This is a genomic window from Mycobacterium sp. NGS17, from assembly GCF_059813205.1.
Genome location: NZ_JCALED010000012.1, coordinates 57,672 through 115,342, shown reverse-complemented (window position 1 = coordinate 115,342; position 57,671 = coordinate 57,672). Strand labels below are relative to the sequence as shown.

The 57,671-nt window shown below is 67.9% G+C and carries 53 protein-coding genes and 1 pseudogene (2 of these 54 cut by a window edge); 22 read left to right on the top strand and 32 right to left on the bottom strand.

Features of this window, described 5'->3' with window-relative positions:
- Both AC5Y7E_RS22380 and AC5Y7E_RS22375 read right to left on the bottom strand, forming a co-directional pair.
- Positions 1-1,031 carry the 5' portion of a nucleotide sugar dehydrogenase gene (locus AC5Y7E_RS22380; RefSeq protein ID WP_499950795.1) on the bottom strand. Its footprint begins 364 nt before the window's first position, so the window shows 1,031 of its 1,395 coding nt (coding positions 1-1,031); its start codon is at positions 1,029-1,031; its stop codon lies off the left edge, out of view.
- An 84-nt stretch (positions 1,032-1,115) separates the two neighbouring features.
- Entirely contained in the window at positions 1,116-2,378 is a 1,263-nt protein-coding gene (locus AC5Y7E_RS22375; protein WP_499950808.1) for a glycosyltransferase, read from the bottom strand.
- Here AC5Y7E_RS22375 and AC5Y7E_RS22370 point away from each other — a divergent pair.
- Both AC5Y7E_RS22370 and AC5Y7E_RS22365 read left to right on the top strand, forming a co-directional pair.
- Entirely contained in the window at positions 2,292-2,636 is a 345-nt protein-coding gene (locus tag AC5Y7E_RS22370; protein ID WP_499950810.1) for a hypothetical protein, read from the top strand. The genes AC5Y7E_RS22375 and AC5Y7E_RS22370 overlap by 87 nt on opposite strands.
- 46 nt (positions 2,637-2,682) lie before the next feature.
- Positions 2,683-4,086 (top strand): hypothetical protein, encoded by a 1,404-nt coding sequence (locus tag AC5Y7E_RS22365; protein WP_499950807.1) that lies wholly within the window; start codon positions 2,683-2,685, stop codon positions 4,084-4,086.
- On the opposite strand, the gene AC5Y7E_RS22360 is transcribed toward AC5Y7E_RS22365, so the two are convergent.
- Positions 4,083-4,790, bottom strand: coding sequence for a GAF and ANTAR domain-containing protein (locus AC5Y7E_RS22360; RefSeq protein ID WP_499950794.1), 708 nt, complete (start codon positions 4,788-4,790; stop codon positions 4,083-4,085). The genes AC5Y7E_RS22365 and AC5Y7E_RS22360 overlap by 4 nt on opposite strands.
- Before the next feature lie 413 nt (positions 4,791-5,203).
- On the opposite strand from AC5Y7E_RS22360, the gene AC5Y7E_RS22355 reads away from it, so the two are divergent.
- The 7 genes from AC5Y7E_RS22355 (at position 5,204) to cydC (ending at position 15,475) form a co-directional block, all read left to right on the top strand.
- A complete protein-coding gene (locus tag AC5Y7E_RS22355) occupies positions 5,204-6,805 on the top strand; it encodes an alkaline phosphatase family protein (protein ID WP_499950793.1) in 1,602 nt (533 codons plus the stop codon).
- Between the two features lie 702 nt (positions 6,806-7,507).
- Entirely contained in the window at positions 7,508-8,839 is a 1,332-nt protein-coding gene (locus AC5Y7E_RS22350) for an adenylate/guanylate cyclase domain-containing protein (protein WP_499950792.1), read from the top strand.
- Positions 8,840-8,866: 27 nt separating this feature from the next.
- Positions 8,867-9,472, top strand: a complete 606-nt coding sequence (locus AC5Y7E_RS22345) for an HdeD family acid-resistance protein (RefSeq protein WP_499950791.1) — start codon at positions 8,867-8,869, stop codon at positions 9,470-9,472.
- An 87-nt stretch (positions 9,473-9,559) separates the two neighbouring features.
- Complete coding sequence (locus AC5Y7E_RS22340; protein WP_499950790.1) at positions 9,560-11,032, top strand: cytochrome ubiquinol oxidase subunit I; 1,473 nt, start codon at positions 9,560-9,562, stop codon at positions 11,030-11,032.
- 36 nt (positions 11,033-11,068) lie between these two features.
- The gene (gene cydB, locus AC5Y7E_RS22335; RefSeq protein WP_499950789.1) at positions 11,069-12,109 is read left to right on the top strand and encodes a cytochrome d ubiquinol oxidase subunit II; all 1,041 of its coding nucleotides are present in this window, start codon (positions 11,069-11,071) and stop codon (positions 12,107-12,109) included.
- 62 nt (positions 12,110-12,171) lie between these two features.
- A complete protein-coding gene (cydD, locus tag AC5Y7E_RS22330; protein ID WP_499950806.1) occupies positions 12,172-13,785 on the top strand; it encodes a thiol reductant ABC exporter subunit CydD in 1,614 nt (537 codons plus the stop codon).
- Entirely contained in the window at positions 13,772-15,475 is a 1,704-nt protein-coding gene (gene cydC, locus AC5Y7E_RS22325; protein ID WP_499950788.1) for a thiol reductant ABC exporter subunit CydC, read from the top strand. The genes cydD and cydC overlap by 14 nt, the downstream gene beginning before the upstream one ends.
- Here cydC and AC5Y7E_RS22320 read toward each other — a convergent pair.
- From AC5Y7E_RS22320 to AC5Y7E_RS22275, 10 genes are all read right to left on the bottom strand, one after another.
- Positions 15,422-16,822, bottom strand: coding sequence for a bifunctional lysylphosphatidylglycerol flippase/synthetase MprF (locus tag AC5Y7E_RS22320; RefSeq protein ID WP_499950787.1), 1,401 nt, complete (start codon positions 16,820-16,822; stop codon positions 15,422-15,424). The two genes, cydC and AC5Y7E_RS22320, sit on opposite strands and share 54 nt — an antisense overlap.
- Before the next feature lie 139 nt (positions 16,823-16,961).
- Positions 16,962-17,879 (bottom strand): acyl-CoA thioesterase II, encoded by a 918-nt coding sequence (locus tag AC5Y7E_RS22315; protein ID WP_499950786.1) that lies wholly within the window; start codon positions 17,877-17,879, stop codon positions 16,962-16,964.
- A gap of 14 nt (positions 17,880-17,893) precedes the next feature.
- Positions 17,894-19,312 carry a pyruvate kinase gene (pyk, locus tag AC5Y7E_RS22310; protein WP_499921618.1) on the bottom strand — a complete coding sequence of 473 codons (1,419 nt, stop codon included), beginning with the start codon at positions 19,310-19,312 and terminating at the stop codon, positions 17,894-17,896.
- Between the two features lie 66 nt (positions 19,313-19,378).
- Positions 19,379-19,732, bottom strand: a complete 354-nt coding sequence (locus AC5Y7E_RS22305) for a DUF2752 domain-containing protein (protein ID WP_499921740.1) — start codon at positions 19,730-19,732, stop codon at positions 19,379-19,381.
- A 179-nt stretch (positions 19,733-19,911) separates the two neighbouring features.
- A complete protein-coding gene (locus AC5Y7E_RS22300) occupies positions 19,912-21,426 on the bottom strand; it encodes a prolipoprotein diacylglyceryl transferase (protein ID WP_499950785.1) in 1,515 nt (504 codons plus the stop codon).
- Positions 21,423-22,238, bottom strand: a complete 816-nt coding sequence (gene trpA, locus AC5Y7E_RS22295) for a tryptophan synthase subunit alpha (protein WP_499950784.1) — start codon at positions 22,236-22,238, stop codon at positions 21,423-21,425. The genes AC5Y7E_RS22300 and trpA overlap by 4 nt, the downstream gene beginning before the upstream one ends.
- A complete protein-coding gene (trpB, locus tag AC5Y7E_RS22290) occupies positions 22,235-23,497 on the bottom strand; it encodes a tryptophan synthase subunit beta (RefSeq protein ID WP_499921742.1) in 1,263 nt (420 codons plus the stop codon). Before trpB ends, trpA begins: the two co-directional genes overlap by 4 nt.
- A gap of 70 nt (positions 23,498-23,567) precedes the next feature.
- Positions 23,568-24,386, bottom strand: coding sequence for an indole-3-glycerol phosphate synthase TrpC (trpC, locus tag AC5Y7E_RS22285; RefSeq protein ID WP_007776189.1), 819 nt, complete (start codon positions 24,384-24,386; stop codon positions 23,568-23,570).
- Between the two features lie 111 nt (positions 24,387-24,497).
- Positions 24,498-25,172: a TIGR02234 family membrane protein gene (locus tag AC5Y7E_RS22280; RefSeq protein ID WP_499921621.1), complete on the bottom strand. Its 675-nt coding sequence runs from the start codon at positions 25,170-25,172 to the stop codon at positions 24,498-24,500.
- Positions 25,165-26,697: an anthranilate synthase component I gene (locus AC5Y7E_RS22275; RefSeq protein ID WP_499921622.1), complete on the bottom strand. Its 1,533-nt coding sequence runs from the start codon at positions 26,695-26,697 to the stop codon at positions 25,165-25,167. The genes AC5Y7E_RS22280 and AC5Y7E_RS22275 overlap by 8 nt, the downstream gene beginning before the upstream one ends.
- A 63-nt stretch (positions 26,698-26,760) precedes the next feature.
- Here AC5Y7E_RS22275 and AC5Y7E_RS22270 point away from each other — a divergent pair, with 63 nt between their 5' ends.
- Positions 26,761-27,219 carry a peroxiredoxin gene (locus AC5Y7E_RS22270; RefSeq protein WP_499921623.1) on the top strand — a complete coding sequence of 153 codons (459 nt, stop codon included), beginning with the start codon at positions 26,761-26,763 and terminating at the stop codon, positions 27,217-27,219.
- 3 nt (positions 27,220-27,222) lie between these two features.
- Here the strand turns inward: AC5Y7E_RS22270 and AC5Y7E_RS22265 are convergent, their stop codons facing one another.
- The 9 genes from AC5Y7E_RS22265 to hisD all read right to left on the bottom strand — a co-directional run bounded on the left by AC5Y7E_RS22265 (position 27,223) and on the right by hisD (position 34,857).
- A complete protein-coding gene (locus tag AC5Y7E_RS22265; RefSeq protein WP_499921624.1) occupies positions 27,223-28,314 on the bottom strand; it encodes a calcium:cation antiporter in 1,092 nt (363 codons plus the stop codon).
- 80 nt (positions 28,315-28,394) lie between these two features.
- Positions 28,395-28,742 (bottom strand): phosphoribosyl-AMP cyclohydrolase, encoded by a 348-nt coding sequence (hisI, locus tag AC5Y7E_RS22260; RefSeq protein ID WP_499950783.1) that lies wholly within the window; start codon positions 28,740-28,742, stop codon positions 28,395-28,397.
- Entirely contained in the window at positions 28,739-29,527 is a 789-nt protein-coding gene (gene hisF, locus AC5Y7E_RS22255) for an imidazole glycerol phosphate synthase subunit HisF (RefSeq protein WP_499921626.1), read from the bottom strand. Before hisF ends, hisI begins: the two co-directional genes overlap by 4 nt.
- Position 29,528: 1 nt before the next feature.
- A complete protein-coding gene (locus tag AC5Y7E_RS22250; protein ID WP_499950782.1) occupies positions 29,529-30,329 on the bottom strand; it encodes an inositol monophosphatase family protein in 801 nt (266 codons plus the stop codon).
- A 6-nt stretch (positions 30,330-30,335) separates the two neighbouring features.
- Positions 30,336-31,067 carry a bifunctional 1-(5-phosphoribosyl)-5-((5-phosphoribosylamino)methylideneamino)imidazole-4-carboxamide isomerase/phosphoribosylanthranilate isomerase PriA gene (priA, locus tag AC5Y7E_RS22245; RefSeq protein ID WP_499921628.1) on the bottom strand — a complete coding sequence of 244 codons (732 nt, stop codon included), beginning with the start codon at positions 31,065-31,067 and terminating at the stop codon, positions 30,336-30,338.
- A gap of 76 nt (positions 31,068-31,143) precedes the next feature.
- Positions 31,144-31,767, bottom strand: a complete 624-nt coding sequence (hisH, locus tag AC5Y7E_RS22240) for an imidazole glycerol phosphate synthase subunit HisH (RefSeq protein ID WP_499921629.1) — start codon at positions 31,765-31,767, stop codon at positions 31,144-31,146.
- Entirely contained in the window at positions 31,764-32,384 is a 621-nt protein-coding gene (gene hisB, locus AC5Y7E_RS22235; protein ID WP_499950781.1) for an imidazoleglycerol-phosphate dehydratase HisB, read from the bottom strand. Before hisB ends, hisH begins: the two co-directional genes overlap by 4 nt.
- Positions 32,381-33,514 carry a histidinol-phosphate transaminase gene (locus tag AC5Y7E_RS22230; RefSeq protein ID WP_499950780.1) on the bottom strand — a complete coding sequence of 378 codons (1,134 nt, stop codon included), beginning with the start codon at positions 33,512-33,514 and terminating at the stop codon, positions 32,381-32,383. The genes hisB and AC5Y7E_RS22230 overlap by 4 nt, the downstream gene beginning before the upstream one ends.
- Entirely contained in the window at positions 33,511-34,857 is a 1,347-nt protein-coding gene (hisD, locus tag AC5Y7E_RS22225; RefSeq protein WP_499950779.1) for a histidinol dehydrogenase, read from the bottom strand. Before hisD ends, AC5Y7E_RS22230 begins: the two co-directional genes overlap by 4 nt.
- Positions 34,858-34,953: 96 nt before the next feature.
- Between hisD and AC5Y7E_RS22220 the strand changes: the two genes are divergently transcribed.
- A complete protein-coding gene (locus AC5Y7E_RS22220) occupies positions 34,954-35,367 on the top strand; it encodes a nitroreductase family deazaflavin-dependent oxidoreductase (RefSeq protein ID WP_499950778.1) in 414 nt (137 codons plus the stop codon).
- Positions 35,368-35,432: 65 nt separating this feature from the next.
- On the opposite strand, the gene nadC is transcribed toward AC5Y7E_RS22220, so the two are convergent.
- Genes nadC through nadA form a run of 3 tightly spaced genes read right to left on the bottom strand, consistent with a single transcriptional unit; the run spans position 35,433 to position 38,916 of the window.
- Positions 35,433-36,293: a carboxylating nicotinate-nucleotide diphosphorylase gene (gene nadC / locus AC5Y7E_RS22215; protein ID WP_499950777.1), complete on the bottom strand. Its 861-nt coding sequence runs from the start codon at positions 36,291-36,293 to the stop codon at positions 35,433-35,435.
- The gene (locus tag AC5Y7E_RS22210) at positions 36,290-37,870 is read right to left on the bottom strand and encodes an L-aspartate oxidase (protein WP_499950776.1); all 1,581 of its coding nucleotides are present in this window, start codon (positions 37,868-37,870) and stop codon (positions 36,290-36,292) included. Before AC5Y7E_RS22210 ends, nadC begins: the two co-directional genes overlap by 4 nt.
- A complete protein-coding gene (nadA, locus tag AC5Y7E_RS22205) occupies positions 37,867-38,916 on the bottom strand; it encodes a quinolinate synthase NadA (RefSeq protein WP_499921636.1) in 1,050 nt (349 codons plus the stop codon). Before nadA ends, AC5Y7E_RS22210 begins: the two co-directional genes overlap by 4 nt.
- A 46-nt stretch (positions 38,917-38,962) precedes the next feature.
- On the opposite strand from nadA, the gene AC5Y7E_RS22200 reads away from it, so the two are divergent.
- Positions 38,963-39,688 carry an NUDIX hydrolase gene (locus AC5Y7E_RS22200; RefSeq protein ID WP_499921637.1) on the top strand — a complete coding sequence of 242 codons (726 nt, stop codon included), beginning with the start codon at positions 38,963-38,965 and terminating at the stop codon, positions 39,686-39,688.
- A 160-nt stretch (positions 39,689-39,848) separates the two neighbouring features.
- On the top strand, positions 39,849-41,189 hold the full coding sequence (locus AC5Y7E_RS22195) for a lipase family protein (RefSeq protein ID WP_499921639.1): 1,341 nt from the start codon (positions 39,849-39,851) through the stop codon (positions 41,187-41,189).
- Here the strand turns inward: AC5Y7E_RS22195 and AC5Y7E_RS22190 are convergent.
- From AC5Y7E_RS22190 to bioB, 3 genes are read right to left on the bottom strand one after another with little or no spacing between them, the layout of a single operon-like run.
- Positions 41,184-41,843 carry a DUF2567 domain-containing protein gene (locus AC5Y7E_RS22190; protein ID WP_499921641.1) on the bottom strand — a complete coding sequence of 220 codons (660 nt, stop codon included), beginning with the start codon at positions 41,841-41,843 and terminating at the stop codon, positions 41,184-41,186. The two genes, AC5Y7E_RS22195 and AC5Y7E_RS22190, sit on opposite strands and share 6 nt — an antisense overlap.
- Positions 41,840-42,067, bottom strand: coding sequence for a biotin synthase auxiliary protein BsaP (gene bsaP, locus AC5Y7E_RS22185; protein ID WP_064883538.1), 228 nt, complete (start codon positions 42,065-42,067; stop codon positions 41,840-41,842). Before bsaP ends, AC5Y7E_RS22190 begins: the two co-directional genes overlap by 4 nt.
- Before the next feature lie 30 nt (positions 42,068-42,097).
- Positions 42,098-43,135, bottom strand: a complete 1,038-nt coding sequence (gene bioB, locus AC5Y7E_RS22180; protein WP_499921643.1) for a biotin synthase BioB — start codon at positions 43,133-43,135, stop codon at positions 42,098-42,100.
- Positions 43,136-43,266: 131 nt separating this feature from the next.
- On the opposite strand from bioB, the gene AC5Y7E_RS22175 reads away from it, so the two are divergent.
- The 6 genes from AC5Y7E_RS22175 (at position 43,267) to AC5Y7E_RS22150 (ending at position 50,788) form a co-directional block, all read left to right on the top strand.
- On the top strand, positions 43,267-43,458 hold the full coding sequence (locus tag AC5Y7E_RS22175; protein WP_499921645.1) for a hypothetical protein: 192 nt from the start codon (positions 43,267-43,269) through the stop codon (positions 43,456-43,458).
- 113 nt (positions 43,459-43,571) lie between these two features.
- Complete coding sequence (locus AC5Y7E_RS22170; protein ID WP_499921647.1) at positions 43,572-45,404, top strand: hypothetical protein; 1,833 nt, start codon at positions 43,572-43,574, stop codon at positions 45,402-45,404.
- Positions 45,405-45,408: 4 nt separating this feature from the next.
- Positions 45,409-45,774 carry a hypothetical protein gene (locus AC5Y7E_RS22165; protein WP_499921649.1) on the top strand — a complete coding sequence of 122 codons (366 nt, stop codon included), beginning with the start codon at positions 45,409-45,411 and terminating at the stop codon, positions 45,772-45,774.
- Entirely contained in the window at positions 45,771-47,135 is a 1,365-nt protein-coding gene (locus tag AC5Y7E_RS22160) for a hypothetical protein (protein ID WP_499921651.1), read from the top strand. Before AC5Y7E_RS22165 ends, AC5Y7E_RS22160 begins: the two co-directional genes overlap by 4 nt.
- Before the next feature lie 72 nt (positions 47,136-47,207).
- Complete coding sequence (locus tag AC5Y7E_RS22155; protein ID WP_499921653.1) at positions 47,208-49,382, top strand: adenylate/guanylate cyclase domain-containing protein; 2,175 nt, start codon at positions 47,208-47,210, stop codon at positions 49,380-49,382.
- On the top strand, positions 49,382-50,788 hold the full coding sequence (locus tag AC5Y7E_RS22150; RefSeq protein WP_499921655.1) for a mechanosensitive ion channel domain-containing protein: 1,407 nt from the start codon (positions 49,382-49,384) through the stop codon (positions 50,786-50,788). Before AC5Y7E_RS22155 ends, AC5Y7E_RS22150 begins: the two co-directional genes overlap by 1 nt.
- Here AC5Y7E_RS22150 and AC5Y7E_RS22145 read toward each other — a convergent pair.
- The 4 genes from AC5Y7E_RS22145 to AC5Y7E_RS22130 are packed head-to-tail and all read right to left on the bottom strand — an operon-like array spanning position 50,785 to position 54,443.
- Positions 50,785-51,297, bottom strand: coding sequence for a 2'-5' RNA ligase family protein (locus AC5Y7E_RS22145; RefSeq protein ID WP_499921656.1), 513 nt, complete (start codon positions 51,295-51,297; stop codon positions 50,785-50,787). The genes AC5Y7E_RS22150 and AC5Y7E_RS22145 overlap by 4 nt on opposite strands.
- The gene (gene bioD / locus AC5Y7E_RS22140) at positions 51,297-51,977 is read right to left on the bottom strand and encodes a dethiobiotin synthase (protein WP_499921658.1); all 681 of its coding nucleotides are present in this window, start codon (positions 51,975-51,977) and stop codon (positions 51,297-51,299) included. The genes AC5Y7E_RS22145 and bioD overlap by 1 nt, the downstream gene beginning before the upstream one ends.
- Positions 51,978-51,986: 9 nt before the next feature.
- On the bottom strand, positions 51,987-53,132 hold the full coding sequence (locus AC5Y7E_RS22135; protein WP_499921659.1) for an 8-amino-7-oxononanoate synthase: 1,146 nt from the start codon (positions 53,130-53,132) through the stop codon (positions 51,987-51,989).
- Between the two features lie 6 nt (positions 53,133-53,138).
- Positions 53,139-54,443 carry an adenosylmethionine--8-amino-7-oxononanoate transaminase gene (locus AC5Y7E_RS22130; RefSeq protein ID WP_499921661.1) on the bottom strand — a complete coding sequence of 435 codons (1,305 nt, stop codon included), beginning with the start codon at positions 54,441-54,443 and terminating at the stop codon, positions 53,139-53,141.
- A 62-nt stretch (positions 54,444-54,505) separates the two neighbouring features.
- Here AC5Y7E_RS22130 and AC5Y7E_RS22125 point away from each other — a divergent pair, with 62 nt between their 5' ends.
- The 3 genes and pseudogenes from AC5Y7E_RS22125 to sucT form a co-directional block, all read left to right on the top strand.
- Entirely contained in the window at positions 54,506-54,982 is a 477-nt protein-coding gene (locus tag AC5Y7E_RS22125) for a hypothetical protein (protein ID WP_499921662.1), read from the top strand.
- Positions 54,983-55,315: 333 nt separating this feature from the next.
- Positions 55,316-56,002: pseudogene (gene ripD / locus AC5Y7E_RS22120) on the top strand (NlpC/P60 family peptidoglycan-binding protein RipD); the annotation flags it as partial.
- A gap of 306 nt (positions 56,003-56,308) precedes the next feature.
- On the top strand, positions 56,309-57,671 hold the 5' portion of the coding sequence (gene sucT, locus AC5Y7E_RS22115; RefSeq protein ID WP_499950775.1) for an acetyltransferase SucT. Its footprint extends 794 nt past the window's final position; the window shows 1,363 of its 2,157 coding nt (coding positions 1-1,363); the start codon lies at positions 56,309-56,311; its stop codon lies off the right edge, out of view.

The following is a 57,671-nucleotide window of genomic DNA, read 5'->3' as shown; positions in this document are numbered from 1 at the left end:
CTCGTCTCGAGCGGCTTGCCCTGATCGGCGAGCAGCTGCTCGAGCAGCCCATAGGTGTATGCGGGCATTGTGTCGTTGACAGTCCTCGACGTCCGCGGAATCGCCAGCTCCAACCCCACGGACTCGCCCAGATGGTTGACGAACCACGGATCCTTCGTCAGGCAGTAACCGCCGACGCCCATGCTCGGCCGCAAGATGTTCACGTCGCCGCCGCCCTTGGGCATCGTGTTGGCCGCGTCGATGACTTGCAGGGCGTCCATGCCGAGTCTGTCGCATACCTTGGCCAGCTCGTTCGCAAGCGCGACGTTGAGGTCCACCCAGAGGTTGTCGGCCAGCTTGACCATCTCGGCGGTGCGGGGGTTGTCGACGACGACAGAGTCGACTCCGAGTGCATGTCGCCACAGCGTCGCGCAAGCGCGGGCGCTGCGCTCGTCGACGGCGCCGACCACGACGGGAATCGACGTGAGCTCGTGGATCGCTTGGCCTTCGGCGAGCCGCTCGGGGCAGAACGCCAACCCGAAGTCGACGCCGGCGCGTAGGCCCGAGGCCTGTTCCAGGATCGGCAGCACAAGGGTTTCGGTGGTGTCGGGCGGCACCGTGCTCTTGAGGATCACGATGTGGCCCGGCTGCAGGTGCTCCCCCACCGCCCGGGCGGCCGCCTTGATGTCGTCGACGATGGGCTCGTAGCCCGGACCGAGCGGCGTACCGACGTTCACGATCACGAAATCGTTGTCCGCGACGGCGCCGAAATCGGTCGTCGCGCGAAGCCGGCCGATCCGTACGTTGTCAGACACGAGCTCGCTGAGCCCCGGCTCGGGCACGGTGGTCTTGCCCAGGTTGATCTCGTCGACGACGCTCTGCCTCACGTCGATCCCGGTCACCGGCCAGCCTCGGTCCGCCAGCACGGCACCGATCACGGTTCCGATGTAGCCGAAGCCGACCACCGCGATCCCCGACCGTTGGCCACGCACCAGGAAGTCGACCTCGGCGTCGGTACGCCCGAATACGCATGCCGGCATTGACCCGCCCATCTAGCGTCATTCCGCTCACTGCACAGACGTGCAATAGGGTGCCATGCCCGCCCAGGCATCGCGCATCCGGGGCCGATGCTCAGCTCACGGTCGGCGCGCGGCGAGATCTTCCAAAAGGTCCGCGGCGGCGGCAATGCTTTCGCCGGATTTGGTCATTCGGGCCGAGATCTCACGAGCCCGGGCGACGCATTCCGGGGCCAGGACGCGGCGCAGGTCGGCGACCAGCGATTCGCGGGTGGTGCTCGAAAACCGCCGAGCAGAACCGACTTTCAGCCTTTTGACCTGATTTCCCCAAAGCGTTTGATCGCCGAAGGTCGGAAGGACCAACGTCGGAACTCCGGCCCGCAGACCCGCCGCCGTGGTGCCGGTGCCGCCATGGTGCACGACCGCGCGGCAGGCGGGAAAGGCGGCCGCGTAGTTCACCGCACCCACGGTCTTGACGTGCTCGAGATGCGGAACGTCGCTGAAGTCGGTCTCTGCGGAACAGATCAACGCCCGCTCGCCGATCTCCGCGCAAGCCGCGCCGATCATGGCCACCGTTTCGGCGGGAGACTTGACCAGCGTGCTGCCGAACCCGAAGAAGATCGGCGGTGGTCCCGCGGCGATCCATGACGCGACCTCCGCATCGGCATCGGTGGGCAATTCGATCGTCAGCGCACCGACGAAGGGGCGTTGCCCCTCCGATTTCGCCCATTCGGCCGCCAGCCCGGGAAAGCACACGTCGTCATATGCCTGGATTTCCAGCGCTCCGCGTTGGGCGATCCGTCGCGACCACAGGCCCGTTTCCTTCGGTAGCCCGAGTTCGCGACGCTGCACGTCATCACGCCTCTTCATCATGGGCCAACTCAGCCGCTCGGACAGGAGCATCGCGGAACGGCCCACCGGCGTCGGCAGGCCCGGAAGCAGCTGGCCGCTGGCCCGTATCGGGAAGGTGTGCAGCATCGCCAGCGGAACGTCGTAGTACTCAGCGATGTTGGCCGCGGACTGCTCACCAATGGCGCTGGCGACCAGCACGTCTGCCCCGTCCCCCAGCGACATCAGCGTCTTGTTGATCTCGTCCCAGAGCTGGTTGAACAGCTCCCGATCTTCGCGGATTGCGCCTTTGAGCTCGCGGACCTTCCAGGGCGCGCGGAACAACCGCGTCAAAAGGTCGCGGTGGACGTCCTGCCAGGCCCGCGCATCCGGCCCGTAGGCGGTCGCCGTAAGGCCCGCCGACTCAACGAAGCCAACCAGGTCGGGCGCGACGGCCATACGCACGTCGTGCCCTCGGCGCAACAGCTCACGACCGACAGCTACACCGGGCTCGGCATCGCCGCGCGTTCCATAAACGGCCAACACAAATTTCATCGCGGAGGTTTCGGCCTTTCGGTGATCGTGCGGCGGAGGGGCATCAGTCATGATGCCTGGTTATCCGGCCGGCCGGCCGGCTGGGCGGGCGCCGAAAGGCTGCGGCGCACCGGCGCCGACGCACCATCGCCGCTCGCGCGAGTCGGCAACGCGCTCGAAAAGCCCTGTCGCACCGCGCTATTCGAGCCGGCCGATGCCGTTGCTAAGCAGTCGACCGAGGCGAAAACGGCCCTCTGCGCAAAGGCGCAAACCGCTTGATCCCGCACCGCGCCGGCCGACAGGCTGGCTCGGCTACCCTCATCTGATGAATTGGCCTGGCCGGGCGCGCGCATTCGTTGAGGCCCTCGCATCACGCGGTGATGCGAGGGCGGACAACCGGCTCGCGCTGGTGGATCAAGGCTTGTTTGCCGGCCACCGCGCCGCCGGTCTGAACCTCGTCATCCAATGCGTATGGATTTATGAGCACGCTATCGACTTCGCCGAACTGCGAAGTTTTCACCGCAATCTCAGCCACGGGCTGGTGGGACGCCGCATCGAGCGCTCGCCACTGCCGTTCGGCCGGCCGCGCTGGGTCTTGGAGCGTGGACCGTCGGACATCGATGTCGCAGACTACGCGCGCCCACGAACCGAACTCAGCGACTGGGCCGACGAACGCTCACAACTGCCGATCGATGCAGAACAGGGCAGCGGCTGGCATCTTGGCGTGCTTCCTCTTACCGACGGCTCGACCGCGGTCAGCTTGGTCCTTTCCCACTACCTGCTCGACGGCCTCGGGCTCGCCCTTGCAGTTGTCGATGCCGCCCTGGGCAACCGTGCCGCCCTTGACTATCCACTCCCGGGATCACGTACTCGTGCGCGCGCGGCGGTGCAGGACGCCCGCGAGACCGCGCGCGACGCCCCAGACGTGGCCCGGGCTCTCGTCGGGGTGACGAAGGTGGCCCGTCGTGCGCGGCGCGAGCTCGCACGGTCGCCGGCCCCGCGAGCCGTCCCGCTCCGCGCGTGTGAGGGCGATGACCCTATCGTCGTGCCGGCCGCATGGATCCAGATCGACGCGGCCGAATGGGACGCCCGCGCAAAGGAACTCGGCGGAACGGGTAAGACGCTGGTCGCGGCGTTCGCCGCGAAATTCGCTGAGCACGCGGGGCGTCGGCGTGACGGTGACGGTGTGGTCACCTTGCATCTGCCGATGAACGACCGCACTGAGGGTGACATGCGTGCAAACGCAATGTCGATTGCGATCGTCCGCGTCGATCCGACAGGGGTAACGACGGACTTGAGTGACCTTCGTGCCGGGATCACGCGTGCGCTGGCCACGCTGCGGGAGACTCCGGACGAGGCGCTGAAGTTACGCTCGCTGATCCCGTTCACCCCGAAACAGGCGCTGAAACGGATGGTCGACGCGGGATTCACCGATCCCGACGCGCCCATCCTCTGCTCCAACCTCGGCGACTTCGACCCGTTGGTGTGCCGCCTCGACGGCACCTACGGCGAACTTGTCATGACCCGGGCGACCGGGCAGCACGTGACGCGACAGTGGCTCGAGCAGACCGGCGGTCAAATGACCCTCCAGTCTTGGCGCAGCGGCGGCTCGAAGATCTATCTCACCATCAACGCCTACCAACCCGGTGCCGAGAACACCAAGCAAGCTGTGCGTGAGCTGGCTCGGCGCACCCTTGCCGAGTTCGATCTGACCGGCGAGATCGACTAGGAACTCGCAGCCTTCAGCTTGGATCGATGGTGCTCGACGACCAAGCGGGCGATCTCGGCCAGTTTAGTGTCGGACTTTTGCGAGAGACGGGTCAGTAGCCTGAACGCCTGCAGCCTGGTCAAGTCCAACCAGTGCATGAGTATGCCTTCGGCCTCGCCGATGACGTCGCGGGTAGCCAGTCCGGCTTCGAACTGTGCTTCCGCTGCGGCCCCGAACATGGCCACCGCGGCGTGCTGGGCCAGCACCTTGCCCTGGACGATCGAGTCCGACGTGAAGGCGCAGCTCTTGTCGCTGTAGATGTTGAGCGCGCCAAGGGTGTTGCCCTCGACGAAAAGCCGGAACGACAACAGGCTGAGAAAGCCCTGTTGCCGTGCCGCATGGACATATCTGGGCCAGCGCGGATCGGTGCGCATGTCATCCACCAGCACGGTGCGGTGGCCTCGTAACGACGTCAAGCACGGCCCGTCATTGAGCTCGGACTGCATCTCGTCAAGCTCCGCCACAGCGGGGCTGGTCGGGACTTTCGGCATGACGGTCTCGCCGTCGACCAGCGAGATGCCCGCCCACCGCGCCCCAGGAACGATCCGCGCCGCGGAATGGACGATCGATTGCAGCGTGTCCGGAGATCCCCGATCGAACTGCAGTTCAGCGGCGAGGTCCGCGAACGCTTCGGCCAGGTTTTCGTGGCCCAAAGGCATACTCATTTACTTACCCGATTCGACCCGGCCAAATTCAACGGCACGCCGGGGGCTCAGCGGAATTGTTAGACATGTATATAACCGCTCAGGTTACCGCGTTAACCCCAGCAGCGCATCCGCCGCGTCGATTCGACGGGCGCGAGCCACCCGTTGCCGAGCCGCGCGGCGAAGATCCGCCGCCAATCACAGGTCGGGAGGGCCGGGGCCTTCGTACCGCCTGTTTTCCACGCGAAGTCAAGACCGTCCATACACGATTGCACGGTGAATCGCTTCTCCGACTCGGTCACCGAATGGCAACTGCTGGATATCGATTCGCGCAACAACGTAGGAGTTCGGCGTGACATAGCTCACGATCGACGGAGCAATTCGCGGCGCCCTAACCGCAGAGGTGGTACCTGATGTTCTGTCGGCTTGGTCGTGTGGCTGGTGCCGTCGCCGGGGCTGCCGTGCTGGTGCTGTCGGCGTTCACCGCGCCGAAAGTGTCCGCCGCCGTGGTGATGAGCCCGAATTTGTTGATGAATCCGGGTGCCGAGTTCGGTGACCCGTCGTTGTCGGCATACAGCTCGGTGTCCATCCCAGGGTGGACCGTGACCGGCACACCGACCGTCATCAAGTACGGCACCATGCGTCGGCTGCCGTGGCCGCTGGGGTCGCCCGGCCCGACTCTGCCAGCGGCCCTGGGATTTCCGCGGCCCCAGAATGGGCCGCCCGACGGCGCCGCGCAATTCTTCGGCGGTGGGAATGTGGCGACGTCGACGCTCACCCAATTCGTCGATCTGTCCGGTGCGGCGCCGCAAATCGACACCGGCACAGTGCCATACATGCTGAGCGGATGGCTCGGCGGCTTCCTTGAAGACCCGTCCGAAGCGTCGGTCACCGTCACTTTCACTGCCGCCGACCACCAGACGCCGCTGGGCGCCGGCAAGATCGGGCCGGTCACTGTTCTGGACCGCCGCTTGAAAACCGCGCTCCTGCAACGCGAGACGACCGGGATGATTCCCCGGGGAGCCCGCGGCGCGAACGTGGTGGTCACCCTCAAAGACAGAAACCCGGTGATCGGCAACTACAACAACGCCTACGCCGACAACATCTCGTTGACCGTCGGCGCCCCGTTGCCTGTCCCGCCGCCGCCGACACCGCCGGCGTCGAAAGTCGGCCCCCTCGACCACGTATTCATGATCTATCTCGAAAACCATGGCGTGAAAGACATCGTCGGCAGCCGTAATGCGCCATACACCAACGGCCTCATCAACAACTACGGGTACGGCAAAAATTACTACGCGCAAACGCATCCGAGCCTTCCGAACTACTACCCGATCCTCGGCGGCTCCGATTTCGGCTTCAACTACAACTGCGAGCTGGACTGCTTCGACAAACCCAACCTGGTCGACAACATCGAAGCGGCGCACGGGGGTTGGGCCTCCTACGAGCAATCCATGCCGCAGCCATGCTTCAAGCAGTCCGCGGGGCCCTACAGCCCCGGTGAACTACCGTTCCTCGCCTTCCACGACATCGTCGCCAATGACGCTCGCTGCCAGGCGCACGTGCTGCCGCTGGAGCGGATGGCCACGGATCTCGCTTCGCCGGCCACCACCCCGAACTACGTGTGGTGGGCCGCCGACGAAGACCACAACATGGAAGGCCCCGTCAACCTCGAGTTCATCCTGAGCCTGCTGACGACCCACCAATACAACATCAAGGCCGGCGACCAGTTCCTCGCGGCCACGCTGCCCACGATCCTGAACTCACCCGCATTCCAAACGCAGCGCAGCGCCATCTTCATCACGTGGGACGAGGACTACAACAACCTGTCACTGGGCATCGGCAACGAAGGCAACCACGTCCCCATGATCGTCATCCCGTCACCGAATTCCGGTATGCGCCAAGGTCACATCGTTGCCACCAACTACAACAACCATTACAGCTTGCTCCGCACGATCGAAGACTCACTGCAACTTCCCAGGCTCACAAACAATGACAAATTCGCCCAGCCGATGAACGAATATTGGCAAGCGGGCTGAAGCGGAGGTTGCCACCCGATGCGGCGGATGAGTCCTGATGCGCATTTGGATTCAGCGCCGAGCAATCGGTTAGGTGTCATTCTTGCACCGTTTGCCTGCGCATTTTGCCAGTGAATGAGTGAGCCGCCGCCCTCACCGGGCATCCGACTATGCCGACATCGCTCAACGGTTATCAAAAAGTGACTATTCGCGGCCGGAATTTGGCGCGTCGTTGGGTCGAGTCCACGGTGTCCTCTCATACGCTCTGATGCATGTCGCCGCGTTACCGGGGCGGTTGCGTCGGCCTGCCGGGCGCAAGCCGAAGATTGGAGAACTGACGTGTCACATCTACAGCAAGCCGTTTTTGTGACGTTGGCGCTGCTGGCCCCAATCTGCGCGGCGAGGCGGCCGATCGCGTGGTTTGCTCGCTGCCGTGGAATGAAGAAGAGCCGGTTACGGACCCAGCGCCGACAGCACCCCAGGCCACTCGCAGCTGCCCGGTCCGGCGCCCGGTCGGTCGATCGCGGATATCGCCGCGAAGCCTTGGTTCGTAAAACCGAATTGGTCGAACGCCGGCCGATTAGCGAGTCGGTGCGGTACGCGAAATGGCGACCGCCGATGGCGAGCTAGTCGCGGGAATCATCCGGCCGGGCGTTCCGCTCATTCGCGAGTTTTCCCAAGGACAGCCGACAAGCCTGCAGCGCAGCGGTTAGGCTTACTCGCGTGGCGGCCAAGAAATGTGGTGCCCCACCCACACGCCCAGACGGCTCGTCGGAGCGCCCGGACTGCGTGGCCGTGGCGCGCGCCCAGTCACGCGACCGCAATCAGCATTACGCCGACAGCGCCGCACGCCAGTATCGAGTGCTCACGATCGCTGCCTGGCTGGCGGTCATCGTCAGCACCAATTTCGTGGTGCTGCAGGTGGTCACCGGTGCCTGGATATGGCAGATGCTTGTCCTGAACGTCGTCGCGGCCTTGATCTTCGCGAGCGTGCCGTGGCTGCACCGCTTCGGTGACCTGGTCGCGCCGCTGACCTTCATCGGCGCGGCCTACGTCACCGTGTCCGCCAGCTGTTGGGATGCGGGCACGTCCTCGGGCTCGCAATATTTCTTGGTGGTGGGTGCGTGCCTGGTGGTGTTGCTGCTGGGCCTCGAACACATCGTCTTGGCGGCAGGCCTGGCGGCGATCGCCGCGGGCCTCGTCATCGGGTTGGAGTTCCTCGTGCCCCGCAACACTGGTCTGGTGCCCGCGTGGGCACAGTCCATGATGTTCATCGTCACCATCGTCTCTGCCTGCGTCATGGTGTTCATCACGGTGTGGTACGCGCTGCGCGACACGCAGCGCGCCGAGGCGGTGATGGAATCCGAGTTCCAGCGGTCGGAGGCGCTGCTGGCCAACATGCTCCCGGGCAGCATCGCCGAGCGTCTCAAGAGCGCCGACGGAAACGTCATCGCCGACAAGTACGACGAGGCCTCCGTTTTGTTCGCCGACATTGTCGGCTTCACCGAACGCGCCAGCAGCACAGCCCCGGCCGACCTGGTGCGGTTCCTGGACCGGCTGTACGGCGCCTTCGACGAGTTGGTCGACAAGCACGGCCTGGAGAAGATCAAGGTCAGCGGAGACTCCTACATGGTGGTCAGCGGGGTTCCACGGGTGCGGCCGGATCACGCCTCCGCGCTGGCCGATTTCGCCATCGATATGGCCAATGTCGCTGCCACGCTGCATGATCCGTATGGCGGGGCCGTCCCATTGCGGGTGGGCATGGCCTGCGGGCCCGTCGTGGCCGGTGTGGTGGGCTCGCGCCGGTTCTTCTACGACGTGTGGGGCGACGCGGTCAACGTCGCGTCGCGGATGGAGTCCACCGATTCGGTGGGCCGGATTCAAGTGCCCGAGGCGATGTACGAGCGCCTCAACAACGACTTCGTTCTGCAAGAACGCGGCCGCATCGAAGTCAAGGGCAAGGGCGTTATGCGCACCTGGTATCTAATCGGCCGCAGGGCAGGCGAAGAGCCCACCGACCTGCGTGCCGAGGATCCCCGCACGGTCCACGTCTGACCAAAGTCCCTGTACCACGGCGCACGTTTGTGCCAGACTGCGGCCATGACTATCTCCCCTGGCACTCCTGGAACCCACCCCGTTCCGAGCTTGCTGCCGCATCTGTGGAAATCCGCTCTGCTATCGGGAATTCTGTCGCTAGTCGTTGGTGTCCTGGTGTTGGCGTGGCCAGGAATTTCCATCCTGGTCGCCGCCGTCGCCTTCGGCGTTTATCTATTGATTACCGGTATCGCGCAGGTCGTCTTCGCGTTCTCACTTCACGTCTCGGCGGGAAGCCGGATCCTGCTGTTCATCAGTGGCGCGGCGTCGCTGATTCTGGCGTTGCTGGCTTTCCGCCATTTCGGCCAGGGATATGCAATCCTGCTGCTGGCCATCTGGATTGGCATCGGGTTCGTCTTCCGCGGTGTCGCAACAACGATTTCGGCGATCAGTGACCCGCACCTTCCCGGACGGGGCTGGAACATCTTCGTCGGCGCGATCAGCCTGATCGCCGGCATCGTCGTCCTGGCGTCACCTTTCGATTCCATCGTCACCCTGGCCATCGTGGTCGGCGCGTGGTTCGTGGTGATCGGCGTGTTCGAGATCGTCTCGTCGTTCGGAATCCGTAAGGCGTCCAAGACCCTCGCCGGCTGAGGGGGCGCGGGTAGCGCTGGCGCCGACACATCTACTACACTCTGTCGTAGCCGTTGATCGGGCCTCCGCAGTCTCGGGAGATGACAGATGAATGTCGTCGATATTTCGCGGTGGCAGTTCGGTATCACTACCGTCTACCACTTCATCTTCGTGCCGCTCACCATCGGTTTGGCGCCGCTGATCGCCATCATGCAAACGGTGTGGGTGGCCACCGGTAACACCGCCTGGTACCGACTGACCAAGTTCTTCGGCAAGCTGTTCCTGATCAACTTCGCCATCGGCGTGGCGACGGGGATCGTCCAGGAATTTCAGTTCGGCATGAACTGGTCGGAGTACTCGAAGTTCGTCGGCGACATCTTCGGCGCGCCCCTGGCGATGGAGGGCTTGTTCGCTTTCTTCTTCGAGTCCACGTTTATCGGGTTGTGGATCTTCGGCTGGAGCCGACTGCCGAAACTGATACACCTCGCCTGCATCTGGATTGTCGCGTTCGGGGTCAACGCGTCGGCTTTCTTCATCATCGCGGCGAACTCGTTCATGCAGCATCCGGTCGGCGCGCACTACAACCCGGCGACGCGTCGCGCCGAGCTGGACGACATCTTCGCCCTGCTGTCCAATAACACGGCGCAGGCGGCGTTTTCGCACACCATAACCGGGGCGTTGCTGGTTGCCGGCACCTTCGTCGCCGCGGTCAGCGCTTGGTGGATGGTGCGCTCACGCGAGCCAGGGTCGGTCGCGCTCGATGCGCAAACCGACGCCCGCACCATGTTTCGTCCGGCGGCCATCCTCGGCTGCGGGGTGGTGTTGCTCGCCGCGATCGGCTTGTTCTTCACCGGTGACCGTCAGGGCAAGCTGATGTTCGTGCAGCAGCCGATGAAGATGGCGTCGGCCGAGGGGTTGTGTCACACGGAGACCGATCCCGACTTCTCCGTGCTGACGATCGGAACGCACAACAACTGCGGCAGCGTCGCCGAAGTCATCAAGGTGCACTATGTGCTGCCGTTGCTGGCCGAGGGCAAGTTCAGCGGCGTGACGTTGCGCGGGGTCGACGATTTGCAACAGGATTACCAGCAGCGCTTCGGACCCGACGACTATCGGCCGAACCTGTTCGTTACCTACTGGTCGTTCCGGGCGATGATCGGGCTCCTGGTGATCCCGGTGTTGTTCGCCCTGACCGTGTTGTGGGTTACCCGCGGTGGGCGAACACCCAGGAGCCGTTGGATGTCCTGGTTCGCGCTGCTCACCATTCCGACGCCGTTCCTGGCCAACATTTCGGGGTGGGTATTCACCGAGATGGGCCGTCAGCCATGGGTGGTGGCGCCCAATCCCACTGGGGATCAATTGGTTCGGATGACGGTCCGCGAAGGGGTGTCGAATCATGTGCCCGGCATGGTGATTACCTCGCTGGTGACTTTCACCCTCGTCTACGCGGTGCTCGCGGTCCTGTGGTTCTTCTTGCTCAAACGTTACGTGGTCGAAGGGCCACTGGAACACGATGCGGAACCCGCTCCCCCGCAGGCCCCCAGCGATGACGAGGTGGCACCTCTGTCCTTCGCGTATTGACAACGACCTAGCCCGACGCCGAAAGGAGTTGACACGGTGGGACTGCAGGAGTTGTGGTTCGGCATCATCGCAGTGCTGTTCCTGGGATTCTTCATCCTCGAGGGCTTCGACTTCGGCGTCGGCATGTTGATGGAACCGTTCGCGCGCATCGGCATCGGCGAGCCCGAACCGCTGCGGCGCACGGCGCTCAACACCATCGGACCGGTGTGGGACGGCAACGAGGTCTGGCTGATCGTCGGCGGCGCGGCCATGTTCGCCGCCTTTCCCGGCTGGTACGCCACCGTGTTCTCCACGCTGTATCTGCCGCTGCTGGCGATCCTGTTCGGCATGATCGTGCGCGCGGTGGCGATCGAGTGGCGCGGCAAGATCGATGACACCAAATGGCGCGGCTGGGCCGATGCCGGCATCGCGGCCGGGTCCTGGTTGCCGGCCTTCTTGTGGGGCGTTGCCTTCGCCGTCCTGGTGCGTGGACTCCCGGTCGAGGCCAATGGCCACATTCACCTTTCGATCTCCGATGTGCTCAACGCCTACACGGTGCTGGGCGGCCTGGCCACGGCCGGATTGTTCTTGTTCTACGGAGCGACGTTCGTCGCGTTGAAGACCTCCGGCGCAATCCGCGACGACGCGTACCGATTCGGCGTCTGGTTGTCCCTGCCCGTCACCGGATTGGTCGCGGCCTTCGGCCTTTGGACGCAGCTGGCCCATGGCAAGGACTGGAGCTGGGTGGTGCTGGCCGCGGCGGTGCTGGCGCAGCTGGCGGCGGTGCTGCTGGTGTGGCGGCGCGCCTCCGACGGGTGGGCGTTCACCTGCGTCGCACTGGTGGTCGCGGCCGTCGTGATCCTGCTCTTTGCGTCGCTGTATCCAAACCTGGTGCCCTCGACGCTGATCCAGCACTGGAGCCTGACCATCTACAACGCCTCCTCCACCCACTACACCCTCAAAGTCATGACGTGGGTGACGGCGTTCATGGCTCCGCTGACGGTGATCTACCAGGCATGGACGTATTGGGTATTCCGGCAACGGATCTCGGCCGACCGGATACCCGCGCCCATCGGCCTGGCAAGGCGCGCGTCCTGAGCGGTACGGACCGTACCAGCCGGGCGCCCCTGGACCCGCGACTGTGGCGGGCGTCGGCGGCGTTGCGCCGCTACCTGGTCGCCGTGGTGGGCTGCGGCGTACTGATCTCGGGCTGCGCGATCGGCTCGGCGGTCGTCCTGGCGGGCATCGTCGCGCGCGCCGTCGGCGATCCCGGCGCCCGCGGTTTGCGCGCCTTCCTGGTCCCGCTGTCAATCCTGTTGGCGCTCTGGGTAGTCCGTGCCGTGACGCATTGGCTGCAGGCCCGGCTGGGGCAACGGGGGGCCAGCGCGGTCATCGCCGACCTGTCCGGCCAGGTGCTTGCCGCGGTGACCGCCAGGCAACCCAGCGAACTCGCGACGCAACGCGACTCGGCCGCCGTTGTGGTCACCCGCGGACTGGACGGCTTGCGCCCCTATTTCACCGGCTACTTGCCGACGTTGCTGCTCGCCGCGATCCTGACCCCGGCCACGGTCGCCGTGATCGCGGCGTACGACCTGAAATCGGCGGTGGTCGTGGCGATCACGCTGCCCCTGATACCGATCTTCATGGTGCTGATCGGACTCGCCACCGCTGACCGGTCGGCCGCGGCGCTGGCCGCGATGACGACGCTGCAGGCCCGGTTGCTGGACCTGATCGCCGGCATCCCCACCCTGCGCGCACTGGGGCGCGTCGTGGGGCCCGCGCGCCGTATCGCCGAACTGGCTGCGGCACATCGCCGTTCGGCCATGGCGACGCTGCGGATCGCATTCCTGTCGGCTTTGGTGCTGGAGCTGTTGGCCACGCTCGGGGTGGCGCTGATCGCGGTCGGGATAGGTCTTCGGCTGGTGTTCGGTGAGATGACCCTGACCACCGGGTTGACGGTCCTGCTACTGGCTCCCGACGTGTACTGGCCGCTGCGCCGCATCGGCGTGGAATTCCACGCCGCGCAGGACGGCAGGACCGCGGCCGCTGCGGCGTTCGCCCTCATCGGCGAGCCGACCGCGCCGAAGGCCGGGACTTTGACGGTCAGCGCGCGCGGCGCGCGGATTCGCCTCGATCATCTGACCGTGGACGGCCGCGACGGCCGGGCGCCGCGCGATCTGAACGCGGTCATCGAACCCGGCTCGGTGACGGTGCTGACCGGGCGCAACGGCGCCGGCAAGAGCACCACCCTGCAGGCGATCGCCGGCATCAGTGTGCCCTCGTCGGGCCGGGTCAGCGTGGACGGCGTCGACGTCGCCGACCTGGAGCCCACCGGATGGTGGCCGCAACTGTCCTGGCTTCCGCAACGTCCGGTGCTGGTACCGGGCACCGTCGATGAGAACCTGATGCTGCTCGGAAACCTCGACGACGTCGAAAAAGCTTGTGCCGATTCCGGGTTCGACGCGGTGCTGGCCGAACTGCCAGATGCCGGCGGCACCGCGCTCGGGCGCGGCGGTGCCGGTTTGTCGCTGGGACAACGACAACGGCTGGGTCTGGCCCGGGCGCTCGGCTCGACGGCCGCCGTGCTGTTGCTCGACGAGCCGACCGCCCACCTGGACGCCGCCACCGAGGAACGCGTCTTGCGGGCCATCGCCGAGCGGGCGCGGGCCGGTGCGACCGTGATCGTCGTCGGCCACCGTGCGCCTGTCCTGGCCATCGGCGACCAGGTCGTCGAGGTGGTCGCCGAGCGCGGGGTGCGTTATGCCGCAACCTGATCCGCTGATCGACGGTTTGGCACTGCTGCGCCCGCGGCTAACCCGCGTACTGGCGGCGATCGCGCTCGGGGTGCTCTCGCTAAGCAGCGCACTGGCCTTGGCCGGCGTTTCGGCATGGCTGATCACGCGCGCCTGGCAGATGCCGCCCGTCCTGGACCTGTCGGTGGCGGCGGTCGCGGTTCGCATGTTCGCGATCTCGCGGGGCGTGCTGCACTATTGCGAGCGACTGGCCACCCATGACACGGCCCTGCGGACGGCCGGCACCGCACGCGTACAGATCTACCAACGGCTGGCGCGCGGACCGGCGGCGGCCTCCGTCCGGCTGCACAGCGGTGAACTGGTAGCCCGGGCGGGCGCTGACGTCGACGAGTTGGCCAACGTCCTGGTTCGCGCCGTGGTGCCGATCGGCGTCGCGGTGGTGCTGGCGCTGGCGGCAACCGCGGTCGTCGCGGCCATTTCGCCGGCGGCGGCCGTGGTGCTGGCCGTCTGCCTGCTGACCGCCGGCTTGGTCGCGCCCCGAATCGCCGGCCGTGCCGCCGCAGCCCAGGAAGACGTTGCGCGACAGCATCATTCCGAACGAGACACGTCGGCCATGCTCGCCCTCGAGCACGCGCCCGAGCTCCGGGTGGCCGGCCTGCTTCCCGATGTCATCGCCGAATCGCAACGCCGGCAACGCGCCTGGGGCGATGCGCTGGACGCCGCCGCGAAACCGGCGGCCGTCGCAGAGGCGATGCCGACCGCGGCGATCGGGGCGAGCGTGCTGGGCGCGGTGGTGTGCGCGATCGGGTTGGCGCACGCGGTCGCGCCCACCACGCTGGCCGTGCTGATGCTGCTGCCGCTGTCCGCTTTTGAGGCGATGACGCCGTTACCGGCCGCCGCGGTGCAATTGACGCGGTCGCGGATCGCCGCGCGCCGCCTGCTCGAACTGGCACCGCCCGGGCCCGAGATCGCGACGGCGAGCGTACCCGCACCGGTCGGTACCGGACGGTTGTCGGCCGACGTACGTTTCGGTCATGACGGCGCGGCACGCTCGACGCGCATCAAGGTGGATCTGCCGGCCGGCGCGCGGCTGGCCGTCACCGGCGCCAGCGGTTCGGGGAAGACGACCCTGCTGATGACGCTCGCCGGCCTGCTGCCACCGCTGGGCGGGCGGGTGAGGCTGGGCGACACCGACGTGAGCGAGTTCGACGAATCCGACTTACGCAGCGCGATCGGGTTTTTCGCCGAGGACGCCCATGTCTTCGCCACCACCATCCGCGACAACCTGCTGGTCGCGCGCGGAGACTGCGACGACGAAGAATTGACGGCAGCGCTGGACGCGGTCGGACTGCACTCGTGGATCGCCGGTCTTCCCGACGGCTTGGCCACGGTGCTCACCGCTGGGGCGCAAGCTCTTTCGGCCGGCCAGCGCAGGAGGCTGTTGCTCGCGCGGGCGGTGATCTCTCCCGCGGGGATCGTGCTGCTCGACGAACCCACCGAACATCTCGATGTCACCGACTCGGAACGGATTCTGCGAGATCTGTTGACTCCGAACTCACGGTTGTTTTCCCCGCGACGGACGGTGGTGGTCGCGACTCACCACCTGCCCACGGGGCTGGGCTGTCAGCAACTCACTGTGACACAGGCGCAGACACACTCAGAGGTGTCGCCGGCGCGGCATGAACTCCAGCGACAACAGCACGAACAGTAGCGGGACGATCTGCGCCATGGAGATCAGCGCGTAGCGACGGGCGTCGAGGGCATGCCACTTGCGTAGATACCGATACAACGACTCGAGGGCGATCAACGGGTCGAGCACGTGGATCAACCGATAGAAGACGCGCTGGGTCCGGCCGCGGTTCTTGTCATCGAAGATCTCGGGAAACGCGGCGAACGCAAGCGATACCCGCTGTGCCCCAGTCTCTTTGCCCGCCATGATCATGTCGACACTGAGCCGCTCGTCAAGCCCGTTGGGGGCGCTGCGCCGGCGCCACGGCACGTCGAGGGTGATGTCGCTGCCGGCGCCGGCCGTGGCGTATCGGTGAAACGCCTGCACGGTGCCCGCTTTGTCCCTGGCGATGATCAGCTGGATTCCGGGGAACCGGCCTTCCAGTACGCCGTCGAGGTTCATGTGGAATCCGCGGTCGGCGTGGGCCCCCTTGGACGACTCCCGGACCACCTCCGTGAGCTCGGCCAGCAACTTCTCGTCGAGCTCCTGCTCCGCCACGATTTCGGTTGTCACACCGCAGTTGTGGGTCCGCTTCACCGCTTGACGCAGGTTGCGGAATTTGCGGCCCACCATGTCGAAACCGGTAACATCAACGACTACATCACGGCCGATCGGTATGGGCCGCAACGGTTGTCCTAGCACTGACGAATCGGTCCACAGGCTCAGCCGCCGCTCACTGCACCCCACTACGGCGATGCGCCATCCGTGCGCGTGGCAGGTGGCGGCGAAATCGGCGACCAGTTCCGGAAAGCGCGCCTCGTCGCCCACCGGGTCGCCCCCCACCACGGCGATCCCCATCCGCGTGCGGTACGCGAGCGCCGCGGTGCCGTCGGCGGTGAAGTGGTAGCTCTTGCCGGTCTGCATCGTGAACGGGGCGAGCGCGTCGCCGCAGGTCGCGTTGATCAGCTTCCACAGCCGGGGCAGATCATCGGGACGTGGGTGGGAGGCCGTCGGCCACATCAACACCAGACCGGAGCTGGCGATCACCACGTCGCCGAACAGATCGAAGGACAGCACATGCAAGCCCAGCCCGGCCAGCACGAATAAGGCGGCGACGACGGCATGCATCGTCGTCACTGGCCGGCCCAGGAAGATACCGCGAGCCATCCACGCCACCGCCACCAGAACGGTCAGTGACCAGGCCAACCGGTCGGTGTAGTCCCAACTCGGATGGGTGTGGTGCCGGGCGAGTATCCCGATGAACCAGCATGCGGCGCACAACAGCGCCAGAGCGCCGATCAGCCGGGCCCCGAGTGAATCGACGGAGACGACAACGCGTTCGCGCGCGCGGGTTCTCGCCGCCGTGACGTCGACCACTGGCCCGTTCACCATCACCTCCCGATGCAATGACACGGCGGCTTGTGGCCGCCCTTTGCACCGAATACCCGACTACGTCAACGCTACGCCCGACGACGACCGTTTCGCGGCCGAATTCGAACGAGAGGTTATGCACCTATTCGATAACGTTTTATCGGCCGGATGGAGGGAAGTATTTGAGCACTCCTTCTTGCATCACCGTGGCCAGCGGTTGCCCGGAGCGTGCGAAGAAGTGCCCGGTGCCCAGCCCGCGCGAGTCGGCCGCCACCGGCGACGATGTGGAGTACAGCACCCAGTCGTTGAAGTTGACCTGCCGGTGAAACCAAATGGAATGATTGGCCGACGCGGCGAATATGCGGTCGAATCCCCACGAAAGACCGTGCGTGGTGATAACCGAGTCCAACACGGTGGTATCCGACGAATACACCATTGTTGCCGTGTGCAATACGGGGTCGTCGGGAAGGTCGCCCAGGGCCTTGACCCAGACCCGATTGTGCGGGAGCCGGTCGCCCTTGGTGCGCATCACCCATGCCGGGTCGTTGGTGTAGCGCCATTCGATCGGCTGCAGCGCGTTGACGAAGTGCGGAACCGTCTGCTCGTAGCCGCGCAGCAGTTCGCCGATCGTGGGCTGCGTGTGCGGCTCGGCAACCTGCGGCGGCTCGATGCCGTGCTCCAGGCCGCGGCCGCCTGACATGTAGGAGATCAGCGCCGACGACAGCAACGTGCCGTCTTGCACCGCATCGACGCGCCGATTGGCGAAGCGGCGCTCGTCGCGCAGGCGGGTGACGTGGAATTCGATGTCCTTGGCGGTGTCTCCCCCGTTGATGAAGTGCACCGACAGCGCGCTCGGCGGCAGGTCGTCGCGAAGCAGGCTGCGGCTGCTCGCGACGAATGACTGCGACATCAGCTGGCCACCGAAGGTCCGCATCGGGTTCTTGCTCGGATGCGAGCCGATGAACAGGTTGTCGTCGACGCGATGGAGGTCGAGAGTCGCCAGCAGCTCCGCGAAATCCGAATGGGCCTGTGTGGCGGCTTCTCCTGGCCCTTCAGACTCACAGCCGGCCGCCACACGCTCTCCTCTAGCTAGACGTCGTCCTCCCCGATCCTGTGCACATGGATGAGGTTGGTTGACCCTACTGTGCCAGGTGGCGCGCCGGCGACGATGACCACCAGGTCGCCGCGCTTGTAGCGACCGAGCTCCAGCAGCGACTTGTCGACCTGGCGGATCATGCCGTCGGTGGAAGTCATCATCGGGACGATGAACGTTTCGGTTCCCCACGTCATGGCGAGCTGGCTGCGCACCTCGGGCCACGCGGTGAAGGCGAGCAGCGGCAGGGGGGTGTGCAGGCGCGCGAGGCGCTTGACCGTGTCGCCGGACTGGGTGAACGCGACCAGCGCCTTGGCGTCGAGCCGCTCGCCGATGTCGCGGGCCGCATACGAGATCACCCCGCGCTTGGTACGCGGCACGTGTGTCAGCGGCGGCGCGGCCGTGGAGTTGTCCTCGACCGCGCAGATGATGCGCGCCATCGTCCGAACGGCCGCCAACGGGTACTTCCCCACCGAGGTTTCCCCGGACAGCATCACCGCGTCGGCGCCGTCGAGGACGGCGTTGGCGACGTCCGAGGCCTCGGCCCGGGTCGGCCGAGAACTCTCGATCATCGAATCGAGCATCTGGGTCGCGACGATCACCGGTTTGGCGTTCTCCCGGGCCATCTGGATGGCCCGCTTCTGCACGAGCGGAACCTCTTCCAGGGGAAGTTCGACGCCAAGGTCGCCGCGGGCCACCATGATCGCGTCGAAGGCCAGCACGATGGCTTCCAGATTGTCGACGGCCTCCGGTTTCTCCAGTTTGGCGATCACCGGCACCCGACGGCCGACACGGTCCATCACCTCGTGCACCAACTCGACGTCGGACGGCGAACGGACGAAGGAGAGGGCGACCAGGTCGACACCGAGTTCCAGGGCGAAGGTGAGGTCGTCGACGTCCTTCTCCGACAAGGCCGGTGCCGACACGTTCATGCCGGGCAGCGAGATGCCCTTGTTGTTGCTGACCGGGCCGCCCTCGACGACCGTGCAGACCACGTCGTCGCCCTCGATGCCATCGATGACAAGGCCGACCTTGCCGTCGTCGACCAGAATCCGGTCACCGACGGCGGCGTCCTCGGCCAGCTTCTTGTAGGTGGTCGACACCCGGTCGTGGTCGCCTGCGCAGTCCGCGACGGTGATGCGCACCGTTTCGCCGTCGGCCCAGTACGTGGGTCCGGTGGCGAAACGCCCCAGCCTGATCTTGGGGCCCTGCAGGTCGGCGAGCACGCCGACGGCTCGGCCCGTGGCGTCGGAAGCGGACCGGACGCGCTCGTAGGCGGCTTTGTGGTCGGAGTAGTCGCCGTGGCTGAAGTTCAACCGAGCGACATCCATGCCGGCCCCAACCAGGGCCAGGATCGACTCATCCGAACTGGTCGCGGGGCCAAGGGTGCAGACGATCTTTCCGCGTCTACTCACGCCGACCCAGCATAGTCGCGTGCAACCCCCGCGGCCCGCACATAATCGCTCGCGCGCGGTGTGCTCTTACCCACCAAGAACGGTGGGAAACAACGGGAAGGCCGGCAGGTTACGCAGCACCGTCCAGGCGATCGTCGCGACCACGACCACCAGCAACGCCGCCGTGGGCGGCAGCCCCTTGCCGCGCGCGCGGCGCACCAGCAGCCAGGCAGCCAGCAGCGGGATTCCCACCAGCGCGAAGACGTTGTCGTGGATGGCGGCCATCAGGTCGCCGTGCATCAGGTCGTGCGTCATCCGCAGGCCACCGCAAAACGGGCAATTCCAGCCGGTGAGCAGCTTGAACGGACACGCCGGGTAGACCGAACTCGGGCTGTGCGGGTCGACCAGCGCGACGTAGCCGAGCGCGCCACCCAGCACCACGCCGGTACCGGCCCCGATGAGCAGGCGGTGACCCCGCCCGCCGCGTGGACGGGGTTGTCCCGGAGCATGCGCGGGAGTGTGAGGCTGCATCACCTAGCCCGCTGACCTCGCGTCGGTCACGCCTTTCAGGATGCCAGATCCGTCGCGCCCGGCCGCGGGAATCGGGACACGGGCGGCCGTTAGCGGCCCGACAACCGGTTCCGCAGCCGCGAGCCCCATCGCCGACGGGGTTCCGGTTGGGCAGGCGTCGTTTCGGCGGGATCCTGGGCGGCGGGCTTTCCGTCCGATTCCTCGTCGACGGGCTCGTCTTCGGTTGCGGCTTCCGGTTCTTCGGTTTCGGCTTCCGGTTCTTCGGCTTGCGGTTCTTCCGCTTGCGGTTCTTCCGCTTCCGGTTCTTCGGCTTCGGCTTCAGGCTTTTCCGCTTCAGGCTCTTCCGATTCCGGTTCCTCCGCTTCGGCGTCGGGCTCTTCCGCTTCTGCCTCTTCCGGTTCCCCGTCGACCAATTGAGCCTCGGCTGTCGGCTCGTCCGATTCGGAGGCCTCGGCCAACGCCTCGGTTTCGGGCTCGACTTCCGGCACTTCGGCTTCCGATTCGACCTCGGGCTCGTCTGCCCCGGCATCGCCCGAGTCGACGGCGGCTTCCGTCGAGTCCGCCACCGGTTCTTCGGCTTCCGCGGCGGCGGCGGTGGTGGTGTCGTCAGCCTCCGCCGCCTCGGCCGAGCCCGGCGGCGCGTCGGCTGCGGCCGCCGCGCCCGCCGCAGTCGTCGCGACCGCCACCGTTGCGGGCTCATACTCCGACTCGACGCCGGCCGCTTCCTCTTCGAGATACTCGTTGCCGCGCAGTGTGGCGGGGTCTTCGCGGCCCTTTGGCGCCGCCATCAGATACACCACGGCCCCGATGAACACGAAAGTCGATGTGAACGAGTTGATCCGGATGCCGGCGATGTGGGTTGCGGTGTCATCGCGCAGCAACTCGACACAGAATCGCCCCACGCAATAGCCCGCCACATACAGCGCGAACAGTCGGCCGTGGCCCAGATTGAAGCGCCGGTCGGCGTAGATCAACGCCACGAAAACCAGGACATTCCAGATCAATTCGTAGAGGAACGTCGGCTGCACCACGAACGCGATCTGGCCCGTCGAGATGCCATCCAGCGAATGCGGGTCGATGTATCCCGAGGGGTCTCGGCGGTAGAAGACCTCCAGGCCCCACGGCAGCGTGGTTTCGCGGCCATAGAGCTCCTGGTTGAAGTAATTGCCGAGCCGACCGATGGCCTGCGCCAGGATGATCCCCGGGGCCAGCGCGTCGGCGAAGGCAGGAAGCGGGATCCCACGCCGGCGGCAGCCGATCCAGGCGCCGACGCCGCCGAGCGCCACCGCGCCCCAAATGCCCAAGCCGCCGTCCCAGATCCGCACGGCCGCGCCGACTCCCGCGCCGCCCGGGCCCCAATAGGTGCGCCAGTCGGTGGCCAGGTGGTAGAGCCGACCACCGATCAGCCCGAACGGCACCGCCCACAGTGCGATGTCGTAGATGACGCCGCGCTCGCCGCCGCGGTCCGCCCAGCGCCGGTCACCGATCAGCAATGCGACCACGATGCCGGCAATGATGAACAGCGCGTAGGCCCGGATGGGCAGCGGCCCGAGGTGCCATACGCCCTGCGACGGGCTCGGAAAATAGGCCAGTAGCTTCGTCATAAGGCGGCCGCCCTCTGACGAACACCGGCGGCGAGTTCTTCAGTCAGCGCACGCAATGCAGTCAACCCTCCGTCTCCCAGCGCAGACACCAGCGCCGACCCGACAATGACACCGTCTGCGTAGCTGCCGATCTGGGCGGCCTGCTCCCGCGATCGCACCCCCAGTCCGACACCCACTGGTATGTCGGATATCTCCCTTACCCTGCTCACCAATTCGGGTGCCGCGTTGGACACGACGTCACGCGCCCCCGTCACGCCCATCGTCGAAGCCGCGTAGACGAAGCCACGCGACGCCTCCACCGTCATCGCCAACCGCTGCGGCGTCGAGGACGGCGCGACGAGAAAGATGCGGTTCAACCCATAATCGTCAGAGGCCGCCAACCACTGCCCGGCTTCGTCGGGGATGAGATCGGGGGTGATCAAGCCGTACCCGCCGGCCGATGCCAGGTCCCGCGCGAATGCGTCAACCCCATAGCGCACCACCGGGTTCCAATACGTCATCACCACGGCGTGGCCGCCCGCCGCGCTGATCGCCTCGACCGCGGCAAGCGTGTCACGAACGCGCACACCACCGCGCAGCGCGATCTCGGTGGCCTTGGCGATGGTCGGGCCGTCCATGCCGGGATCCGAATAGGGGACGCCGACTTCGATGATGTCGCAACCCGATTCGACCAGGGTGGTCATCCCGTTCACCGACGTCGACACGTCGGGGTAGCCGGTGGGCAGATAGCCGATAAGCGCCGCGCGGTTGTCTTTGCGGCAGCCATCGAAAACCGACTCGAGCTTGTCCGCCTCGCTGTGTTTGACCGTCATCGATCGCTGGATCCCAACAGCCCGAACCACTTCGCCGCGGTCTCGACGTCCTTGTCGCCGCGGCCGGACAGGTTCACCACGATGATCGAGCCCCGCCCCAACTCGGGGCCCAATTTCAGGGCACCGGCTACCGCATGCGCCGATTCGATCGCCGGGATGATCCCTTCGGTGCGGCACAACACGCGGAACGCGTCCATCGCCTCCGAGTCGGTGATCGGACGGTATTCGGCGCGCCCCGTCTCGCGCAGATACGCGTGCTCTGGACCCACTCCCGGGTAATCGAGACCGGCTGAGATGGAATGGGATTCGATGGTCTGCCCATCCTCGTCCTGCAGCAAATACGAGAACGATCCCTGAAACGCCCCGGGTGAGCCGCCGCTGAAAGTCGCAGCGTGCCTTCCGGTTTCGACCCCATCACCGGCGGCTTCGAATCCGATCAACCGCACGTTGGGGTCGTCGATGAACGGGTGGAAGATGCCGATGGCGTTGGAGCCGCCGCCGATACAGGCCACGACGGCGTCGGGCAACCGGCCCGCCTGGGCCTGGATCTGGGCGCGCGCCTCGAGGCCGATGATGCGTTGGAAGTCGCGCACCATGGCGGGAAAGGGATGCGGGCCGGCAGCGGTGCCGAAACAATAGAACGTGGTGTCGGCATTGGTAACCCAATCCCGAAACGCCTCATTGATCGCGTCCTTGAGCGTCTTCGAACCGCTTTCGACCGAGACGACCGTGGCCCCCAGCAGGCGCATGCGCGCCACGTTGAGCGCCTGACGCTCGGTATCGACGGCGCCCATGTAGATCACGCATTCGAGACCGAGTAAGGCGCACGCGGTGGCGGTCGCGACGCCGTGCTGGCCGGCCCCGGTCTCGGCGATCACCCGTTTCTTACCCATCCGCTGAGCCAGCAACGCCTGGCCGAGCACGTTGTTGATCTTATGAGAACCGGTGTGGTTCAAGTCTTCTCGCTTGAGGAAGATGCGCGCGCCGGCCTGTTCGGACAACCGGGGCGCCTCATACAGCGGTGACGGTCGGCCCGCATAGTTCGCCTGCAGGTAATCGAGGGTGTCCAGGAAATCCTGGTTGACACGTTCCTTCTCGTAGGCGGCGGTGACCTCTTCGATCACGGCCATCAACGCCTCGGCGACGTAGCGGCCGCCGTACACGCCGAAATGCCCGCCCGCATCGGGTTCGTGACGGGTGGGTTCTGCGATGGCTGCGCTCGGGAGCGGAAGGTCCGGGCGGGACAGGTCCACCATCACCAAGGCTCTACGCGGGGATGGCTCATGGGTTCAACGTATCAGCGCAGGGGCTTCTGGAGTGACGTAGTGACTAGCGAGCCGGTTTCGGACAGGACGGGTGGGTGCCAGCGGTAACCAGGTCGGCGACCGCGGCGCGCGGATCGCCGCTTTTGACCAGGCCTTCGCCGACCAACACCGCGTCGGCACCTGCACCGGCATACGCCAGCAGGTCTCCGGTACCGCGCACGCCGGATTCGGCGATCCTGATCACGTTGCTGGGCAGCCCGGGAGCGATGCGCGCGAAGCAATCCCGGTCCACCTCCAGGGTCGCCAGATCGCGGGCGTTGACGCCGATTACGTTGGCCCCGGCCTTGAGTGCCCGGTCGGCTTCCTCTTCGGTGTGCACCTCGACGAGCGCCGTCATGCCCAGCGATTCGGTCCGATCGAGCATCGACACCAACGCCGACTGTTCCAGCGCGGCGACGATGAGCAGCAGCATGTCGGCGCCGTGCGCACGCGCTTCGTGGATCTGATAGGGCTGCACGACAAAGTCTTTGCGCAGAATCGGAATCGAGACCGCCGCGCGAACCGCGTCGAGATCGTCGAGCGAGCCGTGGAAACGGCGCTCTTCGGTCAACACGCTGATGATGCGGGCGCCACCGTCTTCGTAGGCACGGGCCAGCTTGGCGGGATCGGCAATGGTCGCCAGGGAACCCGCCGACGGGCTCGCGCGCTTGACTTCGGCGATGACGCCGATACCGGGCTCGCGCAACGCCGCCATCACATCGCGGGGCGGGGGTGCGGCCGCTGCGGCGGCTTTGATCTCCGACAGGCTGATGAGCGCTTCGCGGGCGGCAACGTCGGCCCGGACTCCCTCGAGGATGGAGTCAAGCACGGTTGCCGGACTCATGCCTGTCGTTTCCCTTCGCCCTGTCGTCCGCTGTCATCCCACGGCCACTTCGTGTCCCCAGCCGATTGCGACGACGTCAATGAAGGGTAGCGGCCCGCGGCTTGCAGCCCGTCACCGACCCTCGGTGTCAGACTCACCTGCCTGATCGGTTGGGTCGCGTCCCTCGTCAAGCGCGTCCCAGATCATCCGCTCCGACATTCCCGGCGTCTCCGGCTCCTCCAGCATCGCCCCGCCGGGCTGTCCGCGCCGCACATTCGACCGGCGCGTCGCCGGTGCCGCGTACTTTATTGCACTCGACCGTGCCGACCCCGAGTCCGACGCCGACCGCATGAGTAGGACGGCGGCTACCAGCGTGCACGCCGCAGCGATGACGGTGACGCCCGCACCCCAGTACCGCCGCTCGCTTCCGACCAGCGACATCACCGAGACGTGCGCCAGCTCAGCGCCGCGGACCGCCACGTCCGGCAGTGCCCACAGGCTGACCCCGAGGTAGCCGACCGCCAGACTGACCAGCGCCAGCAGGCCCGCGAGCGCGCGCAAGAGCCGGCCCCGCACGGCGATGGCGGCGACGGCCGCGGCCAGCAGCAGCAACGCCAGCGGAAGCAGCGCCGTCGACCACGCCGCGCCGGCCAATGTCACCTGCTTGGGCGGTCCCAGCCCGTCGAACGACCGGATGACGACCCACGGCAGGCGCGAGGCCACCCACAACGTCCCGGCGGCAACCACTAGCACTGCCTGGGCAATTCGGATCAGCCACCGGCTCCTCGGCCGTCCGGTGTCAGCCATCGCCCACGGGTTCGGTCAACGTCTCGGCGGCGGCGATCGCGCTGAGCACCGCGCGGGCCTTGTTGGTTGCCTCGGTGTATTCGTAGGGGCCGTTGGAGTCCGCCACCACCCCGCCGCCGGACTGCACGTAGGCGGTGCCGTCGCGCATCAGGGCGGTGCGAATGGCGATCGCGAAGTCGGCGTTGCCGGCGAAGTCCAGGTAGCCGACCACGCCGCCGTACAGGCCGCGGCGGGTCTTCTCCACCTCTTCGATGAGTTCCATGGCCCGTACCTTCGGCGCGCCCGAGAGCGTGCCGGCGGGAAAGCAGGCGGTCACCGCGTCCAACGCGGTACGGCCCTCGTCGAGCGTGCCCGTCACCGTCGACACCAGGTGCATGACGTGGCTATAGCGTTCGATATGGCTGTAGTCCTCGACGCGCACGGTGCCCGGTGCGCAGACCCGGCCTAAGTCGTTGCGGCCCAGGTCGACCAGCATCAGGTGCTCGGCGCGTTCCTTCTCGTCGGCCAACAGTTCCTTTTCCAGCAGCTGGTCCTCTTCCTCGGTGCCCCCGCGCCACCGCGTTCCGGCGATCGGATGGGTGGTCGCGGTGCCGTCGGCGACTGTCACCAGCGCCTCGGGGCTGGAGCCGACGATCGAAAAGTCAGTTCCGCCAACGTCATTCGGGATGTGCAGCAAATACATGTAGGGGCTCGGGTTGGTGACCCGCAACATCCGGTACACGTCGATCGGATTGACATGGGTGTCCATTTCGAACCGTTGCGAGGGCACCACCTGGAAGGCCTCGCCCGCGGCGATCTGCTCGACGAGGTAGTCGACGATCTTTCCGTACTCCTCGACGCTGCGCTGCGCGCGATAGCGCGGCTCGGGTCGCTCGAACGTGCCGACGGTCGACGGCAGCGGCTGGCCCAGCGCCGCGGTCATCACGTCCAAGCGGGCGATCGCGTCGTCGTAGGCCTCGTCGACCCGCTCGTCGGTCCCGTTCCAGTTCACGGCGTTGGCGATCAGCGTGATGGTGCCCTCGTGGTGATCGACCGCCGCCACATCGGTGGCCAGCAGCAACAACATGTCGGGGAGCTGCAGGTCGTCGACCGCCAGTTCGGGCAGTCGTTCCAGGCGCCGGACCATGTCGTAGGCGAAGAACCCCACCATGCCGCCCGACAGCGGCGGCAGCCCCGGGAGCGGGCCGGTGGCCAGCAGCTCGCACGTGGCCCGCAAGGCCTGCAGCGGGTCGCCCCCGGTCGGCGCGTCCTGCGGCACCACGCCCAGCCAGACGGCTTCACCGTCACGTACGGTCAGCGCCGACGGCGCTCCCGCGCCGATGAACGACCAGCGTGACCAGGAACGGCCGTGCTCGGCGGATTCCAGCAGAAAAGTGCCCGGGCGGTCGGCGGCGAGTTTGCGGTAGGCCGACAAGGGCGTCTCGCTGTCGGCGAGCACCTTGCGGGTCACCGGAACCACGCGGTGCTCGGCCGCCAGCTGGCGGAAATCCTCTCGTGAGGTCGTCGCGGCGAGGTGGGCGTGCACCGAACCATCCTCCCAGACGCGTGGAAGCCCGAGCGGAGAGCTTGGCGGCGTAGCGTGTCCGCCATGAAACCTGGTGACACCGTCGCGGACTTCGAACTACCGGATCAGACCGGGACGCCGCGCACGCTCAGCGAACTGCTTTCCGGGGGGCCCGTGGTGTTGTTCTTCTACCCGGCGGCGATGACGCCCGGTTGCACCAAGGAAGCGTGCCACTTCCGCGACCTGGCCGCCGAGTTCGCCGCGGTCGGGGCCAACCGGGTGGGGATCAGCGCCGACGCCGTGCAGAAGCAGGCCAAGTTCGCGGACATGCAGAAGTTCGACTACCCGCTGCTTTCGGACAGCGACGGCAGCGTCGCGACCCAATTCGGCGTCAAACGCGGCCTGCTCGGCAAGCTGATGCCGGTCAAACGCACGACGTTCGTCATCGACACCGACCGCACGGTGCTCGAGGTGATCTCCAGCGAGTTCAATATGGACACCCACGCCGACAAGGCACTGGCGACGTTGCGGGCCCGCGCGTAAGCGTCAGGGGTTGATCGCCAGGAACACGTAGGCAGCCAGCAGCACCAGATGCACCTCGCCCTGCAAGCGGGTCGCCCGCCCGGGCACCACCGTCAGCATGCTGATCACGACGGTCAGGGCAAGCAATACCAGTTGGATGGCGCCGAGGCCGAGCAGCAGCGGCCCTTTGAGCCATATCGACGCCAGCGCGATCGCGGGGATCGTGAGCCCGATGCTGGCCATCGCCGAGCCGTACGCCAGATTCAAGCTGATCTGGATGCGGCCCTGCCGCGCCGCCCGCACGGCCGCGAGCGTCTCGGGCAGTAGCACCAGCGCCGCAATGATCACGCCCACGAACGACTGCGGAAAGCCGACCGCGGTCACCGCTCTCTCCACGGCCGGCGACTCTTCTTCGGCCAGGCCCACCACCGCCACCAGAGCGCCGAGCATCAGCGCGAGGCTGGTCAGCGCGGCGCGGGTGGTCGGGGGGTCGGCATGGCTTTCGTCGGCGAACAGGCTTTTCTGGCCCTTCTGCGCGATCGGCAGGAAGAAGTCGCGGTGCCGCACGGTCTGCGTGAAGACGAACACGAGGTAGAGCAGCAGCGAGGCGACGGCGGCGAAGGCGAGCTGGCCGGGCGAGAACTCCTTGCCCACGGTGGTGGTGGTGAACGCGGGCAGCACCAGACTCAGCGTCGCCAGGGTGGTCACGGTTGCGAGCGCGGCGCCGCTGCCTTCGGCGTTGAATATCGTCACGCCGTAGCGCCGGGAACCCAGCAGCAGCGACAGCCCGGCGATCCCGTTGGTGGTGATCATCAGCGCGGCGAACGCCGTGTCGCGGGCCAGGGTCGCCGTCTCGTTACCGCCGGACGCCATCAGCTCCACGATCAGGGCTACCTCGATGACCGTCACCGCCGCCGCGAGCACCAACGACCCGAACGGCTCACCGACCCGGTGTGCGACCACCTCCGCGTGGTGCACGGCGGCCACCACCGCACCGATGAGAAACAACGCCGTCAGCCCGACCAGCACCGGCCCGAGCGTCTTGCCCCAGATCAATGCCAGCACGACGACGGAAAGCACCGGCACGACGACGTTCCAGGACGACCATTTCGACATTGACCGCCATTCTTGTCGAAGTGATGTGCCCACGCCCGCGGAAAGTGACCCTACACACGCCTCGCGCTGCCGAGCGAGGGTCAGCGCTCCGGCGCCAGCAACACGTCGGCGTCGAAGCAACTGTGGTCGCCGGTGTGGCAGGCGCCGCCCACCTGGTCTACGGTCAGCAGCACGGCGTCGCCGTCGCAGTCCAGACGCACCGAATAAACATATTGGGTGTGACCGGACGTGGCTCCCTTGATCCACTGCTGGCCGCGGGACCGTGAAAAGTAGGTCGCCTCACGGGTTTCCAGTGTTCGGGCCAGGGCGGCGTCGTCCATCCAGGCGACCATCAGCACGTCACCGCTGCCGCGCTCCTGCACCACGGCGGTGAACAGGCCCTCGGCGTTGCGCTTCAGCCGCGCGGCGATCTGGGGGTCGAGCGTCATCGCACGGTGATCCCTTCTGCGGCCATCGCGGCCTTCACCTGGCCGATGGTCAGCTCCCGGAAGTGGAACACGCTGGCCGCCAACACAGCATCGGCGCCGGCGGCGACGGCGGGCGCGAAGTGTTCGGCCGCACCGGCGCCACCGCTGGCGATGACCGGCACCGTGACCGCAGAGCGCACCGCGCGCAGCATCTCCAGGTCGAATCCGGCTTTGGTGCCATCGGCGTCCATCGAGTTCAGCAGGATCTCCCCTACCCCCAGATCGGCTCCGCGCGAAGCCCATTCGACCGCATCGAGCCCCGTGCCGTGTCGCCCACCATGGGTGGTGACCTCCCAGCCCGATGGTGTCGGCACCGCGCCCGGCGGAACCGTTCGCGCATCGACGGACAGCACGATGCACTGGGAGCCGAACTGCCGCGCCATCTCGGCCAGCAGCTCGGGACGGGCGATCGCGGCGGTGTTGATGGAAACTTTGTCGGCGCCCGCGCGCAGCAACACGTCGACGTCGGCCACCGTGCGCACCCCGCCGCCGACCGTCAGCGGAATGAAGACCTGCTCGGCGGTGCGGCGCACCACATCGAGCATGGTGGCCCGTCCCGACGAGGATGCGGTCACGTCGAGAAAGGTCAGCTCGTCGGCGCCTTCGGCGTCATAGGCCGCCGCGAGCTCCACGGGATCGCCGGCGTCGCGCAGGTTCTCGAAATTGACACCCTTGACCACCCGGCCGCCGTCGACATCGAGGCACGGGATCACTCGCACCGCGAGCCCGTTGGGGGCAGGGGGCATCTCAGTAGTCCTCCGGTCGGCCGGTGGCGCGCAGGATTTCCAAGATCTCGGCGTGGGCGGCGGGGCCGGCCGCCAGCGCGGAATCGGATGCGGGAGTCCACGGTTCGCCGGCCAGATCGGTGACGACGCCACCGGCAGCCCGGACCAGCGCGACTCCGGCGGCATGGTCCCACACGTGGCCGCCGAAACTTATTGCCGCACCGAGTATTCCGTCAGCGACGAACGCAAGGTCGATTCCGGTGGACCCGTGCATGCGCAAACGCGACGAGACCCGGCTGAGGTTCTCCAGCAAGGCGATTCGATAACGTCCGGGGAATCGGCCCCGCGCATCCGCGCTGAACGACCCGGCGCCGACCAGGGCGTCGGCCAGATCGACGGGGGTGAGCGGCGGCTGCGGCACCCCATTCTTGCGCAACGGACCGCCCGCCACCGCGATGTAGCGCTGGTCCATGAACGGCAGCCAGGTCAATCCGGCCACCGGTTCGCCGTGCCGCAGCAGACCCAGCAGGATGCCGGCCATCGGCGATCCGGCCGCGTAATTGAACGTGCCGTCCACGGGATCCAAGACCCACACCCATGGCGAATCGACGGCCGAGCCGCCGAATTCCTCACCGTGCACCCCGATCCCGGTGGCCTCGACGAGCGCGGCGACCACCTGACGCTCGATCGCGAGGTCGACATCGGTGGCAAAGTCGTTGCCCTTCTTGCGGACCGCGGAATCGGCGCGGTGACCGGCAAGGAACGGCTCGGAGGCATCGTCGAGAATCGCCGACGCCTGCGCCACCAGGGTGTGCACGTCCATGCGGTGCTACTCCGCCACCGCGGCCAGCGCCTGCGGCAACGTGAATCGCCCCGCGTAGAGGGCCTTGCCGACGATGGCGCCCTCGACCCCGCGGTCGGTGAGGGTGGCGATCGCGCGCAGGTCGTCGAGGCTGGACACCCCACCGGAGGCGATCACCGGGGCGTCGGTGCGCTCGGCGACGGACGCCAGCAAGTCCAGATTGGGACCGCCCAGCGTGCCGTCCTTGGTCACATCGGTGACCACGAACCGCGAACATCCCTGCCCGTCAAGGCGTTCCAGCACGTCCCACAGGTCGCCCCCGTCGGTTTCCCAGCCCCGCCCACGCAACCGGTGCTCACCGTCGACGATCTGCACGTCCAAGCCCACCGCGACCTTGTCGCCGTGTTCGCTGATCGCCCGGGCACACCACCCGGGGTTCTCGAGGGCCGCGGTGCCCAGGTTCACCCGCGCACAGCCGGTGGCCAGGGCGGCGGCCAGCGAATCGTCGTCGCGAATCCCGCCGGACAGCTCAACCTGCACGTCGAGCTTGCCGACCACCTCGGCCAGCAGTTCGCGGTTCGATCCGCGTCCGAACGCCGCGTCCAGGTCGACCAGATGGATCCATTCGGCGCCGTCGCGCTGCCAGGTCAGCGCGGCATCCAGCGCCGAGCCGTATTCGGTTTCACTGCCCGCCTTGCCCTGCACCAGCCGCACGGCGCGGCCGTCGACCACGTCGACCGCGGGCAACAAGATCAACACATTCCCTCCTGTGTGCCGAGACGCGTCACGCAGCACCCCGGCTTGTGCTTGGTAGAAAGCGCTTTCGCGAGGTCCCTCACAATGCCTGGACCCAATTGCTCAGTACGGCCGCGCCGGCATCCCCGCTCTTCTCCGGGTGAAATTGGGTGGCCGACAGCGGCCCGTCCTCGACCGCCGCCAGAAACGGGCCCTCGTGGGTGGCCCACGTCAGCACCGCGTCGGGCGAACCCTCCCACTGCTGCGCGGCGTAGGAGTGCACGAAGTAGAACCGGGTGTCCGCATCAAGCCCCTTGAACAGCACTGTGCCGGGCCCGGATTCGACGACGTTCCAGCCCATGTGCGGAATGACCGGCGCCTGCAGTCGCGTGACGTATCCCGGCCACTGACCGCATCCCTGCGTCTCCACGCTGAATTCGACGCCGCGGGCGAACAGGATCTGCATGCCGACGCAGACGCCCAGCACCGGGCGGTCGGCGGCGATCCGCTCGGCGATGATGCGTTCGCCGCCGATGTTGCGCAGCCCGGTCATGCACGCCTCGTAGGCGCCGACGCCCGGCACCACCAATCCGTCGGCGGCTGCCGCGGCATCGGCGTCACCGGTCACCTCGACCGACGCACCGACCCGCTCGAGGGCGCGCTGAGCCGACCGCAGATTGCCCGAGCCGTAGTCCAGGACAACTACTTTCTTGTGTGCCGTCACAGAACCCCTTTGGTGGACGGCACTTCCGACACCCGGGGGTCGGATTCCACCGCCTGGCGCAGCGCGCGGGCTACCGCCTTGTACTGCGCCTCGGTGATGTGGTGTGGGTCGCGCCCGTACAGGACGCGCACGTGCAGCGCGATGCGCGCGTTCATGGCCAGCGATTCGAACACGTGCCGGTTGATGACGGTGTGATAGGGCACCGAGCTGCCGGCAATCGTGGTGTGCTGCAGGTGATCCGGCTCTCCGCTGTGCACGCAGTAGGGCCGGCCGGACACGTCGACCGCCGCGTGGGCCAGCGTCTCGTCCATCGGGATGAAGGCGTCGCCGAACCGCCGGATGCCCCGTTTGTCACCCAGGGCCTGGCCGAGTGCGGTGCCCAGCGCGATGGCGGTGTCCTCGATGGTGTGATGTCCCTCGATCTCTACGTCGCCCTTGGTGCGCACGGTCAGGTCGAAGCTGGCGTGACTGCCCAGGGCCGTGAGCATGTGGTCGTAGAACGGCACACCTGTGTCGACGTCGACCTGGCCGGTGCCGTCGAGGTCGAGTTCGACGACGATGTCGGATTCCTTGGTGCGGCGCTCGATGCGCGCACGGCGGGTAGCGGTCGCTGTCACGGTGCTCCTACGGGGCTGGGGGCGAGTTCGGTGGTGGCCAGCTGGGCGCTGGCGCGCAGGAAGGCGTCGTTCTCCTCCGCCAGGCCGGTCGTGGCGCGCAGGTAGCCGGGGATTCCGACGTCGCGGATCAGCACGCCGGCATCCAGATAGCGCTGCCAGGTGGCGGGCGCGTCGGCGAACTCCCCGAACAGCATGAAGTTCGCGTCGCTGGGAATCACCCGAAACCCCATGCCGGCCAAGGCCGTTGAGACACGTTCGCGTTCGGCAATCAGGGTCGCCACACTGCCGAGCGTGTCATCGGCGTGCCGCAGCGCGGCGCGTGCGGCGGCCTGGGTGAGCACCGACAGGTGATAGGGCAGCCGCACCAGCAACATCGCGTCGATCACCGCGGGGGTGGCGATCAGGTAGCCAAGCCGGCCACCGGCGAACGCGAACGCCTTGCTCATGGTGCGCGAGACGATGAGTTTGGTCGGATACTCCTCCACCAGTCTCACCGCGCTGGGCTGCGAAGAGAATTCGCCATAGGCCTCGTCGACGATCAGGATGCCGGGCACGACGTCGAGCAGCCGGCGCAGGTCCGGCAGCGAAACGCTCTGCCCGGACGGGTTGTTCGGGCTGGCGACGAACACGACATCGGGCCGGCGGTCGGCGATGGCGGCCACGGCGGCGTCGACATCCAGGCTGAAGTCGTCGGCGCGGGCGGCCTGCAGCCACTCGGTGCGGGTGCCGTCGGAGATGATCGGGTGCATCGAGTAGGACGGGACGAACCCGATGGCGGTGCGGCCAGGCCCCCCGAACGCCTGCAGCAGCTGCTGCAAAATCTCATTGGAACCATTTGCCGCCCACAGATTTTCGACGCCCAGCTGAACACCGGTCTGGGCGCTGAGGTAGGCGGCCAGGTCGGCGCGCAGGGCCACCGCATCGCGGTCGGGGTAGCGGTGTAGTTCGGCGGCGACCGCGCCCACCGACCGCACCACATCGTCCACCAACGCCTTGCTGGGCGGGTGCGGGTTCTCGTTGGTGTTCAGCCGCACCGGGACATCCAGTTGTGGTGCGCCGTAGGGCGATTTACCGCGCAGGTCGTCGCGCAGCGGCAGATCGTCCAGCGTGGGCTCCGATTGTCCACTCATCGCTCGAACCTCCGCCGCACCGCTTCGCCGTGTGACGGCAGGTCTTCGGCCTCGGCGAGCGCGATCACATGCCCGGACACGTCTTTCAAGGCCGCTTCGGTGTAGTCGACGACGTGGATGCCGCGCAAGAAGGTCTGCACGGACAGGCCGCTGGAATGCCGGGCGCTGCCGGCGGTCGGCAGCACGTGATTGGACCCGGCGCAGTAGTCACCCAGGCTCACCGGCGCATACGGTCCGACGAAAATGGCTCCGGCCGAACGGATTCGGCCCGCGACGGCGGCCGCGTCGACGGTCTGGATCTCCAGATGTTCGGCGGCATAGGCGTTGACGACGTCGATTCCGGCGTCCAGGTCGTCGACGAGGATGATGGCCGACTGGCGTCCGCCGAGCGCCGCCGTCACCCGTTCGCGGTGCACGGTCGTCTGTAGCTGGGCGGCCACCTCGGCGTCGGTGGCGGCGGCCAGGTCCGCGCTGGGCGTGACCAGCACGCTGCCCGCCATCTCGTCGTGTTCGGCCTGGCTGATCAGGTCGGCGGCCACGTGCGCCGGGTCGGCGGTGTGGTCGGCCAGGATCGCGATCTCCGTCGGGCCGGCTTCGGCGTCGATCCCGACGCGCGACCGGCACAGCCGCTTGGCCGCGGTGACGTAGATGTTGCCCGGCCCGGTGATCATGTCGACGGGCGCTAGCTCGGCGCCGTCGACGTCGGTGCCGCCGTAGGCCAGCAGCGCGACCGCCTGCGCGCCGCCGACGGCCCACACCTCCTCAACCCCCAACAGCCGGGCGGCGGCCAGGATCGTCGGGTGCGGCAGGCCGCCGAACTGGGCCTGCGGCGGGCTGGCGACCACCAGCGAGGCGACGCCGGCGGCCTGGGCCGGCACCACGTTCATCACCACGCTGGAGGGGTAGACGGCGTTGCCGCCGGGCACGTAAAGGCCCACGCGGTCGACGGGGACCCACCGCTCGGTGACGGTCGCGCCCGGGCCGAGCGTGGTCGTGACGTCGGTGCGACGCTGGTCGGCGTGCACGGCGCGGGTACGTTCGATCATCACCCGCAGCGCGTCGGCCACGTCCGCGGCCAACTCGGTCAAAGCCTTCTCGAGCGCGGCATCGGGCACCCGCACGGCCGGGGGCCGGACCCCGTCGAAGGTGGCGCCGAACTCCAAGGCGGCGTCGGCGCCGCGCTCGGCGACGGCCTGCACGATCGGCCGGACCTTGGGCAGCACCGTCTCCACGTCGGCGCCGCCGCGGGGCAGCGCCGCCCGCAATCGGGCAGCCGTCAACTCCGCGCCCCGCAGGTCGATGCGGGCCATCGGCGACGCTTGGATGGTGCTCACGGTGTCCATTGTCCCAGAGGAACTCAAGTCGATATTCGACCGGTACAGTGCCGGTATCGAGGCCATACCCCGCGCTGAAAAGTAGAGCCGACTCAGGGAGCCGCCATGTCCGCCAAGGATCACCCCAACAATGCCCCGGGCGTCCCGATGGTCTTCCCGCCGTGGTTCGAGCGTTTCCAGATCAAATACTTCAACCCGGCGCTCAAGCCGATAGCCCGCTTTCTGCCCGGGACGGCGACGATCAAGCATCGCGGCCGAACCTCCGGCAAGGCGTACGAGACGATCGTCACGCCGTACCGCAAGGGCAACACCCTGGCGATCGCGCTGGGCCACGGAAAGACCAACTGGGTGAAGAATGTGCTGGCGGCCGGTGAGGCGGACGTGGAATTCAGCCGCAATCGAACGGTGCACCTGATCAACCCGCGGATCCTGCCGGCCGGCTCGGACGGCGAAGGCCTGCCCGGGATGGCGCGCATGCAGCTGCGCCGGATCGGGGTATTCGTCGCCGACATCGCCTGAGGCCGTTCGCTTTCGGGGCCGCCGGTTCGGCGTCGGGTGTGCGCTGGCGGGGTTGAAAGCCCCAGCTACATGTCGAGGCCGATGTCGAGCACCCGCACCGAATGGGTCAGCGCGCCGACGGCCAGGTAATCCACCCCGGTCCCGGCGTAGGCGGCCGCGTTCTCCAGGCTGAGCCCGCCCGACGATTCGAGCAGCACGGCGGGTGCGCGCGCGTCGCGGCGCTGCACGGCCATCTGCGTCTGCCACACCGGAAAGTTGTCCAGCAGGATCAGCTCGGGCTTTTCGGGCAGGACCTCGTCGAGCTGCTCGAGTGAGTCCACTTCCACCTCGCAAGGCAGCTCCGGTGCCGCGTCGCGCACGGCACGCAGCGCGTCGACCACCGAGCCCGCGGCCACCACGTGGTTGTCCTTGATCAGGGCCGCGTCGCCGAGCCCCAGCCGGTGGTTGACCCCGCCGCCGACCCGGACCGCGTATTTCTGCAAGGCGCGCAGGCCGGGCAGGGTTTTGCGGGTGTCGCGCACCTTGGCCTTGGTGCCGTGCACGGCGGCCACCCACTGCGCCGTGGTGGTGGCGATCCCGGACAGGTGGCAGATCAGGTTCAGCATCGTCCGCTCGGCGGTCAGCAGGCCGCGGGTTTCGGCTCGCAGCGTCAGCACCGGCTGGCCCGGCTCCAGGCGGGCCCCGTCCTCGACGCGGTCGACCACCTCGTAGCCGCGCGCACCGAGGACCTCGTCGAGCACCAACAAAGCGATATCGATGCCGGCGATCACACCGGGCTCGCGGGGCACCATCGCCGCGGTCGCCATCGTTTCGGCGGGCACCGTCGCCAGGGTGGTGACGTCGGGTCCGTAGCGCAGATCCTCGGCCAGGCCGCGCTCGATGGTTTCGCGCGCCGTGGTCAGTTCACAGTCGGACATCGTGGTCATACGACCGCCGCCAACGCCTCCACCAGCACCGCGTTCTGGTCGTCGGCCAGGCGCAGCACGTTGCTGCGTCCCAGCTCGGATGCGGTCTGCGGATATTCCTCGCGGTGGTGGCAGCCCCGGCTCTCGGTGCGGGCCAGGGCGGCGGCGGTGACCGCGCGGGCGGCGACCGCCAGCGCGACATCCTCGAAGTCGCGGCGGCCGGACACCGGCCGGATCCGCGCCTGTGACAGCGCGGTGGACAGCCGGGTCAGCCCAGCGGCGTCGCGCACCACCGAAGCGTCGCGGCTCATCGCGCGCTGCAGTTCGGCGCGCTCGGGCGCGGTGTGCACGACCGGCTCCGGCGCGACCGCGTGCACTCGCCCGGTCGTCGCGGCATGCGCGGCCGCCGATTTGCCGGACCGCCCGCCGACCACCAAACCTTCCAACAGGCTGTTGGACGCCAGCCGGTTGGCTCCGTGCAGTCCGGTGCGTGCCACCTCGCCCGCGGCGAACAGCCCGGGCAGCTCCGTTCGGCCGTACACATCGGTGACGATGCCCCCGCAGCTGTAGTGCGCCCCGGGCACGACCGGAATGGGTTGCCGGACGGGATCGATGCCGGCGGCCCGGCAGGCCGCCGTCACCGTCGGAAACCGGTTGGCGAAGTCGTCGATGTGGCGGGCGTCGAGGAAGACGCAGGCGTCGCCGGTGGCCTTCAATCGCGCGTCGATGGCCGCGGCGACGACGTCGCGCGGCGCCAGATCTCCCATCGGATGAACACCGGCCGTCACCGAATCGCCTTGCCGGTCAATCAGTTTCGCACCCTCGCCGCGGATGGCCTCGGTGACCAGCGGACGCCGCCCGGTGGGGGCGTCCGGGGCGAAGAGCATCGTGGGGTGGAACTGGATGAACTCGAGATCGCTGACCGCGACACCGGCCCACAGGCCCAGCGCGAGTCCATCGCCGGTGGAGCCCTCGGGGTTGGTGGTCGCGCCGTACAGGTGCCCGAGGCCGCCGGAGGCGAGGATCACCGAAGGCGCGCTGATGATTCCGCACCCGTTCGGGGTGCCGACCAGGACACCGGTCACGGCGGCGCCGTCGTGCAGAACCCGCAGCACCACGTGGGCGGTGCGAATGTCCAGCATGCGAGCGGCGTGGTCGAGGGCGCGCTGCACTTCGGCGCCGGTGGCGTCGCCGCCGGCATGGACGATGCGCCGCCGGGAGTGTCCCCCCTCCCGGGTCAGCGCCCACTTGCCGGGCGAGGATTCGTCGAATCGTGCTCCGTCGCCTACCAATTCGGTGACCGCCGCGTATCCGTCGGCGACGATCGAGTAGACCGCCTCGGGATCGCACAGGCCCGCCCCCGCGACCACGGTGTCGGCGACATGGGCTTCCACCGAGTCGTCATTGTCGGGCAGTACTACCGCGATGCCGCCCTGCGCGTAGTGCGTCGCCGTCGCCCCGCGGGCCTGGTCGGCCTTGCTCAGCACCACGACGCTGCGCCCGGTGCGGTGGGCCGCCAGCGCGGCGGCCAGTCCCGCGACGCCGGTGCCGATGACGACGACGTCGGCGCTGTGCGTCCACTGGGGTCGGGCGGTCATTCGCCGCCGCCCGGCTGCCCGATCTCGATCATTCGCTGCACGCTGCGCCGCCCGGCGGCGGCGATCTCGGGGTCGACATCGACTTCGTCGGCCCCCTCGACGAGGCAGCGCAGCAACGCGGCCGGGGTGATCATCTTCATGAACTTGCAGGAGGCCCGGTCGTTGACCGCGCGGAAGTCGACTTGCGGTGCGGCCCGGCGCAATTGGTACAACATGCCGACCTCGGTGGCGACCAGCACCTTGCGCGCGTCGGTCTGGTTGGCGGCCTCCAGCATGCCGCCGGTGGACAGGATCTTCACCCGGTCCGGCGGGAAGGCGCCCTCGCCCGCGAGATACAGCGCCGAAGTGGCGCAACCACATTCGGGGTGCACGAAGAGCTCGGCATCGGGATTGGCGCGGGCCTGGTCGCGCAGTTCGTCGCCGTTGATCCCGGCGTGCACGTGGCATTCGCCCGCCCACACATGCAGGTTCTCGCGACCGGTCATCCGACGCACGTGGGCGCCGAGGAATTGATCCGGGCAGAACAGCACCTCGCGGGCCGGGTCGATGGACTCGACGACCTCCACCGCGTTGGACGAGGTACAGCAGATGTCGGTGAGCGCCTTGACCGCCGCGGTGGTGTTGACGTAGGAAACGACGACCGCGCCGGGGTGTTCGTCCTTCCAGGCGCGCAGTTCGTCGGCGGTGATGGAGTCCGCCAGCGAGCACCCGGCGCGCTGGTCCGGGATGAGCACCGTCTTGTCGGGGCTGAGGATCTTGGCGGTCTCGGCCATGAAGTGCACACCGCAGAACACGATGGTGTCCTCGGGCGCCTCGGCGGCGATCCGTGACAGCGCCAGGGAGTCGCCGACGTGATCGGCGACGTCCTGGATCTCGGGCAGCTGGTAGTTGTGCGCCAGGACGGTGGCGCCACGCTGCTTGGCCAGGCGGCGAGCCTCGGCCGCCCATCGCTCATCACCGGCCACCCCGGCGTACCCGGTGGGTGAATCCGTGATGTCGGCAACCATGCTTTCGGCGAGCGTGTCCATGCGATTGATAACCGTCATGGCGGGTCCTTTCAGCCCAGGAGGTTTTCGACTTACAATCGAAAACATGGCCCATGGTAGCACCGCCCACGAAGTGCTCGCGGTCGTGTTCCAGGTTCGCGGAGTGACCGGACGGGTCACGAAGGGACGCCACACGGCAAAACCACAGCTGAACGTGCTGTTATGGCAGCGCGCCAGGGAGCCACAGCGGGGCAAGTGGTCGCTGCCGGGCGGGCAGCTGCGCAACGACGAGGACATGATCACCTCCGTCCGGCGGCAACTCGCCGAGAAAGTCGACCTCAAAGAGCTGGCACACCTGGAGCAGCTCGCGGTGTTCTCCGACCCGCACCGGGTTCCGGACACCCGGGTGATCGCGTCGACCTTCCTGGGCCTGGTGCCCTCCCCCGCCAGCCCCGAGCTGCCACCGGATACCCGTTGGCATCCGGTGAACTCCCTGCCGCCGATGGCCTTCGACCACGGTCGAATGGTGGACAACGCCCGCACCCGGCTGATCGCCAAGCTGTCCTACACCAACATCGGTTTCGCCTTGGCACCAAGGGAATTCGCGCTTTCCACGCTGCGCGACATCTACGGCGCCGCCCTGGGCTATCAGGTCGACGCGACGAACCTGCAGCGGGTGCTGGCCCGGCGCGGCGTGATCACGGCGACGGGCACCATCGCACAATCCGGGCGCAGCGGCGGCCGTCCGGCCGCGCTGTACCGGTTCACCGACGCGGCGCTGCGGGTGACCGACGAATTCGCCGCGCTCAAGCCGCCGGGGCTCCCTGGCTAGGCTGATGGAAAAGCGTCGTCGGGCGACGCGGGGGCAATTCGACTTCAGTAGCGCTCTGACCTGGCCAATGTGACGAGAAGTCGCTCACACTGCGGCGATTACGTTTTGGTTACCTGCCGTTCGTGCGCGAGAATGCCGGGTGGCCACGAAGGGAGCCTCAATGGCTGAGCTCGGCAATCTGGCAGGCACGCACGGGGCGGAATGGATCGCCCGGCCGCCGCACGAGGAACTGCAGCACAAGGTGCGTCCGCTGCTGCCCTCCGACGACCCGTTCTACCAGCCGCCGCTGGGGTTTCAGCACGCCGAGCCCGGCACCGTGCTGCGCTCGCGCGACGTCGAGCTGGCGTTCCTGGGGCTGATCCCGCAACCCATGAAAGCCGTCCAGCTGCTCTACCGGACCATGGACATGAACGGCGAGCCGGAAGCCACCGCCACCACGGTGATCGTCCCCGCCGACCTCGCTCCGGGTCAGTCGTGCCCGCTGCTGTCGTACCAGTGCGCGATCGACGCCGTCTCGTCGCGCTGCTTTCCCTCCTACGCGCTGCGCCGCAGGGCGAAAGCACTGGGCGCGATCGGCCAGTTCGAGCTTTTCCTCATCGTCGCCGCCGTCGCCGAGGGATGGGCCGTCTCCGTGCCCGACCACGAGGGCCTGCGCGGCCTGTGGGGCGCGCCGTATGAACCGGGCTACCGCGTTCTGGACGGCATCCGGGCGGCGCGGAGCTCGGAGCGCCTGAACCTGTCCTCCTCGGCCCCCGTCGGGCTGTGGGGATACTCCGGTGGCGGACTGGCCAGCGCGTGGGCTGCCGAGATCTGCGCCGAATACGCGCCCGAACTGGACATCGTCGGCGCGGTGCTGGGCTCGCCCGTGGGGGACCTCGGTAACACCTTCCGCCGCCTCAACGGCAGCTTCCTGTCCGGGCTTCCGGCGCTGGTGGTAGCCGCGCTCGCGCACATCTATCCCGACCTGGACCGGGTGATCCGGGAGCACACCAACGAGGAGGGTCGCGCCCTGCTCGACTCGCTGGAGAAGATGACGACGGTGCAAGCCGTGGTGCGGATGGCCGGCAAGAACATGGGTGACTACCTCGACGAGCCGCTCGAGCAGATTCTGTCCACCCCGGAAGTCACCTACGTCTTCGACCACATCAAGCTCGGCGCCGCGGTCCCCACACCGCCGGTGCTGATCGTGCAGGCAGTGCACGACTACCTGATCGACGTGCACGACATCGACGTGCTTGCCGATGCGTATTCCGCCGGCGGCGCGCACGTCACCTACCACCGTGACGCCTTCAACGAGCACATGATGCTGCATCCGCTGTCGGCGCCGATGGCCCTGCGCTGGCTGACGGATCGCTTCGAGAGCCGCCCGCTGACCGAACACCTGATCCGGACCACGTGGCCGACGATGTTCAACCCGATGACCTACGTCGGGATGGCCCGGCTGCTGAAGATCGCGGCAAAAGTCGTCACGGGCCGCAAGATCGGCCGTCGCCCGCTATGACGTTGGCACTTCCGCGGCGCCTCCGCCTTTCACCGGCAGCGTCTCGGAAGGCCTAGGCTGCGGCGGAAGCGCCCCCAGGTCGTCGCGGGCGTCCGCGGCCGTACGAACGGCGTAGACCAGAGCCGCGATACCGGCCGGCCACAGCAGGGTCACCGCGATCTGCAGCGGGCCGTCCGAGAAGAACACCGGCGGCGCCTGGACGACGTACGCGACCGACGGGCTTTTCGTCAGCGGTATCGCATCGAAGTTCAGGGCGCCAAAGCGCAGCCGAACCAGCCCGGCCCCCACCGCCGAGGCCGCGGCGGCCGCCGCCACCATGCCGCTCGACAGGGCGATCACCATTGCCGGCCCGCGGTGTTCGCGCCACTGCCACACCCCGACCGAGGCCACCACCGCCAGCACGGTCAGCAGCCCCAGCATCAGGGCCGGCGCGACGAAGAAATGCTCGGACTCATTACCCAGGTAGTCATGGACGCGCTCACCCGAGCGGGTGAGCGCCACCACGGCGTGAATCGGCGGGGCGATCCACGCCCACACCCCGCCGATCACCACACCGGTGAGCGCCGAGCCCAGGACGACGACCAGGAGCGCACGCGTACGCGCCCGGCGGGAAGCGGGAACATCCACAGCCTCCGGCCCGGCCGGCTCGGTCACCGCTGCGTCTCCAGATCACCGGAATCGACCTCACCGTGCCGCGAGCAGCGCGCCCGCCAGCCGTCGGGGCGAACCTGCACCACCATCCGGCGCCCGCACGCCGCGCAGAACCGGGGAGGCTCGAGACCCAACTGAGCCGCTGTCGGCACGGAGGTGCCCCCTAATTCCCCGGTGTAGACGTTGTAGACGCCGGCGCTCACCGCAGCGCCCAGATCGCCAACCACAAGTCTCCAACCCTAGCCGCGACAGCCGGCCTACAAGCTGGCGTTGAGGCCCTTGAGGGGCATCTGCAGATCGTCCAGCAATTCCAGGTCGGATTCGGCGGGACGACCCAGCGTGGTCAGGTAGTTGCCCACGATCACGGCGTTGATGCCGCCCAGGATGCCCTGCTTGGCACCCAGATCCCCCAGCGTGATCTCGCGGCCACCGGCGAACCGCAGCATGGTGCGCGGCAGCGCCAGGCGGAAGGCGGCCACCGACTTCAGCGCCTCGCTCGCCGGCATGACCTCGAGGTCGCCGAACGGGGTTCCGGGCCGCGGGTTGAGGAAGTTCAGCGGCACCTCGTCGGGGCCGAGTTCGGCCAGCTCCGCGGCGAATTCCGCGCGCTGCTCGAGGGTCTCCCCCATGCCGAGGATGCCGCCGCAGCACACCTCCATGCCGGCGTCACGGACCATCGACAGCGTCTCCCAGCGCTCCTCCCAGCTGTGCGTGGTCACGACGTTGGTGAAGTACGAGCGGGCGGTCTCGAGGTTGTGGTTGTAGCGGTGCACGCCCATCTCGGAGAGCTGCTCGACCTGCTCGGCGGTCAGCATGCCCAGCGAACAGGCGATGTTGATCTCGACTTCGTTGCGGATCGCTTCGATACCGGCGGCGACCTGGGCCAACAGCCGCTCGTCGGGACCGCGCACCGCCGCCACGATGCAGAATTCGGTGGCGCCGGACTTTGCGGTCTGTTTGGCCGCCTCGACCAGGCTGGGAATGTCCAGCCGGGCGCTGCGCACCGGCGACGCGAACAGGCCCGACTGTGAGCAGAAATGGCAGTCCTCCGGGCAGCCGCCGGTCTTCAGGCTGATGATGCCCTCGACCTCGACCTCCGGTCCGCACCAGCGCATGCGTACCTCGTGGGCCAGCGCCAACAGTTCGTCGAGCCGGTCGTCGGGCAGCTGCAGCACCCGCAGCACCTGGTCACGGCTCAATCCCTGGCCGTCCTCCAGCACCTGCTGCCGGGCCACCGCCAAGATGTCCTCGTCGTTGCCGGTTTCGGCCGTCGGTCGAGTTGCCGCTTGCGTCACCAGGTACTCCCCTGCCTCTTTTTCGTGTCCGCGCGTGGGGACACCTGCCACATGGTGATGGCAGCCGGAATGAAAAGTGTTCAAAATAGGGTAACGGCCGAACGACCCGACCTAGCTATGGGTATACGACCTTGGTGACTCCGCACGCCGAAATCCTGGCGCACCACATGCTGCTGTTGGCGGCGCCGGCCTTCCTGCCTGCGGTGATCGTCGTAGGGGTGATCTTGTACATCGCCCTGCGCGACCGCCGCGAGGGCCGCAATGCCACACGTTCGACAGGCGACGGCCCCCATTCCGACACGCCCGACCAAAAGCGTGATTGACGAGCGCTGCATCGGGGCATTAAACAAGCAATCGCAGACCTACTTGACAGTAATAAGCGGTTGACTTCAATCGGATCCTCCGGGGCAGCCCGGCGCGGTTGGGAGGCACGACGATGCGGTCGAATGAACTGACGATTGTTGCCGAGGCACCGGCTCGCGGTGCGGGGCTGAATCAGGTGATCGGGCTCTCGATCGCCGCGGTGGTGATCACCCTGCTGTTGCTGTGGGTGGGCCATGCCCATCGCACCCGTCGCATCACCTGGTTGACCCGCCTCGCCGACAAGCTCGGCGAGAAGTTCCACCGCCCCGGCTGGGTCGCCCTGCCGGTTCTGGTGTTCACCACGTCGATCATCTGCGCGTTGTTCGGCTTCATCTGGGACGTCAGCTGGCATATCGGCAACGGCCGCGATCCCGGGCCGCTGGCCAACCCGGCGCACTACTTCATCATCATCGGATTGTTCGGCATCTTCCTTGGTGGGATGACGGCGGTCGTGCTGCCATTCGACCAGCCCGGCCCGGCGGCAGTGCGGATCACGCAGAACTGGCGCGCGCCGGTCGGCGGCGTGCTGATGGCCGGTTGTGGGATGTACGCGATGATCGGGTTCCCGCTCGACGACATCTGGCACCGAATCTTCGGCCAAGACGTCACCCTCTGGGGCCCAACGCATTTGATGATGATCGGCGGCGCCTGCTTTTCGCTGTTCGCGGTGCTGATGCTGGAGCGCGAGGGTGAGGCCGAAGAAGGCGAAGACGTCTACCACGGCGTCTTCATCACCTTCCTGCGTTACCTGTCGTTCGGTGGGTTGTTCATCGGCCTGTCGGTCTATCAGATCGAGTTCGATTTCGGCGTCCCGCAATTCCGCCTGGTGTTCCAACCCATGCTGATCGCCGGCGCTTCAGCCCTGGCGGCGATCGCTGCCCGCATCACCATGGGACGAGGCGCGGCCCTGATCTCGGCCGTCTTCGCCATCGCCCTGCGTGGTGGTGTCGCCTTGCTGGTCGGGCCGATACTGGGCGCTCCCATCAACTGGTTCCCGCTCTACCTCGGACCCGCGCTGGCAGTCGAGCTGGTCGCGCTGACCCCGCTTCTCAAGCGCCCCATCCTGTTTGGCGCCGTCGCCGGGCTGGGCGTGGGCACGGTCGGGCTTTGGCTTGAGTCGCTGTGGATCGCGGCGGTCTACCACTACCCCTGGCCGATGAGCATGTGGCCCGAGGCCCTGGCCATGGCCGTGCCGGTTGCGATCCTGATGGGTATGTGCGGCGCCATGTTCGGCATGGTGCTCACCGGACAGCGCCTCCCCGGGCGCGCCATCGGCATCTCTGTGATCGTCGTGACGGTGTTGGTGATCGGCGGCGCGGTGGCCAACGGCTTGCACATCGTGGTGCCCGGCCAGAACAACGCCACCATCACGTTGACCGATCTGCCCAGTCCGCCGGGGCAGCGCATGGTGTCGGCCGACGTCCAACTCCTACCCGCCGACATGGTCAGCGACAATCCGGACTGGCTGACGATCCTGTCCTGGCAGGGGCGCATGAACAACGACCGCGGCCTCGTCATCGACCGGCTCGCCAAGGTCGGGCCGGGACACTACCGCTCCACCCAGCCGGTCCCGGTCTGGGGAGATTGGAAGACCCTGCTCCGCGTCCAGGACGGCCGCACGATGACGGCCGTGCCGATCTGGGAACCGGCAGACTCCGCCATTCCGGCCCCCGAGGTCCCCGCGCTGGCATCGAGCACCCGGCCGTTCGTCCTGGAGGTCACCATCCTGCAGCGCGAACGCGACCAAAGCGCGCCGGCGTGGTTGTTCACCGCGGGCGGGATCGTGGTGCTGTTCCTGACGCTCATGGTGATCGCCGGCTTGACCTGGGGCGCCGGCCGACTCAACAACTCCCTCGCCGAGCCGGAACCGGTGGAAGACAAGCAGCCGATTCCTCGGGCGGCGTAGGGCCATGTCACTACGGGGCACGCTGGGAGCGGCGGGCGCAGCGGCGCTGGCCTGCGGCCTGGTCGCCTGCAGCGGCGGTTCTACGGGCAAATCTCCGGCCGCACCGCTGACGATCGACGTGACCATCGCAAACGGGCAGGTCACTCCGACCAACGCCACGTTGCAGGCAAAGGTGCACCAGCAGATCACCCTGCACGTGACCAGCGACGCCGCCGATGAGCTGCACGTGCATTCGACGCCCGACCATAAGTTCCAGGTCGCGGCCGCGCCCAACCAGACGTTCGGGTTCGCCGTCGACGTTCCCGGCAACGTCGCGGTGGAGCTGCACCATCTGGACCGCACCGTCGCAACCATCCAAGTGCGGTCGTGAGCTCCGCCGCCGCGGCGGTGGTGCTCGCGCACGGACTCGGGGGGTCGGGCGACCTCCCGGTGCCCTACGCCTACGCGATGGTCGGGGCGGCCTGGGCGCTGACGTTCACCTTCGCCCTGGTGGCTTTCGCGTGGCGCCGGCCGCGGTTCGATCCGCTCAAGCCGGGGCGTCCCTTGCCGGCGGCGCTGACGACGTTGGTCGATTCCCGGGCGGCGCGGTGGTCGGCGGCCGCGGTGGCCCTGGCGTTCGCGGCGTGGGCGGTGGCCGCCGGGGTGTGGGGTCCCGAATCGGAGTCCAACGCGCTGCTCGGCGCGTTCTACGTGCTGCTGTGGGTCGGGCTGGTGGCACTGTCGTTGGCCTTCGGACCGGTGTGGCGGGTGATTTCGCCGATGCGCACGGTGTATCTGCTGCTGCGACGCATCGCCCCGGAGCGGCTGGGCCGCCCACGGCTGTCCTACCCCGAAGGCTGGGGCTATCGGCCCGCGGCGGTCGGCCTGTTCGCCTTCGTCTGGATGGAGCTGGCCAGCCCGAATTCTGCGTCACTGCCGTGGGTCAGGACATGGATAGCCTGCTACGCCGTGCTGATGCTGGTCGGCGCGTGGCTGTGCGGGCAGCGCTGGCTGGCCCGCGCCGACCCGTTCGGCGTTTACAGCGTGGCCGTCTCCCGGCTCTCGCCGTTTCGGCGCAACCGGGAGACCGGCCGGGTCGTCATCGGGAACCCGCTCGACCATCTGCCGTCGCTGCCGGTGCGGCCGGGTGTCGTCGTGCTGCTCGCGGTGCTGCTCGGCTCGACGGCGTTCGACAGTTTCTCGTCGTCGCCGACGTGGCGCGGCTTCTCCGACCAGGTCACCCGCGAATTCGGGGCGCCCCCGACCTTGGCGTCATCGACGCTGCGCACCGTCGGCCTGATCGTTTTCATTTGCGTTGTGGCACTGACGTTTTCACTCGCCGCACGCGCCACCGGCGGGGTGACCGCAGAGCATCGCCGCGAATTGCCCGGCGAGATGGCACATTCGCTGATCCCGATCGTGGTGGGCTACATCTTCGCGCACTACCTGTCCTATCTCGTGGAGCGCGGACAACAGGCGCTCTTCGCGCTGGCCGACCCCTTCGGCCACGGGTGGAATCTGCTCGGCCTGGCGCATCTGCACGTCGCCTACGTGTTGTCCATGCACCCCCCGGTGCTGGCCGCGGTCAAGGTGACCTGTGTGGTCACCGGGCACATCGTCGCGGTGATCGCGGCCCACGACAAAGCGCTGCGGCTGCTGCCCACCGGCCACCAGCTCACCGGGCAGCTGACGATGATGCTGGTGATGGTCGGCTACACCTTCACCGGTTTGTATCTGCTCTTCGGGGGGTAGGCGTCGGGGCGTGCGCTTCGTAACGCCATCGCGAGAAGCGGCGCCGTGGCGTCGGGGACACCAGGGGAGTTGATGCGCCCGAAAGAGTCGGCTCCCCCGGACGAGCAGGCCGCGGCCCCCAAGAGGCACCGCCCGCGCGCGCTGTCGTGGGTCAGCATTCAGTCCAAAGTCATGCTGATGTTGCTGGTGTCCAGCCTGGCGTCGCTGGGTGTGATCGGGACTGTCGAGTACGTCGCGGCGCGCAATGCGCTGCTGCCCGCGGCTTCCGAGCGCATGACGCAGTTGCGCGAGGCGCAGAAACGCGCGATCGAGACGCTGTTCTCGGACTTGTCGGACTCGCTGGTCGTCTACAGCCGCGGATCCACCGCGCTGGACGCGGTGCAGGCCTTCACCGCCGGCTTCGACCAGCTGGCCAACGCGCCCGTCGACCCCGGGCAGCAACGCGCGCTGGTGGACTTCTACAACGAGCGGCTGATCAAACCGCTGGAGCGCGACACCGGAAACAAGCTGGCTCTCGATGCCTTGCTGCCGACCAACAACTCACAGCGATATCTGCAGGCGCACTACACCGTTGCGGCACATGGGACTCCGAATGGATCCGCACCCGACGACGCGGGCGACGGCAGCGCCTGGTCGGCCGCCAACGCCCGCTTCAACGACTACTTCCGCGAGATCGCCACCCGCTTCGAATACCGCGACGCGCTGCTGCTGGACACTCGCGGCAACGTGGTCTACACCGTCCGCAAAAGCGCCTCGCTGGGCACCAACGTGCTCACCGGCCCGTATCGACAGTCGAACCTGCGCGGCGCCTACGAGAAGGCGATGGCGGCGAACTCGGTCAATTTCGTGTGGATCACCGATTTTCAGCCCTATCAGCCCCAGCTCGGGCAGCCCATCGCGTGGTTGGTCGCGCCCATCGGGCCGCCGGGCAGGCCCGCCGGGGCGCTGGCGCTGCCGCTGCCGATCGCGAAGGTGAATCGGATCATGACCGCGGACAAGCAGTGGCGTGCCGCGGGCATGGGCCAGACCGCCGAAACCTATCTCGCGGGCCCGGACAATCTCATGCGCTCCGACTCGCGGCTGTTCATCGAAGACCCGCAGCGATATCGGCGGGAGGCACTCGCCGCCGGCGCTCGCCGCGAGACCGTCGACACCGCGATCAGGTGGGGCGGCACCACACTGGTCCAGCCCGTCGCCACCCCGGCCGTGCTTGCCGCGCAACGCGGCGAGACCGGAACGGTGACCGACACCGGCTATCTGGGCCGGCGAGAGCTGGCGTCTTACGCTCCCTTGTCCCTGCCGAATTCCGATTTGCACTGGTCGATCGTGGCGACCAGGGAAACCTCGGAGGCCAATGCCCGGGTGGCGTCGCTCACCCAGACGCTGATATTGACAACTACGGCAATGGTATTCGTCATCTGCGTGGCCGCGCTGCTGGTCGCCCAGATATTCGTGCGGCCCATTCGCCGGTTGCAGGCCGGGGCGCGTGAGATCGGCGCCGGCAACTACGACGTCGCGATCCCGGTCACCTCACGCGATGAAATCGGTGAACTCATGGCCGCTTTCAACGACATGAGCCGCAACCTGCAGATCAAAGAGGAACTGCTGACCGAGCAGCGCAAAGAGAACGACCGGCTGCTCGCTTCGTTGATGCCCGAGCCGGTGGCGCGGCGTTATCGCGACGGGGAACAAACCATCGCCCAGGAGCACCAGGACGTCACCGTCATCTTCGCCGACATCGTCGGTCTCGACGACATCTCCGGCAAGCTCTCCGGCCGCGAACTGGTGGGCATCGTCGACGAGTTGATCCGGGAACTCGATTCGGCGGCGGAATCCCTTGGCATCGAGCCGATTCGCACACTGCACAACGGATACCTCGCCAGCTGCGGCCTGAACTTCCCCCGGTTGGACAGCGTCCACCGCACCGTCGAATTCGCCATCGAGATGCAAGACATCATCGCGCGCTTCAACAGCAGGACGGGTTATCACCTGGGACTGCGGGCCGGCATCAACACCGGCCATGTAATCAGCGGACTGGTCGGGCGATCCAGCATCGTCTACGACATGTGGGGGGCGGCCGTCAACCTGGCCCACCAGACACGCAGCAGCACAACGCAATCCGGAATCTTCGTCACCGCACAGGTATACGAGGTGATGCGTGACATCCGCCGATTCACTCCGGCGGGCACCATCACCGTCGGCGGGACCGAGCAACAGATCTGGAAGTTGTCGGAAGGGCAGGAATAGTGACAACCTTCGACTCGTCATCGCTTTATTGGGCCGCCGGTGTGGTGTTCGGCCTGCCGCTGCTGCTGATCGCGCTGACCGAATGGCACCAGGGGCTGGTCCGCAAGACGAGTCCACTGGCGCGGCCCGTCCTGCTGTTGCGCAGTTATCTCATCCCGCTTGGCGCCCTGCTGGTGCTGCTGGTGAATGTGGCCCAGATGCCCGCGCAGTTCACGTCGGTTCGGGTGCTTGCGACGGTGTTCGGTTTCGTGGTGCTGGTGCTGGTGTTATCCGGGCTCAAGGCAACGGTTTTCGAAGGTGCACCGCAGGGGTCCTGGCGCCAGCGGATCCCGCGCATCTTCCTCGACGTGACCCGATTCGTGCTGATCGGGGTCGGGCTGGCGGTCATCTTCTCCTACGTCTGGGGTGTGCGCGTCGGCGGCCTGTTCACCGCGCTGGGGGTGACCTCGGTGGTCATCGGCCTGATGCTGCAGAATTCCGTCGGCCAGATCGTGTCGGGCCTGTTCATGTTGTTCGAGCAGCCGTTCCGGATCGGTGACTGGCTGGACACCCCATCGGCCCGCGGCCGGATCGTGGAGGCGAACTGGCGGTCCGTACACATCGAGTCCGGTCACGGGCTTCAGATCACCCCGAACTCGGTGCTTGCCACCACCTCGTTCACCAATCTCAGCCGCCCGGCCGGCGGGCACCAATTGACAATGACCACAACGTTTTCCGAGATCGACCCGCCGGATCGGGTGTGTGCGCTGCTGGAACGGATTGCCAACGCATTGCCGCAGCGCAGGCCCGGCGCGGTGGCGGCGTCGGTGCCGACCGGAGGGGCCGAGTACCGGGTCAGCGTCGGGCTGACGTCGCCTGCGGACGACTCCGCCGCGCAAGCCGCGTTTCTGCGTTGGCTCTGGTACGCCGCGCGGCGCGAGGGCCTGCACCTCGACGGCGCCCAGGACGACATCTCGACGAGCGAGCGCATCGAGAGGGCGGTGCGGACCGTGGTGGCACCGGCGCTGCGGCTCAGCCCACAGGATCAGCAGGCCCTGGTGTCGCACGCGAAAATCGTTCGCTACGGGGCGAATGAGATCGTCGAGCAGGCCGGTCACGTTCCCGCCAGAATGACGTTTCTGCTCGAGGGCGGCGTGCGGTTGACCGCCACAGCGACGGATGGAACGGTGGTCGCGGTCGGGGGGCTGGACGAGGGCTCGTTCCTGGGTGTGACCGCGCTGACCCGACAACCCAACCTGGCCGACGCCCAGGCCATCGGCGAACTGACCGCGCTGGAGATCGATCGCGATCACCTCGTCGAGCTGGTCATGGACAAGCCGCTGCTGTTGCAGGACCTGGGCCGGGCCATCGACGAGCGGCGCGCCCGGGTGCAGGCGGCCACCGCGCCGGTGCTGGCGGACGCCTAGCCACCGATCAGGTGTTCGACCTTTTTGTTGCCATCCCAGCGACGCAAACCCGCGAAATTGCCCTCGATTTGGGTGGGCCGGCCCGCGACGCGCAACGCCCGCCCGAGTTGGGCGCCGCCGACGCGGCGCGCCAGCGTGACGTGCCCGGTCCACTGACCGGGCAGGCTGTTGGGCATCGGGCCGGGCTTGCAGTGCGGAGCACACACCCGGTGCACCTGCGCGTGCAGGGCCAGCAGTTCGCCGGTCGGCACCACCAACCGCGCGAAAACCGCACTGGCGCGCCCGAATAACACCGGTGCACCGATGAGGCAGCGCTGCGGCAGCCGCTCAGCGACGGGGCGCAGCAGCGCGTCGACGTCGGCGGCGATGCCTTCGGCCACGGCCAATGTCACATGCGGCCGGCTGGCGGGCGCCTGACTGGGTATCCCCGCCGTGGCCAACGCTTCCCAGATGTTCCGGATAGCCACCTCGGTATCGCGGTCGAAGACCAGCTCGATGGAGTGGACCATCAGGCCACCAGGGCGGTGACCCAGTCGCGGTCGAACGCCGTGGCGCACAGCGTCGCGAACTCGGCGGTGTCCAGTAACGCCGCACCTTCGGGCAGCACCGCGCGCACCGCGGCCAGCCGGGCCAGCGCGGACCGGTTGGTCGTCTCGACCACCCCGGGCCGCCGGGGCCAGCTGCCGATGACCAGGCCCGCACACGAAAGCCCCTGTGCGGCAATAGATTCCAGGGTCAGCGCGGTGTGGTTCAGGGTGCCCAGCGCCGGGCCGACCACGACCAGCACCGCGGCGCCCAGCGCGACGGCGAGATCGCGTGCGGTGACACCGTTTTCGCCGAGTTCGACCAGCAGCCCCCCGGCGCCCTCGACCAGCGTCAGCCGCCCCGGGCGGTCCAGCTCGCCGATGAGCGCCAGCAGCTGCTCGCGGGTGGGCAGCGGCATTCCGGCCGCCTCGGCGGCGGCCACCGGCGCCAGCGGCTGCGGATACCGGCCGAGTCCAGCCAGCTCGCTCACCCCCGACAGCCGGGCCACCTCGGCGAGGTCGTCGTCGCCGGCGTCGGTGCCCGTCTGAACCGGTTTGCACACCGCGACGTCGAGGCCGGCCTGACGAGCGTGACACGCCAGTGCCGCGGTGGCGACCGTCTTGCCGACCCCGGTGTCGGTGCCGGTGACGACCAGGACCGTCACCGGCGCGCCTCAGCCGAGCGTGGCGAGCACATCGGTCAGCACGCGCCGCGCGACCTCGAGTTCGGCGTCGTCCAGCGACGCGCGGGCGGTCAGCCGCAGCCGCGACGTCCCGGCGGGCACGGTCGGGGGCCGGAAGCAGCCCACCCGCACGCCGGCATCCAGGCAGGCGGTCGCGGCGGCCACCGCCACGTCCGGGTCGCCCAGGATCACCGACACCACCGCCGACTGCGGCACCTCGGCCACCCCGCACGCTTCGGCGAGCATGGCGGCATGGCGCAGCACCGCGGCCGCCCGCCAGGGCTCCGACCGCAGCACGCCCAGCGCGGACCGTGCGGCGCCCACCGCCGCCGGGGTCAGGCCGGTGTCGAAGATGAAGGTGCGCGCCGCGTCGATCAGATGGGCGCGCACCGACGCCGGCCCGAGCACCGCGCCGCCCTGACTGCCCAGCGCCTTGGACAGCGTGGTGGTCATGACCACGTCCGGCGAACCGGCCAGCCCGGCCTCGTGCAGCAGCCCGCGCCCGCCGCCGCGCACCCCCAAGCCGTGTGCCTCGTCGACGATGAGCAGGGCGCGATGGCGACGGCACGCCTCGTGCAGTTCCCGAAGCGGCGCCAGCGCGCCGTCGGTGGAGAACACCGACTCGGTGATGACGACCGCGCGCTCCTCGGGGCGCGCGGCGAGCGCCGCCTCCACGGCGCCGACGTCGCGATGCGGCGTGATCGCCACCCGCGCCCGCGACAGCCGGCAGGCGTCCACCAGCGACGCGTGCGAATACTCGTCGGAGACCAGCAGCGAACCCCGGCCCGACAACCCGACGACGGCGCCCAGGTTGGCCGCGTAGCCGGAGGAGAACAGCAGCCCGGATTCGGCGCCGGCGTAGTCGGCCAGCTCGGACTCGAACTGCTGGTGCAACTCGGTGTCCCCGGTGACCAGCCGGGACCCGGTCGCCCCGGCACCCCACATGCGCAGCGCGGCGATCCCGCCATCGATCACGTCGGGGTGTTGCGAGAGCCCGAGGTAGTCGTTGGAGGCCAGATCCAGCTCGGTGGCGACCGCGGGACGCGGCCGCAGTGAACGGCGCAGCCCGGCCTCCCGGCGTTGCCGTTCCACCGCTTCCAGCCAGGCCAGCGGGGAAACCTCGATCGGTGCCTTCATCGGCGTTCAGCCTACGAGGTGGGCGACCTGCACCATCGCCGAGGTGATCTGGGCGACCTCGTCGGGCGTGCAGATGTAGGGCGGCATCGCGTAGACCAGGTTGCGGAAGGGGCGCAGCCAGACGCCGCGGTCCAGGGCCGCGGGGGTGGCGACGGCCAGGTCGACGGGGCGCTCGCACTCGATGACGCCGATGGCGCCGCACACCCGCACGTCGCTTACGCCGGGCAATGCCCGCGCCGGCTCGAGTCCGGCCGCCAGGCCGGCGCCGATCTCGCCGACCCGCGACCGCCAGTCCTGCCCGAGCAGCACCTCGACGCTGGCCACTGATACCGCGCAGGCCAGCGCGTTCGCCATGAACGTGGGGCCGTGCATCAGCGCTCCGGCCTCGCCGCCGCTGATGGTGTGGGCGATGTCGGCCGTGCACAGGGTGGCGGCCAGGGTCAGATATCCCCCGGTCAGCGCTTTGCCGACGCACATGATGTCCGGGCTCACGCCTGCGTGGTCGGCCGCGAACAGCTCGCCGGTGCGCCCGAAGCCGGTGGCGATCTCGTCGAAAATCAGCAGCACCTCGTGCCGCCGGCAGATGTCGCGCAGGTCGCGCAGGTATCGCGGGTCGTGGAAGCGCATGCCGCCGGCGCCCTGCACGACGGGCTCGACGACGACGGCGGCCAACTCGGCGGCGTGCCCGACCAGTTGCTCCTCGAACTCCGCGCTGTAGCCGGCGTCGTAGTGCCGCGGCACCTGCGGGGCGAACACCTGGCGGGCCAGGATGTCGGTCCACAGCGAATGCATGCCGCCGTCGGGGTCGCAGACGCTCATCGGCGTGAACGTGTCGCCGTGGTAGCCCCCGCGCCAGGTCATCAGCCGGTGCTTGCCGGGCCGGTCGCGGCTGCGCCAGTACTGCAGCGCCATCTTGACCGCCACCTCCACCGACACCGATCCGGAGTCGCTGAAAAACACCGTCTCCAGACCCGCCGGGGTGATGTCCACCAGCAGCTGGGCCAGGCGCGCGGCGGGTTCGTGGGTCAGCCCGCCGAACATGACGTGGTTCATGGCGCCGAGCTGGGCGGACAGGGCCGCATCGAGCACCGGGTGGCCGTGCCCGTGAATCGCGGTCCACCAGGAGCTCATCGCGTCGAGCGCCTCGAGCGGCCTGCCGTCGCGGATCAGGGTGAGCCACGCGCCGCGGGCGCCGACCGCCACCACGGGTGCGACGGATTCGGCGCCGATGGTGCTGTAGGGATGCCACAGGTGCGCGGCGTCGATCGCGCTGATCTGATCGGGCGTCAGGCCGGCCTTTGCCGCGGGCATAGTGATCGAGGGTAAAGCAGCCGATTCGCGCAAAACTCCGACGTCGGGAAGCATGGGACATCATGGCCACGCCGCAGCAGCCCGACAGCGCAGCGCCCGGAGCCGAGGCCGGGCCGCCGCCGGGGCCAGGCTGGTCCCCCGACACCCACTACCCGCTGCTCGAGTACGAGGACGAAGCTCCTCGGGTGCTGCGCGTGCGGGTGGCGCCCTGGGACATCGCCTGCACGGTAGCGCTGCTGATCCTGCTCGCGGTGCTGGCCACGGCGACGACCTGGCCGACGCGGCTCTTCGGCTTCCTGGCGAATGTGTGCGAGGACGAGACCTGCGGGCCGGTTCCCTATGGGCTCGACCTGTATATCCACCCGGTGGTCTGGGGCGGCATCGGTGCGGCCATGACCGCGGCGGTCATCGGGCCGGTCGTTTCCCTGCTCAAGGGCTGGTACATGTCCTTCTGGCCGGTGCTGTCGCTGGCGCTGGTGATGGTCAGCTCGATAGCCGGATCGCTGCTGACGATGTTCAGCGAACGCTACTGGCTTTGATCACGCCGCCGCCGGCCGTTGGCGGACGTGCGAATCCGTAGCCGACTGAGACCGAAATCACAACTGCGCATACGGAATTGGGCGCGCCCGTCACCATCCGGTCACGGTACGACAAAAAATCCCGCGTGGACCTGGCGGCTAACACCATCTGTTGTCAAAGTGGCTTTTGTGACTGATGTGAATTGAGCGGCCCGACCGCTGATTCACTCGCAAGTGCCATGGACCGCGTTCGGCCCCAGCGTGGGGGCCTCGCTTTGGTTCATGAACCGGGGCGGACGCGCGAAGTCACCGCGCCGAGGCCAGTTGAGCGCCTGGAGAGGCCAGGGAAAGGCCATGAACATGAAACGCATCTACGCCTTCGCGATCGGCTTAGCCCTGCTCGGGGCGCCGATGGTGGTTCCCACCACCATCGCGACCGCCGACCCGGGCGCCAGGTCGATGGACTACCAGCAGGCCACCGACGTGGTGGTCGCCCGCGGTCTTTCGCAGCGCGGTGTGCCGTTCTCCTGGGCCGGTGGCGGCATCAACGGCCCCACCCGCGGCACCGGCACCGGCATCAACACGGTCGGTTTCGACGCTTCCGGGCTGATGCAGTACGCCTACGCCGGCGCCGGCATCAAGCTGCCGCGCTCGTCGGGCGCGATCTACCGAGTCGGCCAGAAGATCGTGCCGCAGCAGGCCCGCAAGGGCGATCTGATCTTCTACGGCCCGGAGGGCACGCAAAGCGTCGCGATGTACCTGGGCAACAACCAGATGCTCGAGGTCGGCGACGTCGTGCAGGTCTCGCCGGTGCGCGCCAACGGCATGACGCCCTACATGGTCCGGGTTCTCGGTGCCTCCGCCCCGGCCCAGCAAGCGCCGCTGCAGCAGGCACCACAGCAACTGCCCGCCCAGCAGGCACCCCAGCAGGCCCCGCTGCAGCAGTCGCCGTACCAGCAGGCACCGCAGCAGCTGCCTGCTCAGCAGGCCCCGCTGCAGCAAGCGCCCGCTCAACAGGCCCCGCTCCAGCAGTCGCCGTACCAGCAGGCACCGCAGCAGCTGCCCGCCCAGCAGACGCCGCTGCAGCAGGCACCCGCCCAGCAGGCGCCGCTGCAGCAGTCGCCGTTCCAGCAGGCCCCGGTGCAGCAGGTGCCGACCCAGCAGTCGCCGCTGCAGCCGACCGGCGCCGGCATCGCCAGGTAATTCGCGGTCCATTCTCGACCGTCCGACGCCCGCCACCCGCTCCCCCGCAACCCGGCTCGGAAGCTCAGCGACCCACCTGAGCAGCCGCCGCGCCGTGAGCAGTCGGGAGCCGGTGGCGGGTTTTCGGTAAATTGACTGTCGATCATGCAGACCCCGCCACCGCCTCCTGCGCCGGACGCCATCGCCGATCCGCGGGTCACGGGGGTGCGCAATGGGGGGTCCGAGGGGTTTTATCGGTACGACCTCGACGGCCTGCGCGGTATTGCGATCGCGCTGGTCGCGGTCTTCCATATCTGGTTCGGCCGGGTGTCGGGCGGCGTGGACGTGTTTCTGGCGCTGTCCGGGTTCTTCTTCGGCGGCAAGGTGATTCGCGCCGCGCTGAACACCGCTGGGACACTGTCGCCGGTATCCGAGGTGATCCGGCTGGCCCGACGCCTCGTTCCCGCACTCGTCGTGGTGCTGGCCGGGTGCGCGGTGTTGACCATTCTGGTTCAACCGGAGACCCGGTGGGAGACGTTTGCCGATCAAAGCCTCGCGAGCCTCGGCTACTACCAGAACTGGGAGCTGGCCAACACCGCATCCGATTATTTGCGCGCGGGCGAAGCCGTCAGCCCCCTGCAGCACATCTGGTCGATGTCCGTGCAGGGCCAGTTCTACGTCAGCTTCCTGGTGTTGATTGCCGGCTTGGCCTATCTGTTCGGGCGCCGGATGGGCGCCCGGTTGCGCACCGTGTTCGTGGCGGCGCTGTCCGCGTTGACGGTGGCCTCGTTCGGCTACGCGATCATCGCGCATCAGCAGGACCAGCCGGCCGCCTACTACAACACTTTCGCGCGAGGTTGGGAGCTGTTGCTGGGCGCACTCGTGGGCGCGCTGGTCACCCGCGTCCGCTGGCCGATGTGGTTGCGGACGGTATCGGCCACGGTCGCGCTGGCCGCGGTGCTGTCCTGCGGGGCGCTGATCGACGGCGTGCACGAGTTCCCCGGCCCGTGGGCCCTGGTGCCGGTCGGCGCCGCCATGCTGATGATCCTCGCCGGAGCCAATCTGCGGGGTGGTCGGTTGCCGTTGCCCAATCGGCTGCTGGCGACGCGCCCGTTGGTGGAGTTGGGCGCCATGGCGTATGCGCTGTACCTCTGGCACTGGCCGCTGCTGATCTTCTGGCTGTCCTACAGCGGCCACAAGCACGCCGGCTTCGTCGAAGGCGCGGTTCTGCTGCTGGTGTCTGGTGTGCTGGCGTATCTGACCAATCGGCTCGTCGAGGACCCGCTGCGCTACCGCGCGTCCTCGAAGCCGGCCGCGGCGGCACCGACCATTCCGTGGCTGACGCGCCTGGCCCGGCCGACCATGGCGCTGGGATCGGCCATCGTGTTGCTGGGTGTGACCCTGACGGCGACGTCCTTCACCTGGCGTCAGCACGTGACGGTCTTGCGGTCGGCCGGCAAGGAGCTCAGCGTCCTCAACCCGCAGGACTATCCGGGTGCCCGAGCCCTCACCGAACACCTGCGCGTGC

Excerpts from the sequence above, each read along its gene's own strand:
- AC5Y7E_RS22130 (WP_499921661.1), bottom strand. The coding sequence starts at position 54,443 with ATGCCCGCGGCAAAGGCCGGCCTGACGCCCGATCAGATCAGCGCGATC.
- AC5Y7E_RS22145 (WP_499921656.1), bottom strand. The coding sequence starts at position 51,297 with ATGGTCCACTCCATCGAGCTGGTCTTCGACCGCGATACCGAGGTGGCT.
- trpC (WP_007776189.1), bottom strand. The coding sequence starts at position 24,386 with ATGAGTCCGGCAACCGTGCTTGACTCCATCCTCGAGGGAGTCCGGGCC.
- AC5Y7E_RS22230 (WP_499950780.1), bottom strand. The coding sequence starts at position 33,514 with ATGAGTGGACAATCGGAGCCCACGCTGGACGATCTGCCGCTGCGCGAC.
- nadA (WP_499921636.1), bottom strand. The coding sequence starts at position 38,916 with ATGACGGTTATCAATCGCATGGACACGCTCGCCGAAAGCATGGTTGCC.
- AC5Y7E_RS22155 (WP_499921653.1), top strand. The coding sequence starts at position 47,208 with ATGCGCCCGAAAGAGTCGGCTCCCCCGGACGAGCAGGCCGCGGCCCCC.
- cydC (WP_499950788.1), top strand. The coding sequence starts at position 13,772 with ATGCCGCAACCTGATCCGCTGATCGACGGTTTGGCACTGCTGCGCCCG.
- AC5Y7E_RS22280 (WP_499921621.1), bottom strand. The coding sequence starts at position 25,172 with ATGGCTGACACCGGACGGCCGAGGAGCCGGTGGCTGATCCGAATTGCC.
- AC5Y7E_RS22125 (WP_499921662.1), top strand. The coding sequence starts at position 54,506 with ATGGCCACGCCGCAGCAGCCCGACAGCGCAGCGCCCGGAGCCGAGGCC.
- AC5Y7E_RS22360 (WP_499950794.1), bottom strand. The coding sequence starts at position 4,790 with ATGAGTATGCCTTTGGGCCACGAAAACCTGGCCGAAGCGTTCGCGGAC.
- AC5Y7E_RS22375 (WP_499950808.1), bottom strand. The coding sequence starts at position 2,378 with ATGAAATTTGTGTTGGCCGTTTATGGAACGCGCGGCGATGCCGAGCCC.
- AC5Y7E_RS22210 (WP_499950776.1), bottom strand. The coding sequence starts at position 37,870 with ATGACCGCCCGACCCCAGTGGACGCACAGCGCCGACGTCGTCGTCATC.
- nadC (WP_499950777.1), bottom strand. The coding sequence starts at position 36,293 with ATGACCACGATGTCCGACTGTGAACTGACCACGGCGCGCGAAACCATC.
- hisI (WP_499950783.1), bottom strand. The coding sequence starts at position 28,742 with ATGACGCTCGACCCCCAGATCGCCGCGCGGCTGAAGCGCAACGCCGAG.
- hisF (WP_499921626.1), bottom strand. The coding sequence starts at position 29,527 with ATGCCCCCTGCCCCCAACGGGCTCGCGGTGCGAGTGATCCCGTGCCTC.
- AC5Y7E_RS22365 (WP_499950807.1), top strand. The coding sequence starts at position 2,683 with ATGAATTGGCCTGGCCGGGCGCGCGCATTCGTTGAGGCCCTCGCATCA.
- AC5Y7E_RS22200 (WP_499921637.1), top strand. The coding sequence starts at position 38,963 with ATGGCCCATGGTAGCACCGCCCACGAAGTGCTCGCGGTCGTGTTCCAG.
- AC5Y7E_RS22300 (WP_499950785.1), bottom strand. The coding sequence starts at position 21,426 with ATGACGAAGCTACTGGCCTATTTTCCGAGCCCGTCGCAGGGCGTATGG.
- AC5Y7E_RS22165 (WP_499921649.1), top strand. The coding sequence starts at position 45,409 with ATGTCACTACGGGGCACGCTGGGAGCGGCGGGCGCAGCGGCGCTGGCC.
- AC5Y7E_RS22220 (WP_499950778.1), top strand. The coding sequence starts at position 34,954 with ATGTCCGCCAAGGATCACCCCAACAATGCCCCGGGCGTCCCGATGGTC.
- AC5Y7E_RS22135 (WP_499921659.1), bottom strand. The coding sequence starts at position 53,132 with ATGAAGGCACCGATCGAGGTTTCCCCGCTGGCCTGGCTGGAAGCGGTG.
- AC5Y7E_RS22195 (WP_499921639.1), top strand. The coding sequence starts at position 39,849 with ATGGCTGAGCTCGGCAATCTGGCAGGCACGCACGGGGCGGAATGGATC.
- AC5Y7E_RS22340 (WP_499950790.1), top strand. The coding sequence starts at position 9,560 with ATGAATGTCGTCGATATTTCGCGGTGGCAGTTCGGTATCACTACCGTC.
- trpA (WP_499950784.1), bottom strand. The coding sequence starts at position 22,238 with ATGACGGTCAAACACAGCGAGGCGGACAAGCTCGAGTCGGTTTTCGAT.
- hisD (WP_499950779.1), bottom strand. The coding sequence starts at position 34,857 with ATGGACACCGTGAGCACCATCCAAGCGTCGCCGATGGCCCGCATCGAC.
- AC5Y7E_RS22265 (WP_499921624.1), bottom strand. The coding sequence starts at position 28,314 with ATGTCGAAATGGTCGTCCTGGAACGTCGTCGTGCCGGTGCTTTCCGTC.
- AC5Y7E_RS22170 (WP_499921647.1), top strand. The coding sequence starts at position 43,572 with ATGCGGTCGAATGAACTGACGATTGTTGCCGAGGCACCGGCTCGCGGT.
- AC5Y7E_RS22270 (WP_499921623.1), top strand. The coding sequence starts at position 26,761 with ATGAAACCTGGTGACACCGTCGCGGACTTCGAACTACCGGATCAGACC.
- AC5Y7E_RS22250 (WP_499950782.1), bottom strand. The coding sequence starts at position 30,329 with ATGGACGTGCACACCCTGGTGGCGCAGGCGTCGGCGATTCTCGACGAT.